Raw genomic sequence first — 57,671 nt, forward strand, 5'->3', positions numbered from 1 at the left:
AGAAAGCGTCAGCCTTCGACGTCAGCCTGCGCAATGTGTCGTTCCGATACGAAGTGGCGGAGTGCGATGCCGTAAGCCACATCGACCTCGACATACCGCAAGGCAAGACCGTTGCGCTGGTGGGAGCGTCCGGAAGCGGCAAGACAACCATCGCAAGGCTCATTCCACGCTTCTGGGACGTGCGCGAAGGCACTTTGAGAATAGGCGGTGTGGACGTTCGGCACATGGATAAGGCAACGCTGATGCGCAACGTATCGTTCGTGTTTCAGAACACCCGACTGTTCAAGACCTCCATCTTGGAGAACATACGCTACGGCAATCCCGATGCAACCATCGAGCAGGTGAACCGCGCCATAGACCTCTCGCAGAGTCGGGAAATCATCGAGCGGCTACCACAGGGACTGAACACCGTGATAGGAGCGGAGGGAACATACCTCTCCGGCGGCGAACAACAGCGCATAGTGCTTGCCCGTGCCATTCTGAAAGATGCGCCCATCGTGGTGCTCGACGAAGCTACTGCCTTTTCCGACCCCGAAAACGAGCACCTTATCAGGCAGGCATTTGCCCACCTTACTTGCGGGAAAACCGTGCTCATGATAGCCCACCGACTGACCACCGTGCAAGATGCCGATAACATTGTCGTGGTGGACAAGGGCAGAATAGCCGAACAGGGCACTCACCGACAACTCATGGAGCAAGCCACATTATATTATAAGATGTGGAACGAATACCAAAAGTCGGTGGCATGGAAACTATAAACCTAAACCTAAACAGAAAGGACACAAGACAATGATAAAATATCTTCAACAACGGTTCGCCCTCACCGAAAAAGGAGCGAAAGACTTGCGGAAAGGCATCGCCTTCTCTACATTGATGAACCTCGCATTGATGCTACCGCCCACCTATTTGTTCTTCTTCCTCATGGAGTACATCGACTCCGAGACGCCCACCGAGCCGCACACGCTGTGGTTCTATGTGCTTGTGGCTTTGCTCTTGGCGGTGCTTATGTTCTTCATAGCCCTCCGACAGTACGACAGCACCTACACCACCGTCTACAACGAGAGTGCGCAACGCCGCATCGGAGTGGCAGAAAAACTACGCCGACTGCCCCTCGCTTTCTTCGGCGAGCGCAACCTTTCCGACCTCACCTCTACCGTGATGGAAGACTGTACGATGCTCGAGCAAACCTTCTCGCACGCTGTTCCCCAGCTGTTTGCGTCGGCTCTGAGCGTCGTCATCATCGCCGTGGGTATGTTCTCCTACAACTGGCACTTGGCTTTAGCTCTCTTTTGGGTTGTTCCGCTCGCCGTAACCACACTACTGCTGTCGCGCCGTCAGCTGCACAAAGCCTTCGTTCAGCACTATAAAGTGAAGCGTGGCGTAACCGAACAGATACAGGAAGGACTGGAATGTATGCAGGAAATAAGGTCGTACAGTGGTGAACAGGCATACTGCCGCAGCTTCGACAAGCGGCTGAAGGGCTACGAACGCGAGCTGGTGCGCGGCGAACTCGTGGCAGGAGTCTTCCTCAACCTCGCCGGAATGCTGCTCAAGCTCGGAATGCCCACCGTTATACTGGTGGGAGCGTGGCTGTTGCAGCAGGGCGAAGTGTCGGTATTCACCTACTTGGCTTACCTCTTGGCATCGGCAATGGTCTACAATCCCATTATCGAAGTGTGCAACTACCTTGCCCTTCTCTCCTTTCTCGATGTGCGTATCAACCGTATGAAGGAAATAGAAAACATGCCTACGCAGGAGGGAAGTGCAGCCGTACAACTCGAAAACTACGATATCGAGTTCCGCAACGTAAGTTTTGCCTACGAAACTGAGAAGCAAGTGCTGCACAATGTCTCGTTCACGGCACGCCAAGGCACCGTTACTGCCCTCGTGGGACCGTCGGGTGGGGGCAAAAGCACTACTGCCAAGCTCGCCGCACGCTTTTGGGACATTGCCGACGGACAAATTCTTGTGGGTGGAAACGACATCTCGAAGATTGACCCCGAAACGCTGCTGAAACACTATTCCATTGTTTTTCAGGACGTTTTGCTGTTCAATGCCTCTATTGCCGACAATATCCGAATCGGCAAGCGCAACGCCACCGACGAGGAAGTGCGCCACGTTGCCCGACTGGCACAGTGCGACGACTTCATCAGTCGAATGCCGCAAGGCTACGATACCGTTATCGGCGAAAACGGCGAAACCCTTTCGGGTGGCGAGCGGCAGCGCATTTCCATTGCCCGCGCCCTGCTGAAGAATGCCCCAATCATACTTCTCGACGAAGCTACCGCAAGCCTTGATGCCGAGAATGAGACGAAAATACAAGCGGGTATTTCCGAACTGGTGCGCAACAAAACTGTTATCATCATCGCCCACCGTATGCGCACCGTCCGCAATGCCGACCACATCGTGGTGCTTAGTGGCGGAACGGTGAGCGAACAGGGCACACCCAACGAGCTGTTGGCTCGCAACGGCGAGTTCGCCCACATGGTTCGTCTGCAACAGGATAAACGGCAATGATACCTCTACACCAATCGCTCGCAAAGGATTATGGCAAACAGCAACAGCCTATGGCTTACGACGCGTATGGCGACCATGCAAATTGGACGCGTTTGTCCAATAAGTTGGACAGACGAGTCCAATGAGCTGGACAAACGGGTCCAATTAGTTGGACAAACGTGTCCAATTCCATAAGTCTTAAAGGTTCCTGGCGATCGATCAGGGATAATAATAACGACTGTTCAGGGATAATAATAACAACCGGTCAAAGATAGTAATAACGACTGTTCAGAGATAATAATAACGACCGGTCAGAGATAATACAGACAACCGTTCAGAAATAGTAATAACAACAAAGATAAAACAACAATGAAAATCGTAAAAATCAACAGTAAGTTCAAGCAGTTGGCAGACTGGATACTTTGCCACCGGCTTGTGGTCGGTGCGTTGTTCGCAGTCATCGTCGCCTTCTCGTTTGTGGGAGCGAAGCGCATCGTGATGAAAACTTCGTTCGACGACTATTTCGTGAGCGACGACCCGATGCTGCTCAAGACCAACGAGTTCAAGTCTATCTTCGGCAACGACTACTATGTGGCGGTGCTGGTGAAAAACAAGGACATCTTCTCCCAACGCAGCCTGACGCTCATTCGCGAACTGAGCAACGAACTGAAAGACAGCCTGTCGTATGCCGACAAGGTAACGTCGCTCACCGATATTGAGTTTGCCGTAGGTACGGAGGAGGGTATGACCATCGAACAGATTGTCCCCGACGAGATTCCGTCTGATGCCGCTTCGCTGAATGTAATCCGGCAGAAAGCGTACAGCAAACCGTATTTGGCAAAGAAGATGGTGTCAAACGACGGCACGATGACGTGGATTATGGTGAAACTGCGGCCGTTCCCCGAAGACAGCGTGTGGAAGAAGACGAGCGACATTGCGCCCGATATGATTACGGGCAAAGAAGCGGGACACATCATCGGCAAGGCGAAATACGTCGAACTGTCGCCCAACGCTGCGGGAATGCCCTATCTGGGCTACGAGAAATTCGTTTATCTCAAAAGCGAACTGGGGCGGCTGTTCCTCTTTGCCTTCATCATCTCTATCGTTGTGATGCTCATCGTAACCCGTTCGCTGCGCGGCGTTGTTGCACCACTGCTCACGTCCGTGTTCGGACTGCTCATCAGTTTCGGCATCATCGGCTGGACGGGCATCTACATCGACATGACCACGACAATGATAGCCGTGATACTGACTTTTGCCTGCTCCATCGCCTACAACATTCACCTGTACAATTTCTTCAAGACGCAGTTTGTAGAAACAGGCAAGCGCAGGGAATCCATCAAGGAAGCCGTAGGCGAAACCGGTTGGGGCGTGTTGCTGTCGGGACTTACCACCGTGGCTGCCATGATGACGTTCCTGTCCATGAAGATAGTACCGATGCGAGCCATCGGCATCAACACCTCGCTCTGTCTGCTTGCCGTGCTGCTCACCTGCCTGCTGCTCACGCCCATCCTGTTGTCGTTCGGCAAGGACCGCGAGCCTGCCGCCGATATGTCGAAGAGTTTTGAAGGATATATCGGCAAACGATTCGAACAGTTCGGCAGTTTCGTGATGCGCAGGCATCGTTCCATTGTCGTGTCATCGGTTGTGCTGACCATCTTCTGCGGTATCGGACTCTTTTCCATCGAACCGGCGTTCGACATCGAAAAAACGATGGGGCGGAAGATTCCCTACGTAAAGAAATTCCTCGACCTCTGCGAAACCGAACTCGGTTCGATTTATTCCTACGATCTTATGATTACCTTGCCGCACGACAACGACGCCAAGAAGCCGGAGAATTTGCAGAAACTCGACCGACTGGCGGAGATTGCGGGTGGCTACAAGCTGACGAAACGCCACAATTCCATCACCGACATCGTGAAGGACATGAACTGTACGCTCAACGGCAACAAGCAGCAGTTCTACCGCATTCCCGACAACGCCGATATGGTGGCGCAGTTGCTGTTGCTCTATGAGAATGCGGGCGGTACGGAGTCGGAATACTGGATGGATTACGACTACAAGCGGCTGCGGTTGCAGTTGGAGATGAAAGACTACAACTCCAATGAGGCGGAAAAGGAAATGAACGACTTGCAGGCGGAGGCGCGCAAACTCTTTCCCGGCGCACACGTCTCAGTGGTGGGCAGCATACCGCAGTTCACCGTGATGCAGCAGTATGTGGAGCGCGGGCAGATGTGGTCGATGCTGTTGTCGGTCTTGGTCATAGGCGTTATCCTCGTGCTTGTCTTCGGCAACTGGAAAGTGGGGCTCGTTGGGATGATACCGAATATTGCCCCCGCCATCATCGTGGGCGGTATGATGGGGTGGTTGGGCTATCCGCTCGATATGATGACAGCCTCGCTCATTCCGATGGTCTTGGGTATTGCCGTCGATGACACCATCCACTTCATCAACCACAGCCATGTGGCATATGACAGGTGCGGCAATTATGCAGAAGCCATCAACCGAACCTTCCGCACCGAAGGACTCGCCATCGTCATGTCCACAGTCGTCATCTCGGCTACGTTTACAGGCTTCGTCTTCTCCGATGGCACACAGATGCGCAATTGGGGCATTCTGGCTGTGGCCGGTATGATGTCGGCACTGCTGGCCGACCTCTTTCTCGCGCCAATTCTTTTCAAGTATCTCCGTGTATTCGGCAACGACAAACGTACTTCCTCTGGAACGGCAAACGAACTTCCTCAGTAACGATAATCACTATAAAAAAAACAAAACGATATGAAAACAAAACATTTCACATTGCTGCTCATCTCCATACTGGCGGTGTGCGGCGCGCAGGCAGCAGGGCTGTCGGGCAGAGACATCATGCAGAAAGTAAGAAACCGCGCAGATGGCGACACACGTTCTGCCACCATCGAAATGACGCTCATTCAGAAGAGCGGGCATAAGCGTGTGAGGAAACTCGAATCGTGGGCAATGGACATAGGCAATGATACGAAGAAAATCATGTTCTTCACCTATCCCGGCGACGTGAAGGGTACGGGATTCCTCACTTGGGACTACGACAATACCGCCAAGGTGGACGATAAGTGGCTCTATCTTCCGGCAATGAAAAAGACGAGGCGCATCAGTGGGAAGTCGTCGAAAACCGATTATTTCATGGGCAGCGACTTTACCTACAACGATATGAGCGCCCGCAGCGTGGACGAAGAGAAGCATACGCTTCTGCGCGAAGAAATGTTGGGCGGTCAAAAATGTTGGGTGGTAGAGTCGGTACCCAACGACAAGGATGAGATTTACACACGCCGCGTCACCTGGGTTCGGCAGGACTGCCTGATGGCGGTAAAGGCGGAATACTACGACAAGCTGAACAAGCTGCACCGTAGGCTCACGATTTCCAACATAAATAAAGTGCAGGGCTTCTGGACGATGCACCTTATGCAGATGGAGAATGTACAGACGGGACACAAAACTATTATCCGTATGGACAATCAGAAGTTCAACATAAAGCTATCGCCTAACCTTTTCACTGTTTCCCAACTGGAGAAAGGACTCTGATATGAAACTATTTATGCTCTTGCTTGTGCCGATACTCTCGGTGCAGGCAGCGGTCCAAATCGATAATACATTGCCGGCCGATAGCGACACCGTCAGTTCGGAATGCACTCCGCAGGAAACGTTCGAAGCATCAGACGATAACGCCTTGCAGGTGCAGGTGAAAGGTTTTCTTGATACCTACCATGCCGTCAGGACAGAGGGACGGGCCGACTGGATGGCTTCGCGGACTCGGGCGCGGGGAGAACTCAAACTCGAGAAAGGGGCGGCTTCGCTCTTCCTATCCCTGAACGCCACCTACAACGGAATATTGAAAGAACGCACAGGACTGGAATTGCGCGAGGCTTATCTCTCTTATGCAAAGGGCAACTTCGACCTGCGCGTCGGGCGGCAGATTGTCGTATGGGGCGTGGCGGATGCACTGCGCGTTACCGATTGCGTGTCGCCGTTCGACTATACTGAGTTTCTCGCACAAGACTACGACGACATTCGCATGCCCGTCAATGGACTGCGTGCAAAGTACACAAGAGGTTCGGTCACCCTTGAAGCCGTATGCAATCCTGTGGCAGACTTCTTCGTGTTGCCGACAGACGAGCGCAATCCGTGGGCAATACGCCTGCCATCTGCTACACTACCCTATACCACCGACTTGGAAAGCGGCAAGCCGGAGAAGAAAATCAAGAATATGGAGTTTGGCGGCCGGGCAAGCGTCAATCTCAGCGGAATAGACTTCTCCGTGAGTGCCTTGCGGACGTGGAACAAGTTGCCCGCCCTTTGCCCTGCCCTGTCGGGCGATGGAAGGACGCTCCACATCAACGGACAGTACCGCCGTATGACGATGTTGGGTGCCGACTGCTCATTGCCCGTCGGTCAGTTTGTCCTCCGCGCCGAAGTCGCCGAGTACATAGGCGAGGCACAAGGAAGCGGCTTGGGGCAGAATGCCGTGCGGCGCAACACCCTCAACGCCCTTGCAGGGGTAGACTGGTATCCGGGTAACGACTGGAACATCAGCGTGCAGTATTGCCATAAATACACATCGGGCAATCTCGCAGCGCTCTCCATCTATCGCAATGCCGGGCTTGCCACAGCAAGACTCTCGAAGGAACTGCTGCACAACACACTGAAACTCTCCACCTTTGCCTACATCGACGTGGCAAGCGGCGGCATCTTCAACCGCCTTTCCGCCTCCTATTCTCTCAACGACGATATAGAACTCACCGCCGGCTACGACTATTTCCATGCCAACAAAGGCAAGTTTGCCATGTATGGTAAGAACTCCGAAGCGTGGGTGAAGATGAAATACAGTTTCTGACTCCATTTTAATACCTCTTTTGTAGTTATGTCGTAGGTTGATATCGATGAAAGAGAAAAGCATATCAATTGATACTTTCATTGCAGTGTAGATATATCTGCTCCCTCACAGGTGCAGAGCGTTGCAGTTCTCGACAGATGTGCTTTCTAAACAGGTGTGCTTCCGTGCTATCCAATTGATAAGATAAAGCGATGATGATTGAAAGCGGATAAAGCGGAGCATAACCTTTTAACAGCCCATTTACGAATACTTCCAACTCCCCTGTATCCCTTTCATCGGGACGTAGGGAAGATACTTTTAGTAGTTGCTGCAGACGATAGTTGAGTTTCTTCCATGTTACACCGATAGAAGTCAACGAGCTCACTCTCGGTCATGGCTATATCACCTTTGCCTTTGCGAATGATTTGCATCTTGTCGCCCCACTCGAAATAGCTGCGCTCTCTTTTTGTTTGATGGTGATTGACATTCATACGGCTTCCTCCCTTATTTCTTCTTTTTGATGTTTCCTTATCAATCTGTCCATATCCTCCGAAATCTTATTGTCTGTCACCTGTGCGTAGATTTGAGTACCGGATATAGAGGCATGCCCCATCATCTTGCCAATGCTTTCGATGGGTATTCCTGCACTTAAACTCATTGTACCGAAAGTGTGCCTTGCCATATGATAGGACAACTGTTCCCTGATACCGCAAGCCTTGCCCACGATGCTTAGCTTTGCAATCATCACGCTACGGCTACAAGCACAGTGAAAGATAAAGTCGTCACCTTTTTCTTTCACCGTCTGCATTTCTTTCATGCTCGGTTGTTCTTTCTTGTATTGATTGATGATGGTCTCCGCTATCGGGTGCAGGGGCACAATAAACTCCATCTTTGTCTTCTGCCTTTCTTTACGGATATATTTCTGTCCGTCGGCTGCCGTTTGAATGTGTCCAAATTGCAAATGTTCCATATCAGCAATAGCCAAGCCCGTAAAGCATGAGAATATAAACATCCGTCTTGCTTGTTCTGCTTCCTTATCAATTACTCTCAATGCCATGAGTTTGGCAACATCGCTCTTTTGCAGAAAGCGTATCTTCTGTTCCGCTTTCTCATACTTGGCTTTCTCAAAAGGATTACAGCGAATGAGCCTTTGACTGACCGCACGATACATCAGCCTACTCAGCCAACAAAGATAGCGATTCATGGTTGCTGTTGCCAAGCCTCGTTTTTTCAGATAGAAACGGTATTCTTCAAACAAGTCTTCCGGTATAGTGGCTATGACTATATCCGTCATTCCCTTATCCTTTACAAACTCCGTAAGTAACTTATCTGAATAGAGAAGATTCTGATAGGTTCCCTCAGCTCTTGATTTGCCCACGCACTCTTTAACGGATTGCAGTTCTGCCTTGCTTATGGCAAGAAGCGTTGTCGGCGTAGCGGCTATTCCCTGCAAACGGTTTTAAGCAGTTCCACACTTACCACCCCGTCATTTATCAGAATATCCTGATAGGTCTTCTCTACAAGTTCTCTGAACTCGCCGATTCTTTGATTGGTCTTCTTATCGGTTGTCAGTCCTTTCCTGCTGTTCCACTCGGAGGATTTGCATTCCTCGCCTGTGGTAATGGCGGTGCTCTTTCCGTCTATGGTGATACGGCAGAGAATAGCGGTCTTGCCGTCTGCCTTTGTTTTCTGCCTGTTGATATAAAACAGTATCTTAAATGTACTTCTCATTGTCTTGTTGTTTTAAGTGATTTATTGCTTTCGTTAGTTTCTATTATATCAGATTGCCAACTGCATATCTCCGGTGAAAGAAAGGAAACAGTTAAACTTCTCAAAGAGTTTCTGCGGTGTAACCTTCGCATAACGTTCGGTCATACTTACGTTCGTATGTTCGAGCATCTTGCTCACCGTTTCAATAGGAACTCCCTGTTCCAATGTGATAAGTGTGGCAAAGGTATGCCTTGCGGTATGCGAGGTAAAGGGAAAAGATATACCTGCCCGTAATCGCAAGGCTTTGAGACAGGACTGATAAGTGGGATATTTTATGAAAGGCAGTAGTACTTCCCTTTCATCGCTGTACATTTTCTCAATTAACCGAACAGCTTCCGGCAATAACTTGATACGACAAAGCACGCCCGTCTTCTGTCGGTTGAACTTTAACCAAAGGCTACCATTATCATCACGAACAAGATGCTTCTTGCTTAGCTCCATCAAATCACAATAAGCAGCACCGGTATAACAGGCGAAGAGAAACACATCACGAGCAGTTTCCATTTCTTTTTCCGGTTCTGCTGGATTTAGTGTGAATTAACTTATGTCTAGCCCACCGTAGAAAAATAGAATAGCAATCCTGTACCTCTCGGCAGTTCCATATCCTCTGCCGATGGTCTTTATCTCTTGAATGGAGCCGTTGGTTCTTTCGGCTTTGCCGTTATTTGCACCTGTGACCATGGCTCTGACAATGCCTTTAAGGTGTCTCTTGAATATGAAGACCACCCCGTTGATTTCCTCTATGTTGTACTGCAATGCATCATCCATCCGGCGCAGCAACATTCCGTAAGCTTCCATGTCACCATGGTACTTGAGATGTAGGAGGTCACGAAAGAGTTCTTTGACTTTCCAAGCCTGCGAAACCTCATATTCCGCATCTTCAAGCTTGTTGAAACGAGCCTGGTCGTTGGTGGTATATTTGGACTGGTCCTTTAACCACAAATATTTGGTGTGTCTCAGTTCCGGGAAGTGCCTGACCTCACGTTTGCGAACTTTGTCAACGGCGTCGTTCAGATAGGTGACACAGTGGTACATGTCGTGGCAGTGGCTGGCGTTAGGGAAGTACTTCTTCGCTCCGTCAATGAAGGCGTCCCACATGTCCGTGCATACGGTCTTCACACCTGCCCTTTGCTCTTCAGTGAGAGCCTTGGAGCACAGATTCTCAACACTTTTCCTGGTGCGCCCGCCCTCTACTTCGATGACATTTCCTGTATCTCCGTCATAGAGCATACTCACATACTCATGCCCCCGTCGGATTGACTTCTCATCCATACAGACATGCTCATGGATGTGCCTGTCGTCACGCCGATTCAATCCCCGTTCAACAGCCCGTTGCATCACTCCATGCACTTGGTCAAAGGACAGGCGAAGAAGACGTGCAGTCTTTGTCTGATTCTTGGTGGACAGTAGCGTTTCTACCGTTTTTTTTCCATCAACCAAGACAGCCGGGAGTTCGGCATTGCCCACGGAACGGGGACGCTCTTGATCCCATCTCCATCCCGGTATCGGGGGACTCGGGCTTCAAGAATCGTCTTGTACTGCCACATGTCCAAGTGCCTCCAACTCCGTTCGTGACGGAAGTCAAATATAGGGAATTCCTTCCCATTAACATGGATGGTGTCATGGCGATATTTGAGGGTGATGTGTATCTCATCAGCGGAGTCATCACATGTCACACGATCGATTTCCCTGTCATCATTGTTTTGGAGGAGCAGCTTGGCTAAGATGTCTTCTGGTCTCTTCATAATGACCACAAAGATACGAAATCCGCACTGTTTTATGCAAGAAACGGCATGTTAATTCACACTAAATCCAGCAGAACCCTTTTTCCAATTCATCAAAGCGGAGTGCCTTCAACTTGTCCAATGCTTCTTTGTCAAGAGCTTTAGGTGCTTTCTTGTTTCCTCGTTCTATATGTACTTTATCAAACAGAAGCGTATCAGCCAGTCCCTCACGATAAGCCAGCCTACAGACGGTCTTCAAATCTGCTGCAACTCTGAAAAATGTGCTTTGCTGATGACCGAGTTCACCAAGACAGAACGTCTGCAATTCGTAGATGAAGTTTTCTGTCAACAGTGAGAAAGCCAAGTCCGAAACATGGTATTTCTTCTGAATGAACTCCTGTAATCGTTTCCGAGTGGAATGATAGGCGGACATAGACTCTTCCTTGATGTCTATACCGATATGGCTTTCTTTCTCCTTGATGAGCATATCCAACCTTTCGATGAGCCTGCATCTTGCCTGTACGCTGCCTTGAAACAGTTCCTTTACATCGGTTGCATCAAATGGCTGTCCTTTGGCAATCAACGACTGATAGGCAGATTGAATGGAAAGCAGAAGATTTTCCAACCTCCCATTAATTTCTACCGCCTCACGGCTCTTACCGTCCATCCTGCTCTCACGTGAATTCCACAAATCAGGATTACAGGAGAGTTTACAACTGAACTGCGCAACATTCCTTCCAAGTGTGATACGTCCCATAATCGGAGCCTTGCCCGATTTATCCAAACTGCTCTTTTTAAGGTAGAGCAACACCTTCATTTTCTCTGTTTTCATACGCTTTAATATTTGTGGGTAAAGTTATCCGAATTAAAGCGTTCCTCATTTACGCAGAAAACTGCCGACCACAGCAACAGCCACACGAGTGGAAATAATACAGTTACCGAATACTGCACCACCGTTACCTACATCAAAACAAGGTAACACTCTAGTAACTGAACTTCTACCTAAATCTGCACTTTCCTGCCTTTTACAAATAATGCAGCACCATGCAAATCAGAGCATTTCCTCCTCATTATCAGTTGGTTTACGCTAACTTCGATATTTTTTCATTTTCGTTGATTAGTTACGAAAGGAAAGAATTATTTTCATGAAAAGAAATATTTCTTTTCATGAAGAAAAATATTTCTTTTCATGAAAATAATTTGAATCCAACCATAATCAAGACAGCCAACTGTGCTGATTTTAAACAAAAAACGCCTTTGCAGCTATCCTGCAAAGGCGTTTTCAGTTTTATAAAATGTGATAATCAGCTTAGAATACTGGTACAATCCAGAAGTGCATTGCACGGCTTTCAGCTGGCAGCTGGTACTTCTTCAGAGGTTCTGAACCCCAACTATCAATACCACCTACACCCATCATAGCAGCATCCAAAGTGAGATTGGTATATTTAGACAGTGACACCTGATAGCTATGACGCTGATGCTTCTCCCGTCCCTCATCAAGGTCAGAGATGTTATAGTGCAATGCGCTTGCTGAGAAAGCAGCCTCATCAAACAATACTCGGAATCCACGACCGTTGTTGTCAGTCTGCTGCCACCAACGAATGTCGCTCTTCGTGCCAGTCTCCTGTGGACGGATGTAAGGGAAGAACTGCTTGTCAGCAGTCTGCTCGTAGCATCCGATACGTTGTGAGAGCTTACGGTCAACGTAGTTCTCAACAGGTCCCCGACCGTAGAATACTGACTTATCCATCTCATAAGGCAACTGCATCAACATTCCGAAGCGGGGAAGCTGAGGTGCCTTGCTGCCTTCCTTCATTTCCATCTCCATACTGACATGGAGCGCACCATCCGACGCAATATGATAGACAAGGCATAACTGTCCGCCTACCTGTGGCATATCATACACAGCCGTGAGGCTTTCCACTTTCTTTTCCACCTTCAGCGACTTCAGTTCCAGTGTCGGAGTCCTCCATACAGACAGACGGCTCTGGAAGTTTGCACCCATGTCATTGTCTGTCACAGCACGCCAGAAGTTAGGTTTCAGTGTTCCGCCTTCCCCCAGGAAGTTACGGCCGTCAACCTGATAACTACTGAGGAAACCTGTTTTGCGGTCGAAAACAATCTCGAAGTTATTGCCTGCGAAGCGTATAAAACCAGCCTTCACGTTGTCAGTAACCTTTATCTTGTTCTTCATTACGGGCTCCATCTTCGGCATTGGCTGCCAAGGCTGTACTTCCATCTGCATTCCAGCAACAGTCTGTCCTGCAGCCATCAGTGGTTCAGCAGTCTTCAACTTAAAGTCAATATCCAGCAGCACTTCGCCATCAAACTCCTTACCAGCAATAGGCAAGGTGTATTCAACTGTCTGCTGCGGTGCAACATTCAGCTGGTCAATTGCCCCCTTCTCAACCATCTTACCCTCGTTGACAAGACTCCATTCCATACGATAGTTGCTTAAATCACGGAAGAAGTATTCGTTGTGAACAGCTATCTTGCCCTGCTTGAGATCAACTGGACGTGCCCAGATATTCTGATATTCGTAAGCAACTTCATAGGCATGCGGATTCAGCTGACGGTCAGGACCAATCATACCATTACAGTTGAAGTTGTTATCTGACGGGTCGGTCTTATTATAGTCACCACCGTAAGTGTACTCAGTCTTTACGTCTGCTGCTTCTGCTGCATGCTCATAGTCAGCCAACGAACGGGAAGCATCAAACTTAGGATTGCGGTGCAAGCCCTGATCGACGAAGTCCCAGTCGAATCCACCTTGGTATTTAGGATACTTGCGGACAAGGTCCCAGTACTCTTTCAGGTTACCGCCGGAGTTACCCATCGTATGGTTATACTCACACTGGATAAGTGGACGGGTGTAGTTCGCATTCTTTGAATAATCCTCACAAGCCTTTGGAGAATAATACATCGGACAGAAAACATCCGTAGCATAGCCGTTCAGCTCTGCACGCTCATACTGTACGGGGCGGCTCTGGTCCTGTGACTTGATCCAATCGTATGCATCGTCGAAGTTCTTGCTGTAACAGGTTTCGTTACCAAGACTCCAGAAAATGATACTTGGATGATTGAACTTCGTTCCGACATTATGCTGGTTGCGCTCCATAATCTGCTTGGCAAAGAGCGGACTGCCCGATACGGCATCCTTACTGTAGCCGAAACCGTGACTCTCCTGATTGGCTTCAGCTACGACATAGAGTCCGTACTCGTCGCAAAGGTCGTACCAGATAGGGTCATCGGGATAGTGACAGGTACGCACAGCGTTGATATTCAGCTTCTTCATCAGCTTTATGTCCTGAATCATACGCTCACGTGTCACGACGTAGCCTCCATCAGGGTCCATCTCGTGACGGTTGGCTCCCTTGAAGAGAACAGGCTGACCATTGACCAACACCTGTGCATTCTTGATTTCAACCTTGCGGAAACCAACCTTGAGAGGGATAGTCTCGATAGCCTTGCCCGTCTTGGCATCCTCCACATGAACATAGAGATTATAGAGGTAAGGAGTCTCAGCCGTCCACTTCTCTGGGTTTCTGAGTGTCATAAAAGCCTTTGCCTGTCCTTCCTTATCAGGTGTAACAACATCCTTGGCAGTAAGATTATTATCCGCATCTTCCAACACCAAGAAAGCCTTTGTGTTACCAGCCAACTGAAGGTTGATGCTGAGCGTACCGCCCTTGTAGTCATTTACGAGATCAGGAGTAACACGAATATCCTTCAAATGCTGCTTTGCATCACGAGCATAGAGATAGCTATCGCGAGCAACACCACTGAGACGCCAGAAGTCCTGGTCCTCACAATAGCTACCATCTGACCAACGGAACACCTGGAAAGCTATTTGGTTATCGCCCTTCTTGAGGAACTTTGTCACATCAAATTCTGGTCCAATCTTTGAGTCCTCACTGTAGCCAACGAACTTACCGTTTACCCACAGATACACACAAGATGTCACAGAACCGAAATGGGCGATGACTTGCTTACCGTCCCAGTTGTCTGGTATGCGAATAGTACGACGATAAGACCCTACATGGTTCTCCTTAATTGGAACCTCTGGAGGATTATTCTTGAAGTTGTCGCGCCATGCGAAACCAATGTTCACATAGACGGGATCACCATAGCCATTCACCTCCCAGATGCCCGGAACAGGGAAGGTCTTCCACTGGGAGTCATCGTAATCAGTACGAAAGAAATCCGTCGGACGTTGATCAGCATTCTCAACCCAGTTGAATTTCCAGTCTCCATTGAGTGAAAGGTAATTAGCAGACTGCTTCATATCAAACTTTGTTCCACGCACATTTTCAGTCGGTGCGAAGGCAAAGAAGTCAGTATGCGTTGCAAAACGGTTGATGGCATTCACCTGAAGGTCATGCCATTCTGTGAAAGTAGGCTCCACATTGGTCGTCTGTGCATGAACTCCCGTCACAGACATTCCCATCAGCAAAGCCGCCAGAAGTATCTTTTCCATATTGGTGATAATTTAGGTTTCTATCTTCAAATTCCTTTCTCATGAAAGAGAGAATAAAAGGATAACGACAACAAAGTTAACAAAAAAAACAGTAATCATCGACTTATCTCCCGAAAAATATGTATATTTGCTTAGATAATCAGTATATATAACATTTATTACCTCCTAACATGGCTGGACAGAACTTCATAACTCATTCCATAGTTTGCTGCCTTTTGATAGTTGGTTCAACAGATGCAGCAAATGCGCAGAGACGTAACAAGCCGCTTGCAGCAGTTCAGAAGCAACCGTTATTCCACGTCAATGACACCCTCCCCGTTGTCGGTTCAATGGCAAAGGTGGGAGAAAAGCAGATGAATAAAGGTTTGGTTAATTCTGCCATCAACGCCCTTTCTGGACAAGCTGTCGGTGTAAACGTTGTTACAAACGGACAGGACCGAATGGCGATGTTGACAAGTGTGCGCGTTCGTGGTACCACATCACTTACGGGTGGCAACGACCCTCTGGTCCTTATAGATGGTGTTTCGTGTGATTTGGCAACTCTTTCTACCATTTACCCAGCTGACATCGAGAGCTTCACCATTCTCAAGAATGCTGCAGAGACCTCCAAGTATGGTTCCCGTGGAGCATCGGGAGTTATCGAAGTAAAGACAAGACGTGGTAATGGTAGTAAGTTTCAGATTTACTATGACGGAGCGGTAGGATTCGATGTAGTATACAAACGCCTCCGCATGCTAAATGCAGCAGAGTACATTAGTGCAGCGAAAGCATTGGGTTTGGATTATGTTGATAAGGGTTATGACACTGATTTCCAAAAGGAAATCGTACGAACAGGTTTCGTCAATTCGCATCATGTGGCTTTTAGCGGGGGTGGAGAGAAGTCTAACTATCGTGCCTCATTGGGCTATGTACGTGGACAGACGGTTATTAAAAACAAGGATTACAATAACTTCATGGCGAAACTGGATATCTCACAGCTTGCCTTTGACGAGAAGTTAAAGATAGACTTTGGTGTATTCGGATCATCCCAACAAGACGAAAAGATATTTGATATTCAAGCACTTTCCTACTCCACCGCTGCTATGAACCCGACCCTTTCGTTTCACAAGGTCGGCAGTGGATGGCAGAGAAACGGTACAGCTTCACAAATTGCACCAACAGAACCACTCCTGTTTGAGCGCAACGATGAGAAGAATCTTACGTTCAATTCACACCTGCAACTGTCCCTACAACTGCCTTATGACCTGCAACTGTCAGCCTTGGGTTCCTATTCTTACACTTCAACTGAGAATGCGAAGTTTGCACCTACATGGGTATGGGCACAGGGACTGGCATACAGAGGGGAACGAAAAACCGAGGAAATGTTAGGTAACATCTCTCTTGACTGGAAGCATCGTTGGGGAACAAACGACCTGTCAGCCACGGTCCTTGCCGAATATCAGAAGAAGAAGTTAGCTGCCTTCTGGACTCAGGTTAAGGGACTTAGCAACAATAACTTTGGATATAACAACCTTGGCACAGCTTCCGACCGACCATACGGAGGAACTGGTAGCAGCTATGCCGACCCAAGTCTTGCTTCTTTCATGGGGACCGTTACCTATACACTGCTCGACCGATACACGCTTAACCTGACAACACGTGCAGACGGTTCGTCAATGGTTGGCAAAGACCACACCTGGGGATTCTTCCCTTCAATCTCAGCAACATGGAATATGAAGAAAGAGAACTTCCTTCGCAATTATGACCCCATCAGTCTGATGAACATAAGAACGGGTTATGGACGCTCAGGAAACCTCGGTGGCATCAGTTCCTATTTGACCTTAAAGCAGTTTGTTCCTGTTGGTTTGATTTCACACAACGGCACGCCGACAGTTACAATGGGTACCTTGCGCAACAGTAATCCTGATTTACGCTGGGAGGTGCGCAGCACCTTTAATATTGGTACAGACCTCGGACTGTTCAATAATCGTCTGCTTCTTACGGCAGAGTACTACTATTCCAAGACTACCGATATGCTCTACGAATACGATGTGCCTGTTCCACCTTTCGCCTTCGACAAGCTATTGGCAAATATCGGTTCTATGTCCAACAGCGGTTTTGAGTTGGGTGTCGGCGTCGTTCCCATCTCAAAGAAAGACATGGAGCTAAACATCAATATCAACATGGCGTGGCAGAAGAACAAACTCCTTTCCCTCAACGGCAAGCACAACGGCAGGGAAATGACTGCTCCCGACATAACATCAATCGGAGGAATGAACGGTGCTGGCTTCCACGGCGGCTACAACAACATCCTTTATCAGATCGTAGGACAGCCTTTGGGCGTTTTCTATCTTCCTCACTGCAAAGGTATCGTTGACAACGGATATGGACATAACAAATACGACATTGCCGACTTGAACAATGACGGTATAATAGATCTCAGCGACCATGGTGACCGCTACATTGCAGGACAGGCTACACCAAAGATGACATTGGGGTCAAACATCAGTTTCAGATACAAGGACTTCGACCTTTCCTTGCAGATGAACGGTGCTTTCGGACATAAGATATTCAACGGAACAGCACTGTCTTATCTGAATATGTCGAACTTCCCAGACTATAACGTACTCGCAGAAGCTCCCGAACGGAACATCGTTGACCAGAACGTAACTGACTATTGGCTGGAAAACGGAGACTATCTGAACCTCGATTACCTCACAATAGGTTGGAATACACCTGTCAGAAACAGGTTCATCAGTTCACTACGTGTCTCTTTCAACATCAACAACCTTGCTACCATTACAGGCTACAGCGGTTTGACACCGATTATAAACAGCTATGTAGTGGACAACACATTGGGTATTGATGACAAGCGGACCTATCCTCCTTATCGTACTTACTCCATCGGTGTAAGTATTAAGTTCTAAACACTTTAACATAACATAAACAACTGTCAAGTATGAAATACTTACTTCGCCCCCTCTTTTTTCTAAGCATCCTCACACTGACTGGATGCCTGGATGAGAACACAAGAGACAGCCTCGATGAGCAACAGGTCTACACCTCAGCCAAAGATGTTTATGTCAATGCCGTCGCTACCTTATACAACCATATAGGAGGCGACAAGGACAGTGAAGGTCTGCAGGGTACTTATCGTGGTGTGTACGACCACAATACGTTCACAACCGATGAAGCCATCATCCCTGTACGGGGTGGCGACTGGTATGACGGAGGCTTTTGGATGGATTTATATACGCATAACTGGGCAGTAGACAGCAAACCACTTTACGATACATGGAAGTACCTATATAAAGTAATAGTGTTCTGCAACGATGCACTTGCAACTATTGACAAGTACAAGCAGCTGCTTACGGATGAGCAATACAAGGCTTATCGGGCTGAAGTCAGGGCAATCCGTGCCTTATACTACTATTACCTTATGGATATGTTCGGTAATATTCCACTGGTGACAACCGTGAGTGAAAGCACTGAAAATGCTGAACAGACAGGCCGCCCGGAGGTATATAAGTTTATTGTGAAGGAACTACAGGACGCAGCACCACTGCTCTCAACAGGGCACAGCAACCTTGTAGGGACTGACTATGGACGTGTGACGCGGTCTGTTGCCAATTTCCTGCTTGCCAAGTTAATGCTGAATGGTGAGGTCTACTCTGATGCTGACTGGACTGACAACCAGCAACCTAAGGGTACACGAATCTACTTTGCCGTTGATGGTCAGCAGATGAATATATGGCAGGCTTGCCGGCATTACTGTGACAAGGTGTCATCCGATGGATTTACCTTGACAACAGATTATCCCAGCAACTTCTACGTTCATAACGAGACCTCGCCGGAGAATATATTTGTCATTCCTGTAGACAAGCATCTCTACAAGAACCAGTTTCAGTATCTCTTCCGTTCCCGTCACTATGCACACGGTGATGCCTTGGGCACTGGTGCTGAGAACGGAGCCTGCGCTACCGTCTCTACTGTCAACACCTTTGGCTATGGAACCAATAATGTTGACAAGCGGTATGCCTATAACCTCTACTCTGACACAGTACGTGTGGACGGGAATACCGTCCTCTTAGAGAACGGCAAGCCACTCATCTATATGCCACTTGCTGTAGAAATGAATCTTACATACAGTCCGTATATCAAGACGGCAGGTGCAAGAATGGCAAAATATGAGGTTGACCGCACAGGTTATAACGACGGTAAGAACCCCAACAACGACATTGTTCTCTTTCGCTATGCCGATGTGTTGCTGATGAAGGCCGAGGCTGCAGTGCGCAATGGAGGGAATGGCAACACAGAAATGAACCTTGTGAGAAGCCGCAGCGGAATGGGAAACAGAACAGCCACATTGGACAATATCCTTGCCGAACGGCTCATGGAACTGATGTGGGAAGGATGGCGTCGCAATGACCTTATCCGCTTCAACCGCTTCCATCAATCCTATGACCTCCGCACAGCACCAACAACGGAAGCCGACCGCCACACCATCGTATTCCCTATCCCGTCACGTGCACTGGCTCTCAACGAGAAACTGAAGCAGAACAAAGGTTACAAGGCTCAACCATAACTTTGGTGTTCATAATTAATTGCCAATATATTCAAGTCTGTTTTCCTGTCAGTCTGCCAACTTGATGAAGAAGGAGTGTAACGGGTTACACGGGTGATGAGAGAGGGAAGAATGACAAAAGACAGGCTTGAAAACAGGGGTAAGGCAAGGAAGAAGATGAAAAAGATATATTGCTGTCTGATAAAGATTAAATAGCATACGTTCCCACACGGAACATCTTTTAAACAGACAACATCCTATTGTCTTTGAAGGAGCAAGCTCCCTGATCAAATAAGAATTACTTGCTTTTGCCGGTACAACTCTTTTCAAACAGCAAGTTGATTCCATATCGGCGACATATTGCATCGTATTTAGCACCCAGCACCATTGGTGCTTGCTAACAACACCACATGTGATGGGCATCAACACATCGGCTGAAAACGGTAAGAGAAGTTCATTATTGTCATTATATCCTATATAATAAGACACGAAAGGCTACCTTATGCGTGAAATGTTCAGCGGACAGCAATAATAAAGATACATACATGTGCTTATTTCCAAACACCTTTCTAAGAACAAAAAACGAATGTCAATGAAAGCTAATCTCAAGGAACTGTTACTGCCCATCTTGCTGTTCTGCCTGCTGCTCATCCTACCGGATGTATATGTATGGTGGAAGTATCTGATGCCGTCAGGCACCATCTGGCTCAGCATTGTGTGGTATCTGCCGTCAGCAGTAACCATTACGACTTTCTACCTTTTCCGCTCAGGCATTTACCACAACACCCTCCTGCGTGCTTTCATCGGTATGATTCTCTGTCTTGATCTTCCCAAACTGCTGTTTACCCTATTGCAATTCATCCTGCCGACAACAGTTTCCCTGCTATGCGCCATAGCCTTGATAGCCGTCTTCATCTATGGTTTCTTTTTTGGATGGCGACGTATTGTCGTACGCACAGCAACCTGCGAATCGCCTCTGCTGCCCCTGTCGTTCGATGGCTATCGCATTCTGCAACTGAGCGACCTTCACCTCGGAACCTACCAACGGAACCCAGGCTTTATAAAGAAACTGGTCAGGATAGTAAACGAACAGAAGCCCGACCTGGTAGTCTTCACCGGCGACCTTGTCAACGTACGTGCCGATGAGGTACTCCCCTTCCTTGCCGACCTCAGTAAGATAACCGCACCCGACGGTGTCTACAGCGTCATGGGCAATCATGATTACTGCGAATACGGAATGGAAACAAATAATGTAAACAAGCACAACGAACGGCAGGGAGCCTTTGCAAAGGAACCGACAGCCCTACGTAACCAGCGTGTGCTGGAATATCTGGAGGAAAAGATTGGCTGGCATTTGCTCATGAACGAGCATGTCAACATCATTCGCATACGTCAGGAAGACGGGATCAACAAGAGTGAATCAATATCCCTTATCGGTGTTGAGAATATCAGCAGACCACCTTTCAAGACCATGGGCGACCTCTCGAAAGCCATGGAAGGACTGGTCAACGGGACATTCAAGATTCTTCTCAGCCACGACCCCACCCACTGGCGACGCGGTGTATTGCACAAGACTGACATCGCTCTTACCCTTTCAGGACATACACATGCAGGACAGCTCAAGATAGGCAGGTTCTCTCCTGTCAAGTGGGCATACAATGAATGGGGTGGAAAGTATGTTGAAGATGGTTCCATGCTCCATGTTTCTCTCGGCATCGGTGGCACTGTCCCCTTCCGATTCGGAGCATGGCCGGAGGTAAATGTAATAAAACTCACAAGCAAACAATAGCCCCTCCCGGGAAGAGAGGGGGCATAGATGGCTGTTAGGAAACTGCCGGAAGCACCGTTTGGCTTATGTCGAAATCATAGAAATATAGAAAGCCCAAGCATATAGGAAAGCCTGACCAGCTACTGCTCCTGATAACTGTCGAGCCTTGCCAGATAAAACTTTCTAAAGTCACTCCACTTATAATAATAAGGAGTAGAGGTTGCTGAGAACGGCAGCGTAGCCTCTTCCTCGTTGAGCAGCACCTTCACAAGGACATCAGCATTAGGATTCTTCGATTTCTTGTAGAAAACAAGCTGGATGTTGGCAGCCATCGGGAAGATGCGCGAATCTATCCATCCTTTTGCTTCAAGACTGTCTACTTGCGACACCTGCACATAACTTCCGTTGAGGTCGAGCAGACAAGCCAACGGCATAACCATCGTTTCATGCCCGAAGCGCAGCGACGCTCCCGGATGCGGAAGGGCAAGACAAGAATCCGCCTCAGTAATCATCCTGCGCAAGAGATTACGCTGGGAGAAAGGTTGTTTACCACCGTTCTGCGGTGCACCGGCAAAGTGCAGGTACCACCATACGTTGGCACGCTGCCAAAGACGATAACGTTCATCGGGCGTAAAGGCGTCATATAGCGACAGTGAATGGCGTATCTCTGAGTTCTGCACGATACCGGCAAGCCCAAAGAGGTCGTGTGCCAGTCGTTCTACTTCAATGTTCCTGTCCACATAATCAGCATCCTTGAAAAGACGTGACATCAAGGGTTTGTTGTCTAAATGCCGTTTCTCCCAGTCTTTCATCGCCTTCTTTACCTCCTCGTTCTCTCGTTGCTGAGCGAGTTTCTTGTCTGAAAGATTCATATAATACATATCGTAATCACTGGCATCGTGGCGGATACGCAGACGTGGATTGTGTCGCAGAAGTTCCTGAAGTGCGTTCTCCATTGACAGGATGCAGCGGATGACAACCGTAGACTTGGCATCTATCCACACCGAGTCACTGAAGACGGATGGAAAACGCTCATACATTCGCCGTGCAATCTGCCGATGCTGCTCAGCACCTAAGGGTGTCAGTTCGCCCCAACGCTTGTATGACTCAGCATACATACGGCGTATTTTCGCCATCACCTCCCTGCCTTTACCGCTAAGCACACCTGCCGAGTCAGCCCGTTCAAGAACCTGCAAAGGGCGCAAATAATCCTTCCCGGAAAGGAGATAGCGTGAGCCGTGCCGCCCATAATGGGAGATGTAAACGGGAACATAACCTGTCGGGGGTGCAGTAAGTCTGCCTGAAGGCGCAGGATAGGCAAGACCATTGCTTGCCGACAGTTCTGGCTTTTCATCAATTTCCTTTCTGAACGATTGTGCATTGATGTGCAGAGATGACAGGAACGTCATCATACACAGCAGAATAAGATATTTTCTCATATCGTAATAAAAATGTTTTATATTTCTTACAAGGAAGAAACTCCTGCCTCGTAAACGGGCGGAGCTACTTCGTCCTACTTCACAAAGATAAGTATTTTTTAGTGATTTACAGCCAGAATACGGTTAAAGGTAAATAAAAATCAGGGACAGACAATCTCGTCTGTCCCTGATTTTGTTCTATGACTGGCTATCTAAGAGACCATTCTTCCTATTATAATACAGCCTGTCTTTTTCCCTATACGGGGTTAATCTTCATACTTTCCCCAAGAAGATTAGGGCACCCAGCCCCACCTCTTCTCCCTTCTTTCGGAGGGGGTGGGGGAGGTTCTTACATATCCTCCTGGAACAACGGGTCCTCAGGAACAACCATGATCGGCTTCTGCTGAGATGCTTTCAGAATGTTCTCAGGAACATACTTGTTGTCAACTACCAGACGGAAGGTGTATTCATTGAACCAAGGGTTGCTCATAATCAGGCAACCATTCTGCCCGTAAGTGCCTCCCCATGAGTTCTCAACCTTCCACTTCTTCGGCTGACCGTTCTCATCCAAGTCAACTGCCGTGAGCGTCATAGCATGTGTTGAACCACTGTCGAAAGTCGAAATGCGGTCTGCCTTGTTCATTGGGAAAGTCGTTCCGTAGAGCGTTGCATAGTCATAGTTGTCAAGGTCAAGATAACCACGCTTACGGTCGAGCTGCTTGCCCACATCATAACTGGTGTACATCTTCGTCGAATCCTTCAGCGAAGCGATTGCCATCTTCGCAATTTCCTCCATCGGAAGGTTCACATACTTCCAGTTATGACCATCGTATGTATGGCGGTCGTACTCAATTTCGTAAGTCTTATAGTAAGGACGGCGGGGATCATTCATTGCCATAATGAAAGTTCCATTGATGGGTCCGCCCACCGTTTCCTTATAGAATTCCTGTGGTGTATAGGTTTTTGCCTTGCCTATCTGCTTTCCGTTCTTATCCTTGAAGGCAAAGGTAAAGCTCTTCACCGGCTCACCCAGAGAAAGCGACAGGATGTGATAGATACTGCCCAGCATCTCGGTCTTGCGTGCCTTGATAGCTGCCTTCGACTTCTTGTCAGCCACCATCTTACGCAGTTCCAGACCGTATTCACGCAGTTTTGAAGATACAATCTTTGCCATACGTGAGGTGTTTTCTGCCGAATAGGTCTCAGGCATCGCCTCCATCGGAACAACACCATACTTCTCAACAAGGTCAGACACACCGCAGAACGTACCGCCATCACTGACCGGACTCTTGAAGAAGAACTGCACGCGTGGGTCGTCTATCGGCTTTCCAGCATTGTCAATCACACCCTGCAGCATCAGATTAGCCTTCTCTAACTGGTCATAGAAAGAGAGATAAACGTGAGAATATTCCACCTTCAACGTATCCTTGTGCTGACGGGCAAACTTGGCACGCAGCACGTTCAGTCCCGTAAAGAGCCAGCAACGTCCCGAGCTCTTCTGGTTATGGATGTTCTGCTTCGGCGTTTCCACACTGAAGTAGGTGTCCACAGGACCTGCATTGGGGAAGTTAAGGGCAAGGTCGTCAATAGCATTTGTAGCGATAGCATTCGACAGTGCACGGTCAGCCGTCGTCAGTCCTGCTTTCTGAATCTGCTGAAGCATCTGTGTGTCAATACCACCATCTCTCATCTGCGCCTGAAGCGTGAGCGCACAGCCCAGCAACCCACAGGCAATTAACATATTCTTCTTCATTGTTTTTTAATAATATAAGGTAAAGGGTTATTTACAAACTTATTCTCTACAAAGATACTATTTATTTCTCATTGTACATGTAAGAAAGATGGAAAAACATCACGACTATGGGTAAAATTATCCATGGGAAGGACAGATGGCAATTTATTTCCACGAAGAAAAAGAATTATTTTCATGAAAAGAAATAATTATTTTCATGAAGAAAAATATTTCTTTTCATGAAAGTAATTTGCCGAAAGTCACTAAACGAATCTGAAAAACACTTCTTCACGAAGACAAAAAGTCCCGTCAACTCCTTTAGAACAGCACCTTTATGCTATGAGTAAAGCCTTGGATTAATGACTATTCAACAATGAACGGGAAAAAGAAAATCATCACCCAATCATCATTTTTTTACCAAAACGCTTGCAAGTATCAGATATTAATCCTACATTTGCAGTGTATTATTAAAGTAGTACACCAATACACTGCCGAAAACAATTAATGAAAACAGATAAAAACAACCCCTTAAAAAGAGAAAAAGACTTATGATTCAAGTAAATGAACTGACTTTCAGCTATCCCGGAGGCAAACACAATGTGTTCGAGGGACTGAATCTGCAACTCAACGAAGACCGCATCTACGGTCTGTTAGGCAAGAACGGAATGGGAAAGAGTACCTTGCTATACCTTATAGCCGGGCTTCTGAAACCCAAGAATGGCAGCGTCATCGTTGACGGCTACACTGCTTCGTACCGCTATCCAGAGATGTTACAGGAGCTGTACATTGTGCCGGAGGAGTATGACCTACCCAGTATGTCACTCGCAAAGTACGCAAAGATTCACGAAGATTTCTATCCCCACTTCAACCAAGAGACCCTTAAGAAGTGCCTGGCCGACTTCGAAATGCCTGTAGACATTGACCTTAAACAACTCTCTATGGGACAGAAAAAGAAGGTCTATATGAGTTTTGCACTTGCTACCGGCTGCCACCTGCTCCTGATGGACGAGCCTACTAACGGACTTGACATCCCGTCAAAGGCACTCTTCCGCAAGGTTGTGGCAGGCAATATGGCAGAAGATTCGTCGCTGATAATTTCTACTCATCAGGTGCACGACGTTGAGCAGCTGCTTGACCATATCATTATCCTTGATAATTCACAAGTAATTGTGAATGCGTCAACTGAGGATATAACAAATGATTACACCTTCGGAATCCGCCAGCCTAACGAGATGGACGAAAGCGTACTCTATGCAGAGCCATCCATTCAAGGCAACAATGTGATTGCACGACGTCAGAAGGGTGACAACGAGACTACTATCAATCTTGAATTGCTGTTCAATGCAGCAACAACAGGTAAACTTAAATAAAAACAAGGAGGACAACTTTTATGAATACTACATTATCAAAAACAATCAGAATCAGTCTTATTCTCGCTGCCTGCCTGTTCGTTTTCAGTTCCTGCATCCGTAAGAAAGCAGACTATGGGAAGGTGGTTACCAAGAATATCCCTGTTGAAAAGTTCCATGAATTAAATGTTGCAGCATTAGTTCCAGTTCATATCATACAAGGCAAGGAATGCAGTATAAAGGTAAAAGGACCGGAAGAACTGCTTTCATATATGAACTTCCATGTTGTAGAAGGAAAACTGGTTATCCAAATGAAGGAGCTGGATTCTGCATTTGGTATACCTTTCTATTCCTTCAAAACAGATAAACTAACCAGCAAAATTGAAGTTTATGTCACTGCTCCTACCTTTACACACATGTTATTGGAAGGCTCCTCACCCATCATTTTCCCAGACTCTATTACACTTGACAAGCTGAATATTACTTCTAACTTTGGGAGTAGTATCAACATAAATAAAATGATGATAAATCAGCTGAACATTTCCATTAATGGTGTTAGTGATGTAAATATCAAGAGTCTGACCGCCAAGCAAGCCAATTTTGACATCTCTGGGAACAGTGACATTAAAATGAACTCCGGACATGTAGACAATACCTCTTTCTCCATAGCAGGTAATGCTGACCTGAAAATAAGAAATCTGACAGCTAAGAAAGCCCGCTTTGCTGTTCCAGGGAATGCAGACTTAGACGTAAACTTCAACCGCACGGACACGGCATCCTTCTACATAATGGGTAATGCTGATGGCAAGGTCACGGGGACAACACGTCAGCCTATACAAACGATAACAGAGGGTAAAGCCGTTATCAAAGACGAAACAACAAGAATTAAATAAACATAAGGAGGATATAAATATGAAAAAATTTGATATAAACCGCTTCAGTAAAGTAATGAGCCGGCTCATCCTTGTTCGCCGCCGCTCTATCATCAAACTCTTCGCTGGTTTCCTCATAGGTTTCTTTGTCATTGCGATAATGTTTCTTCCGTTCTTTCACTGGTCTGCCATGTCAGATGATGATATAAGAATTAGGTTATGGGGAATTTCACCTTTCATCAATGTAGTATTTGCAATGTCATTCTTCATAATAGCTACATTCATTATCAGCGACCTCGGTAAACGCCAGCAACGTATAAATGAAATGATGCTGCCTGCCACTAATCTTGAGAAGTTCCTGGCACGTGTCATACTCGTTTCCGTGGTTTATCCATTGCTTATTGCCATCGCCTTTATCGCTGCCGATGGATTGCAACAGCTGACAACAATGCTTATTTTCCATGGTGGAAGAGCTTCCTTGGTCGCAACGTGGTATGAAAACTGCCAAAGTTCAAGCACAGGTTCTCCATTATGGGTTAGGGCAGGAATAGTTCTTCTTACCAATTCATTCGCACTCTTAGGTGGTATGTTCTTCCGCAAGGCTGCATGGTTGAAGACGCTGATCAGCTTATTTGTCATTATTACCGGCATTGCAATAAGCCTCACGACTTTTGCCTATCTCCTTTACGAACATACTGACTACGAACTTGTCTTAACAGATGACACCCTTTCTTCTATCATCGGAAATCTTATCTGTTTGGGCTTGATTGTCTTGATGTACTGGTCTTCCTACAAGATTTACACACGTCTGCAGGTTATCAACAACCGTTGGAGAAACTTTTAATAAAGAGCTGATTAAAGATTAAGGCTTATGAATTTCGAGAATAACAAGGCTATCTATGAGCAAATGGCTGACCGCCTTTGCGATGAGATTATAGCCGGAACATATAAAGCTGACGACCGAATACCGTCTGTCCGGGAGTATGCCGTTATGCTGCAGGTGAATACCAACACGGCAGTAAAGGCCTACGAGCTGCTCTCCCGTAAGGAGATTATCTATAACCGGCGCGGTCTCGGTTACTTCGTCTCAGCTGGTGCACGTGAGCAGATTATGACTGCAAGGCGCAACACTTTCCTCAAACAGTCTCTTCCTTCCATCTTCCGTGAAATGAATCTGTTAGGAATAACAATGGAAGAGGTTGAAAAGGAATGGAACAAAACGCAACAATAACAGCCTCTTTCTAACAAGAAACGGCTCATAATCAGTGAGAGTTTACTCTCCCATTCCGCTATCTGATAACAACAAATAGGGATGCACAGGCTGTGCATCCCTATTTGTTGCAAACACTGTTTAAAGAATCGTTTTCTGCATAACTTCGTCTTCACCGTCTTACGCTGTTTTATACGTTATAAGACAGCTTTTCTCACCCCGTCTCGTACTAATGTGCTAACGTCCAGCACATGTGGTGCTGGTGGTCAGCACACATGGTGCTGTTAGTAAACACAACTCGTGTCGAGAATCCAAAATGGCAGCAAACTCATTTAAACATATAATTGCATATCAAGCACTCCGCTTGACTATCTTCTGACCATAAGAAATCAGAACTGCATATATGCTTGAGAGAAAGAAGAATTTGTTTATGGACATCTCTCACCTGTTATCCTGCAACAATTCGAGCAGTTCTTCCTGTGTCATTGCATGAGATATGTCAGAACCTTCAAGAAGTGAGTCTGAAAGGTTGCGCTTTGTCTTATGCAGACGAAGTATCTTCTCTTCGATGGTGTGCTGACTAATCAGGCGATAGACCGTTACATCCTGTTGTTGCCCTATACGATAGGCACGGTCAGTAGCCTGCTGTTCGATGGCAGGATTCCACCAAGGGTCAAGGTGAACAACATAGTTAGCACCCGTAAGATTCAGTCCCAGTCCTCCAGCCTTCAGACTGATAAGGAAGAAGGGGCACTTTCCTGTCTGGAATTCCTTTACCAGCTTTTCACGCATAGCCATCGGTGTGCTTCCGTCAAGGTAAAGATAAGGAAGTTTGGCTTTATCCATAGCCTTCTTTACTTCCTCGAAGAAACTGGTAAACTGACTGAAAACAAGCGCACGGTTACCGCTGTCGTTGAGACTCTCTGCCAAATCAATAAATGCTAGCACCTTACTGCTTGGTAACTTCCACTTCTTGTCAACCAACGAACAGCTACACGCCATCTGACGTAAACGAGTAATCTCGGCTAATGCACTCACCTTGTCAGTTTTGTTTTCAAGAAGACTTGCCTCCGTCTCACGCCTTTTAATCTCATACATAGCCATCTCCTCCGATGACAGTTCGACTGGGAGTTTTATTTCGTTCTTTGCTGGTAATTCGTCAATGACCTCTGCTTTCGTTCTACGCAAAAGGAAGGGAGAAATCAGACGACGTAACTGGCTTTGGCGTGCTTTGTCGTTATCTCCTTCAATAGGCTGGATAAATTTCTTCCTGAACTGTTCGGCACTTCCCAGAAGTCCGGGGTTGATAAACTGGAAAAGGTTCCATAACTCTGCAAGATGGTTCTGAATAGGAGTACCCGTAAGAATAACCTTGCGTTGTGCCTGTAACTGCATTGCCGACTTTGACATCTTCGTGTTGGCATTCTTGATGGTGTGTGCTTCGTCAAGACAGACCACATTCCATTCCCTCCCAACGAGGTCCTCCTGCTGAATATTCAACAAACCATACGTGGTGATAATAACATCTCCTGCCTTTGCCTCCTTAATATCTTTTGGACGATCCTCACTCTGATTGAGAACAGTGAGGTTCAGTGTCGGTGCAAATCGCTGAAGTTCATTGCGCCAGTTAGGTACGACAGAGGATGGTGCTACAATCAGCGAAGCTCCGTTTTCGCTCTGTTCAAGAAGCAGGGCGATGGTTTGAATGGTCTTTCCCAATCCCATGTCGTCAGCAAGACAGACACCTGCTCCCCATGCCGTCAGCCTTGACATCCATTCAAATCCCTCTTCCTGATAGTCACGTAGCTGTGCCTGCAAGGTCTTGGGCACAACAGGAACCTTCTTGCTGCACGCTTCAATTCGCTGGCGTAAGGTATCCATAGCCTCATTACGCTTTATATTCAAGGACGAATCATCCAGCAAGTCGCCTAACAAAGAGACTGCAGCAGGTGCCATCTGCAGATGTGAACGATTTTCGGTCGTTACTGTGTCAAGCCGTTTAAGTATGCGTGAGAGCTGGGTGCTTATTGTAATAAATTCATTATCACCGACAAGAATATACTTCTGATGAGCACTCTGACGCATCAGTCCGAGCAGCTTCTGAAGAGAAATGACCTGCCCCTCGCTGATTTCAACATCACCTTCTACCTCAAACCAATTGTTCTTCGACTTAAAAGAAATCTGAGCAGCACTACTGCTGATGCCCGGATAATACTTTATCTTACTACCTTCAGCCCATTCCATCATGCAAACATCACGGTGTTCCTTACACCACTGAATGAAAGGTAGCATCGTGTAGATAGGAAGTGTTATAGAATCCGTAATACTTTGAGGCTTCCATACTTCGCCTTCATCAAAGAACTCTGCTTCAACCAGACCCTCATTTATCATTTTAAGACAATCCCGCTCTTTCTTCAGGTTACGAACCAATTGCACCTTCTTATGCTCCTGCTCTGCAATAGTGGTGACATTTCCCTTTCCTGGAACAAAGCAAAGACTATCAGATATACGCACCAGGGCAGTAAGTTGGAAACAGTTGTTTGCAGTGGAAACAACACGGAGTGTTATACAAGGTTGTACATCAACACGCTGCAAGTCGTCAAGCTCAGCCACCATATTGGAGTGGATTTCCGTCTTTCCTCCTACAGCCTTAATCAGTTGAACCAGCAAGGTCTCGGCTTCAGCTGGATAAATCTCTTGTGCCAGAATTTCCTTATAAGTCTTATATTCAAACTCAGATGGGGTAAAGATTGAATAGTCTGTTTCTGAATTCTTCTTATAAAAGAAAGATGATTTCTCACCTCTTTGTAATTCTTCTACATTCGTAGAGACACTGAAAGAACCATCCGAACGTTTATCTATAACAAGGTGTGGCTTGTCCTTATGAACCTTCACAGGCTGCAAGTCGTAGTTAGAACCAGTGTAAATGTGGTCACAATCAACAAAAAGATATAGATACTTTTCAATATAGACACTATATTCCCACGAAAAGATCCCTTCTTTAATACGCTGATCAACACTGTCCAAGCCCGGAACATCCAGATTTATAAGTTCACGAACAGAAAGCTCTTTGCCCACAGACCAACTACCATTTTTCAATCTACGTTTAAGAATGGGAACAACAATTCCATAACGCAACAGATACACGAGCATTGTGTCTCGAACAGTCTCTGCCGTTTGGTTCTCTGCTGTTTGATTCTCTGCAATTAGCGTTTCAAGTCGAAGCTGCCAAAGAGATTTTACTTCTAATCGGCTCAACAGCGATGTGCCACCGAAGTCCTTTACCAAATCTGCTTCAGAAGAGTTACTCCCCATAACACCCGTTTCAAGTTGCAAGAAAGCCCAGTTAGGTGGATTCGTTGGCTTGGTTGCCTTTTTCGGAAGTATGCCAAAAGACGGATACATCGTCCAAGTAAGCCAGGATACCATCTGCATATCTGGCTCCTTGCACAATTCAAGATAAGACTCTTTTCGTATATTCGCATCAGACTTATCATAAAAATAAGCCTTCAACGGTTGTACAAGGAAGTATGTAGGCGTGTATTCCCTATCCCCATTACGCTTCATCATCGTTTCTAACTTCTTCAGTGAGGTCTCAGTGTTAGTGAAGATAGCTGCAATTGCGAAATAATAATTGGCAATAGGGTTTACGAAAAGTCCCTTAATTGGGGCTACCTTGTTGTTAGCGGTCATCACCTTGGTGTATAGCTTATAGGCCAAAGCGTAATCCCCTTTATACAATGCACCAATCGCTGCTATCTGAAGTGTAAAGATATTGCTTACAGATGTTTTGAGGTTAATACAGATTTTACCCGTACCTAAATAGTAATAATAAGCAAAGACTGATTCTAAATCGCTTTTTTTAGCTACACTATTGTCTGTTTTTTTACGGCTGAAAACAAGTCCTTTTAAATATTCCCAGTCCATTATCCTATCCTGAGACATTGCCATACGAAGAGTCGCATTCAGGACAAAAGACAATAATTCTGTGGACATTGATAGAAAGAAAGTCTCGTATTCTCTTTCATCAATCAAGTTAAGGCAACAGTCATTGAACGTTTCTAAGACTTGCGCATAGGAAGTCGATATTGCTTCCTTTGCATTTGGCGCAATATAATATATTATCAAACGCACCAAAGGAGATGGGTTGTCATTATTATAAGTCTTCTTGTAAAGGCTGCGAATATTCTGCAATAATAGGCTGTTTTCTTCTTTGAAAAGTTCAAAGAGAGAAGGTATCAACATATCCTTATTTATATACAAGACTTTTCCACCTCCGTAATAGTGAAGATTTTCTTCTACCAGTAATCCATCGGTCATTAACCTTTCAAAAGCCAAATCGGAAAGAGATGGCAACATTATCTTTTCCAACAAGTTTAATAGTTTTTTCTTAGTTTGGCCATATTGGTAAAAATAAGCCATCAACATAAGGAATGTGCGCTCGTTGGAATTAAGAGAAGAGAATGAAAGCATAGAAAAAATACTTATAATTAAAGATGTAGTCTTGTTAAGCCTTATAGGACTGGATATTTATGAGGGTATACAAAAAACCTATGGTATCAGGAATGTACTTATATGAAAGAGTTACATTCAAGTTACCATAGGTTTGTGCTTATTACTTCGTCTGCTCGACAATTGCATTCTTGATCAAGCCTTCCAGCTCTTCTGCAAGCTCTGGATTGTCCTTGATCATTGTCTTTGTAGCATCACGTCCCTGTGCGAGTTTAGTTCCGTTGTAGCTGAACCAGCTGCCACTCTTCTGAATGATGCCGTACTGAACACCCAAGTCGACAATCTCACCAATCTTTGAGATACCCTCACCGAAGGTAATCTCGAACTCTGCCTTACGGAAAGGAGGTGCTACCTTGTTCTTTACAATCTTCACACGTACTTGATTACCGATAACCTGATCGCCATCCTTGATAGATGTAACACGGCGGATATCAAGGCGTACAGAGCTGTAGAACTTCAGTGCGTTACCACCTGTCGTTGTCTCTGGATTACCAAACATCACGCCAATCTTCTCACGCAACTGGTTGATGAAGATGCAGCATGTATTGGTCTTTGAGATGGTTGAGGTGAGTTTACGCAATGCTTGACTCATCAGTCGTGCCTGCAGACCTACTGCGGAGTCACCCATGTCGCCTTCAATCTCCTTCTTTGGAGTCAATGCTGCAACTGAGTCAACAACAAGAATGTCAATCGCAGAAGAGCGAATCAGCTGGTCTGCAATCTCCAAAGCCTGCTCACCATTGTCTGGCTGGGAAATCCAAAGATTATCAACATCCACACCCAACTTCTCTGCGTAGAAACGGTCGAAGGCGTGCTCAGCATCAATGAAAGCAGCAATACCGCCCTGCTTCTGTGCTTCAGCAATGGCATGGATAGCTAATGTTGTCTTACCAGAACTCTCTGGACCATAGATTTCAATGATTCTACCACGTGGATAACCACCCACTCCGAGTGCTGTATCAAGTGCAACACTACCTGTCGGGATAACCTCCACCTGTTCTATCTGTTCGTCGCCCATACGCATAATGGACCCTTTACCAAAGTCTTTTTCTATCTTAGACATTGCTGCCTGCAAGGCTTTCAGTTTTCCTTCAGCTGCCGATGTCGTACCTGTATCTTCTTTTGCCATATACTATTATCTTGTTTTTGATTGATAAAACATTATTTATTCTTCTTTCTACTCTTCGGATAAGGCAACACCTCTGCCAAGACCTTAACGACCTTGACAGCAAAATCAGACCTTGAAACATCTAAAACATAGTGTTCCTTAGCTCCTTCATAAGGGAATCCACGTTCGGCAGATTCCATCATTGACTTAATTGCCTCGTGTTCTTTGACATAAGGTATATTGTCACAAACTATGATAACAGGCTTTTCGTCAACATAAACCATGTAGTCACCAAACATCTTCCTACATCTCACAGTCCCTGCAGCAGCTATCTGACTACTGACAAATTCAATAAAGTCTAAAGAGCAAGCCATCTTCTTATAGCTCTAAATCACCACCAAACACTTCATGCCAAGGAAGTCCCTGCTTGTTGAGTACTTCCAAGAATGGATCTGGGTCGAAGTCTTCCACATTCCATACACCTGGTTTTCTCCAAAGACCCTTGAAGAACATCATTGCACCAGCCATTGCAGGTACACCAGTAGTATAGCTCACACCCTGCATGCCCGTCTCGTTATAGGCATCCTGATGCTTGCAGTTATTATAGATGTAATAAGTCTGCTCCTTGCCATCCTTGATGCCACGGATACGGCAGCCGATAGAAGTCTCACCATCATAGTTCTCACCGAGGTCCTGTGGGTTAGGCAATACAGCCTTCAAGAACTGCAAAGGTACAATCTTAACCTTAGCTGTCTTTCCAGAGCCGTCAGCCAATGGTGCTTCGTACTCCAGCTCATCAATGCGACTCATACCAAGGTTCTGGATGCAATCGAGGTAAGTAAGGTACTGCTGACCGAAGGTCATCCAGAAACGTGCACGCTTGATGGTAGGATAATTCTTAACCAATGACTCCAATTCTTCGTGGTGCATAAGATAAGAATCACGAGGACCGATGTTCGGATAGGTTATATCCTGATGTACTATCAATGGATCGGTCTCAATCCATTCGCCATTCTCGTAATAAAGACCTTTCTGGGTAATCTCACGAATGTTGATCTCTGGATTGAAGTTGGTTGCAAAAGCCTTGTGGTGATTACCAGCATTACAGTCAACAATATCAAGATAATGAATCTCATCAAAGTGATGCTTTGCTGCGTATGCAGTATAAGCCTGTGATACTCCTGGGTCGAAACCACAACCGAGTATAGCTGTCAAACCAGCCTTCTCAAACTTATCCTTGTAAGCCCACTGCCAGCTGTACTCAAAGTGTGCCTCATCCTTTGGCTCATAGTTAGCGGTGTCAAGATAGTTGCAACCGCAAGCCAGACAGGCATCCATAATGGTGAGGTCCTGATAAGGCAGTGCAAGGTTGATAACCAACTCAGGTTTGAATGAGTTGAAGAGCTCCTTCAACTGCTCTACATCATCCGCATCCACCTGTGCGGTCTTGATGTCAGCCTTATAGCCTTTATCGTGAATCGCCTTAACCAATTCGTCACACTTCTCCTTACGACGGCTGGCAATCATGAACTCCGTAAACACGTCCTGGTTCTGGACAATCTTAAAAGCGGCTACAGTAGCTACGCCACCTGCGCCAATCATTAAAACTTTTCCCATAGTTCAATCCAATTCCCTGTCATTCGTCCCAATTAACCACTCCAAAAAAGCAAGTAGCGGAATGTAATGTTGGGAATCTTTGTTTTATTGTTATTACTTTATTTTTATTTCTTACTTAATCTTTCGCTCAATCTCTGATGAGGAAATACCCATTGCGTTGAGAAGCGAATAACCCAATATCTGCTGCTTGAAGTTGCCTCCTTCGAGTGGTTGCATTGCAAATACTGTGATATGCTTTAACTCATCATCCACATCACGGAGCGTAGTGCGAAGTATACTTATCAGATGGTTGTCCTCAGCATTCGGTACAATCATAATACGCTTCACCTCTCCATGGTTAAGAACTGTCTTCAGAAGGTCAAGCAGAACTGTGTCTTTCTCGGCAGTCTCATCACCCGTCGCAATGGAATTGATGATGAACTCGCCAAGTTGGGCATCCTTGAACGCCTGTCCGTTCAGCTCTTTCTCATAATCAGCAGGGGTGAAATTCTCAAGTTTCGGATTCTTTCTGTCATGCAGAAGCACCACTTGCGTTTCATGATTACCGGGCTTCAACCGTCCATCGAGTGCAATGTCAACAGCCCACTGACTGAAATCAGCAGCAGGAATACGACGGTTCAACATCCGCTCAAAGTTGACAATGAGGTCGAAGGCAACACGGTCAATATAATCACCATCCACGATGATGATGTTCTCACTCCATTTAATGTTCTGTGCTTCTTGTGCATTCATAGCTACAAAGATACATTAAATCAAGCAAAAAGCAAAATAAATAAGGTCGTTTTTTATCGCTTTATCTGCTTGTTCGACATATAAGCATAAAGGATTGCTGCAAGAAGAACAAGAGAGAAAGGCACCAATGACACCATAGGAAGCAGACAGGCAGAACACGCTGTTACATACAATATTACCAGCAACAGGATGGGTGTTATGGCACGGATAGCCCCTGGGCTCCTCCTTCGTCTCGACTGAATGTCCGAAAGGCTCGTGTCGCATTTATAAAGGGGCAATTCTGCAAAGAATTGCCCCTTTATTCGGTTATTTCTTTTCCTTAACCTCCTCTTGCCATTCATGACAAGGTCGGCTGGAGACTGTGTTTACTTGTTCTCGGCATCAATAGCCTTGATTTTCTGCTTCACCTCATCCATGTCATCCTTGAGCTTCTGGATACGGCGGTTCATCTCGTCAATAAGGCTGTTACCCTTCTTCGAGCTGATGTTGAGGAAGCCGAGATTGTTCTCGTAGGTATTTATTTCCTGTTTCAGCTGCTCGAAGCGACGGAGCAGACGACCACGTTCGTTATCGAGAGCATCGGCACCACGTTCGGCAACCTTCTTGAGGTTGTTGCGGAAATTGTCAACACGCTTGCGTGCTGCAGATATGTGGAGATCCTTGTAGAGCTTGTCCAATACCTCGTGGTACTCCTTATAGAGTTTGTCTTTCTCCTTATAAGGAACATGACCGATTTTATTATATTGTTCTGTCAACTGCTGAACCTTCTCCTGCAGGTTCCCACCCGTCTGCTCAAGGAGTTCTTTCAGCCGGCTGATGATGTCACGCTTCTTGTTCAGATTCTCATGTTCCTCGCTGCGTGTGCCGGCATGGATGGCGTTACGTGCCTCGAAGAAGTGGTTGCAGGCAGCAAGGAAGTCGTGCCACAGCTGGTCACCGATTTTCTTCGGAACCATACCGATGGTCTTCCATTCTTTCTGCAAAGCGATGAGCTTGTCAGATGTAGCCTTCCAGTCAGTAGAGTCGCTCAGTGCCTGTGCCTTCTCTACAAGCGCCTTCTTCTTCTCTGCATTTTCGGCAAACTGTGCCTTTAGCTGCTTGAAGAATTCACCCTTACGGCTGAAGAAGTCGTCACATGCAGCACGGAAACGCTCGAAAATCTTAACGTTCATTTTCTGTGGAGCAAAGCCTATGGTCTTCCATTCCTGCTGGATAGCAATGATTTCCTTGGTGCGTTTCTCCCAGTCGGCAGAAGTCTTGTTCTCTTTTTTTACAATCTCTTCAGCCTGTTCGCAAAGCGCAGTCTTCTTTGTCAGATTCTCTTCTTCACGGCTGCGGAGTGCCTCGAAGTGCTGCTGGTGGCGTTTGTTGATGACGGTGCTGGCAGCCTTGAAGCGTGTCCATATCTGTTCGCGGAGCTCCTTTGCAACAGGACCTGTCTCACGGTATTCCTGATGCAGCTCCTGCAACTGGTGGAAAGCACTGATGACATCAGTTTCGTCAGCGAGCTTTTCCGCAGCTTCGCAGAGCTGTGTCTTCTTCTCAAGATTCTTCTTGAAGTCGTATTCGCGTGCCTCACGGTTGAGGTTTAACAGGTCATAGAACTGCTCTACATAGAGCTGATAGTTGCGCCAGAGCTCATTTGCCTTCTCTGCCGGAACCATCTTGATTTCCTTCCATTCCTGCTGCAGCTTCTTAAACTGGTCGAAGTTCTTGTTAGCTTCATCAGGAGTAGTAACCATCGCCTTAATCTGTTCGATGATAGCTTCCTTCTTCTTGAGGTTCTGCTGCTTCTCCTCTTCAAGTGCGAGGAAAGCCTTCTGGCGTTTTTCCTTAATGATGGTCATCTCTGCCTTGAAGGTCTCTTCGTCCTCGTCGGGCAGGACCTGGTACTTCTCCGGGTCGCCGCCATTGTCGAGATATGCCTTCTGCTGTGCTTCACGCTCGGCAAAGTGCAGCTTGTAGAATACCGTTTTCAGGTGCTCTACTTCAGCTTTTTCGGGCGTATCATCGCTGTCAACGATAGCCTTCAGACGCTCTATAATCTCCTTCTTTGAACTGTATGCCTTTGCTGCGGGGTTTCCGTCCTCGCTCTCGGGCTGTGTTTCAGCTGGCTGGTTAAGGCTTTCTGCTGCTGCATCAGCATTAACATTCTGCGCTTCGGAGTTCTCCGTTGTGGCGTTGGTTGCAACTTCTTCAGACAGCTTAACTTCTTCTGCACCCTGGTTCAGGGCATTCTCTTGAGAGTCCATCATTTCACTTTTTGTTTGTGATTTGGGTTTTTCCACATTTAAGATTTCAGACTGTTGCGTTCATGCACGCCAGTCTTCTACCATATAATATATCAACTGCAAACTTAGATAAAAAGTTTGAAAGTACCTAATTTTAGGTTGTTTTTTTTCATATCTTCGTCCTAAAGCAGACGTTTGCGGCGCAGAAGCCACCACGATGCAGCCGAAACAACTACCGACAGGAACATTGCAAGCGGGAATCCCCACGGATTTGTTTCTAATCCGTTGACAAGGTTCATACCGAAAAGTGAGGATATGAGCGTTGGCAACATCATGATGATTGACACCGAGGTGAGTGTTCGCATCACGGTATTCATGTTGTTGTTGATAATGCTTGAATAGGTGTCCATCGTCGATTCAAGAATATCGGAGTAGATACTCGTTGTCTCCCGTGCCTGTGACATCTCAATGTTCACGTCTTCAATCAGGTCGGCATCCAGCTCGTCAATCTGGAGCTTGAACTTCAGCTTTGCCAACAGGTTCTCGTTGCCGCGGATGGATGTGATGAAATAGGTAAGCGAATCCTGCAGACGACTCAGTCCAATCAGACTTTCATTGTCCACCCCTCTGTCCAAATTGCGCTTTGCTTTTTCAATCAAAGTATTGATTTGCTTCAGTCGTTTCAGATACCATACGGCAGAAGAAAGGAAGAGGCGGAAGATAAGGTCTACGTAATCCGTAAAGCCTTCATTCCTCTTTTGCTGATAGCTGACGAAGTCGAGCATCATGTTCGTCTCGAAATTGCAGACCGTTATGGTCACGTCTTTCTTGTGAATGATACCTAACGGTACTGTTGTATAAGGTGTTCGTGAGCGTATTTCCTTCACGTAGGGAATACGGAGGATAATCAGCATCCAGCCGTCATCGTATTCATAGCGTGCCCGCTCATCGGTGTCGCTGATATCCGATAAGAAGTAGTCGGGGATGTGAAAAGTGTCTTCGAGTTCCTGCTGGTCCTGCTCTGTCGGGCAAGTCACCTGAATCCAGCAGTTTGGCTGCCATTCCTTAATGACATTCAGGTTTCCGTTGGTGTTCCAATATGTCTTCATTTGCTAATCTCCAAAGTTAAGAAATAGAGTGGGGATTAGCAACATTCCGTTGTAATCCTCACGCCTACAAATTGCAATTCTCCGCGTGATAATCGTCCATTTAATAATTACGTATTGGTTTTATGACTGCAAAATTAGGTAAAAAAATCGGTTGTGGCAAACAAAAGATTAAGTTTTTCACGGTTGGGGAAAGGGTGGGAAGTCGTAATGGGAGAAAAGGTGTAGAAATGGATTAGGGGTGTACTGTTTGTTTACCTATTGTTAAAAGTCATCTATAGATGCGATTGTTTTCTGTCCTAAATGGTATGATGAATCTCCTTACCTTTTGTTTTATATTTTTTGTTTTTGTGCTGTCCTGTAAATATCTTATGCATAAGTTAGCCTTTATTTGTTATATCATTCCATTATTTATAATGGTAAAGATTAATCTATCTTACCCTTTTCTGCTGATGTGTTGGTGCCCGTCACGTGTGGTGCTGATGGTGAGCATGTATGGTGTTGTTGGTAAACATCAATGGTGTTGGGCACTAAATATAACACTGTATGTTGTCAGGTCAGGGACAATGTCATACTTTTGATTTACATAACTGACGTGCTAAGGTCTTTATCTCTGCTCTTGCAGGTTTTCCTGTACCAGTTTTGGGGAGGGAAGGAACGTGGAAGATGAGGCGGGGCTGCCAGAATTTAGGGAGAAGTTGTTGGCAGAGAGTCTTTACAGCAGCGGTGTCGGCTTGTGTCGTAAGTAAGACAACGGCTTCGCCGAAACGCTCATCAGGACAGCTCGTTATGGCAAAGTCGGCTGTAAGAGAGGGCTTCAGACGATGTTCCACTTCTTCAATCTGAATCTTGATACCGCCCGAGTCAATTACATTATCTTTCCGTCCGAGGATGCGGAAACAAGGGCTTGCAGTCCCGTCTTTCTTGTCGGAGGGGCGAATTTCAGCCCTGTCGTTTGTTACTAACGGATGAGAGCAGACAGCAGGGGCATCAATGACGAGGTACCCGTATTCGTTGAGCCATGTCTTCACACCCTCAAAAGGCTTGTACCATTCGCTGGCATCAGGACCGTTCAGCCGTCGGAGGGCTATATGTGAGAGCGTTTCTGTCATTCCGTAGGTGCTCCATACAGCGTTGGGGAAATCGTGCAGGGCAGCTGACAACTTGTCATCAACCGCTCCACCGCCTATAATCAGATGGCGGATGTGGCGCAACCGCTCCCGCTCTTCGGGCACTTGCAGGGAGTTATAGACCTGCAGCGGCACCATTGCCGCAAAGGTAATCTCCTCATCAGAAACGGCAGCTTCAGACAGTGATGCGTCAGAGAGGGGATGTCCTGATGGGGTTACGCTCAGCAGGCGCAGGTTACGTTCGATACTTCTTACCACTACCATCTTGCCTGCAATGTAGTCGAGTGGCATACAGAGCAGGGCTGTGTCGCCAGCCTTCAAGCCGAGGAAATCGCAGGTGATGCGTGCAGAATTGAGCATGCGATGCTTCTCCACCCACAGCGGTTTCGGCTTACCAGTGGAGCCGCTGGTGTGGACGAGGAGTTGGGGGTTGTCATTATGCCATTCTGAAAGGAAGTCCTGTAGTGTCATTGTTGTTTGTTTTTGTTTTATTAGGCTAATTAGCCTTATTGGGCTAATAGGGCTAATAATAATTCTCTCAATCGCCTATCCAGAGCTGGTCACCCCTTATTTCCAATGGCATTGGGATGTTGTCGGTGAATAGTTGACCCGTACCTAAGCCCTGTGGCATGGTGATATTTGGACCATAGATGTCGGCGGTGAGTTGGGCGATAGCGTTCAGTCCGATGTTGCTCTCAAGTGCTGAGGTTATCCATGAACCGATGTTACGTTCCCGAGCCATCGCAATCCACTCTCTTGTACCCGTCATGCCACCGTGCAGACTCGGCTTGAGAATGATGTATTGTGGGCAAATGGTGTCGAGTAACAATGCTTTCTCCGTAGGATTGTTTATGCCGATAAGTTCCTCATCGAGGGCTGTCGGCAGGGGAGTGTCAGCACATAAGCGTGCCATCTCGTGCCATTGATGCTGTCGGATAGGCTGTTCGATGGAGTGGATGTCATATTGTGCCAGTGCTTCCAATCGTTGCATCGCATCTTCTGGAGCAAAGGCACCGTTCGCATCAACGCGTAGTTCCACCTGTTCACGTGTGAAGGCTTGACGGATATGGCGTATAAGGTGGAGCTCTTTCTCAAAGTCAATCGCTCCTATCTTCAGCTTTACACAACGGAATCCAGCCTTGAGCTTCGCTTCCAGACGTTGATACATCTCATCGAAAGTCCCCATCCATACGAGTCCGTTGATGGTAATCCCTTCTTCTCCTCGCCCAAAAGCCGTGTTGAAGAGATTGGTGCTTCCCTTGGCATCCAGCTGTGCTTTAGCCGTTTCCAACCCGAAGAGCATAGAAGGATAAGGGCGCATGGCATCAACGTCAATGCCTCCTGTGTGGCAGAAGTCATCACAGAAGGCATGCAGTTTCTGCTCGTATTCCTCGTCAGGCATGGCATCACATGACAGGTCGGGTAGTGTGGCGCATTCTCCTATACCTTTCACTTCTGGCTGATGGGTATCAGTCAGCGTGACATAATAGCTCTTCCTCGTTGTGTAGACACCACGTGAAGTGCCCGCAGGGAGGAGGAAGTGGAGGGTGTGTGAGGAGATTTTTATGTTGTACATTGTAAGCTATTTATCGTTTGTTTCTATACTCAATTCTTGCTTTTGTCATCTGCTCGCGTATTCCACCGTGTTTAATGAAATCATCTTTGATACGGTCTAAGTATTTTCTAAGTATCACATCTTCTTGATAAATCAATGTAATGGCAATGTTTGCTATTGTATCATCTGTCCGTACTTGAATGGCATTGCGATAAAACGCAGACTCGTTATGCTTGGCACATATGCGTCGGGCAATGATAGCATTCTTGTCATTTACATTCCATTTTATAAGATTTCGGACACGAAGATAATCTTCATAATCAATTAAAAGCTCTTGAAGACTGGCACGTGCAACATTCACTAACTTTATTTCCGTTTCTGCAGAGGTTGTCGAGGCAGCACATCCTTCTGCAATATTTTGCTTTCCAGAGCGTGCAGCTTGTATCATCTGATTTATCGTCCTGTCGTTTCTATCCAAAAAATGATGGGCAAAGTAATAGGTGATGTCATAAATACATTCTGCTTTCTGATAGGCTATCAGATTACGATAGTTGCCCTTTTGTGGTAAGAAAGGTGTTCCCATGATTGTTTGTTGGTTGTTGGTAATACAGGTTTTATTAGGTTTGTTAGGCTAATAAGGCTAATTAACCTTATTGTTGATAAGTTCTATAGCCATTGTTTACTAAAGGGATTTATTGGGCCCATTAGCCTAATTAGGGCAATAGACCCAATAATAATTTTATGGGAACTGTGGATATTTGTCAAAGTCTGGCTTGCGCTTTTCGAGGAAAGCCTTGCCACCTTCCTGCGCTTCATCAAGTGTGTAGTAGAGCATTGTGGCATCTCCAGCGAGTTCTTGGATACCTGCCTGTCCGTCAAGTTCGGCGTTAAAGCCAGCTTTCATCATACGGAGTGCCAGCGGAGAACGCTCTATCATCGTCTCAGCCCAGTCTATACACTCATCTTCGAGACGGTCGAAAGGAACCACCTTGTTGACCAGTCCCATCCGTTCAGCTTCTTCAGCAGAGTACTGTCGGCACAGGAACCATATCTCACGAGCCTTCTTCTGACCCACGACACGTGCCAGATAAGATGCGCCGAAGCCGGCATCGAAGGAGCCAACCTTGGGTCCTGTCTGTCCGAAGATGGCGTTTTCAGAAGCAATGGAAAGGTCGCATACCACGTGAAGGACGTGTCCACCACCAATCGCATAGCCGTTTACCATAGCGATGACAGGCTTTGGAAGGCGTCGGATCTGCATCTGCAAGTCAAGTACGTTGAGGCGTGGAACACCGTCACTACCGATATATCCGCCGTGTCCCTTTACATTCATGTCACCGCCGGAGCAGAACGCCTTGTCGCCTGCACCAGTGAGAATGACCACCCGTATGTCAAGGGCTTCACGACAGTAGTTGAAAGCCTGTGACATTTCCCACACTGTTTTCGGTGTGAAGGCATTACGGTAACGAGGGCGGTTGATGGTTACTTTTGCTATGTGGTTGTACTCTTCAAAGAGGATTTCCTCAAAGTTGAAGCCCTCAATCGGCTTCCATTCTCTTTTCTCCATAGGGTCTTTTTGTTTTTGATTGATTATAGGGTGCTGCCAAGTTATTCCTGAAAAGAAGATGAACTATGGCAAATTAGTTTTATTAAAAGGCTTGATAATAATCCTTCAAGGCTTGTGCATCTTCCTCTGCGTTGGTGAATACCTCCAGAAGAACAGGTCCTTCCTCAGCATTAAAGAACTTGTCAAGATTCTTATAAAGCTCCTCTTCGTTATGAGCCGATAGATAGACGATGTCATGTGTCTGGCAGATTCCCTCTGCGGATGCCGTATGATGGGCAGCTACAGCACTGTCCCGATAGGGTGAACGCTCCAAGCCTGGCAGCTGATGGAAGATACCTCCACCGCCATTGTTAAGTAAGAGGATAGAAAGGTTGGGCGACAGCGCCCCGTTCCATAGTGCATTCTGGTCATAGAAGAAGCTCAAGTCACCGATAACACAGTAGACATCCTCCTCGTCCTGATGTGCAACGGCATAGCCGACAGCCGTTGATAACGAGCCTTCTATACCATTTACTCCTCGGTTGACATAGATGTACTGGTCGGAGAAGATGTTACCAAGGCGCACAGCCGAGCTGTTCCCATAGAACAATTCGCCATCAACAGCTTCTTCCCTCATCTTCTCGTGGAAAGTCTTAACAGCCAGCAGTTGTGAGAAACGTGGTTTTATCGTTTCACGGATGGTTTTGGCTTTGTCGAAAACCTCATCCCATAGCGTTACAAAATCCTTCTTCTCTACGCCCTCCGTCTCGTTGGCAAAGATGCCGATAACCTCTTCCGCCGAGCCTTGGATAATGTCTGTGGCATGCATGAAAGTATCACAACAATTACCTTCCTCGTTCACAATGATTGACATCCTGCACTCACACTTGCGCAGGAACTGACGGAGTCGTTTGCTGACAATCGTTCCTCCTATATAAATAAGGTGGTCTGGACGATAAGCGGAATCATCACTTATCATTTTCAGCACTTCATCTATGGGTTGTGCAGGGCAGATACTATCATCTGCCAGCTTCTCCTGAATAACGACGGCAACCTTCTTCAATTCCTCTATTGCTTCGAGAGAATTGCCCACAACCTCGGGAATCAGCTGCCCAAGGACAATCATCGGCTTTTCTCCGCAGAAGAAATCAGCTGCCATCTCATAGACTCTTGTGTCATCCGTTACGGCAGGATAGAGCACAGTGCGGCGTTCGTCAGGAAGCTGCAGGACATCGTAGTCAAACAACGGTTCGGTGATGGGGACATTGATATGTACCGGACCGCTACCATTCAGCCGTACAGCATTCAACGCCTCATTGACCAAGCGGTTGCAATGCCAGCGTTCCTCGTCGTTATGAGGTTCAGGTAATGTGACACTCTTGCGGACATTCGGTTCCAGTGCACGATGTTGATGGAGAGTCTGCCCATCCTGTTGGTCAATCCATTGAGCCGGTCTGTCGGCTGAAATGACAATCAGCGGACGCTTTTGATAAAAGGCTTCAGCTACGGCAGGTGCCACGTTGAGCAAGGCAGAACCCGATGTCACGCAAACGGCAACAGGTTCATTATCAGCCAGTGTCATACCTAAAGCTATAAATCCAGCCGACCGTTCATCAGTGACGGGATAGCACTCAATATCAGGACAAGCACAGAGATTATGCACGATAGGAGAGTTACGAGAGCCAGGACATACAACGGCTTTCGTGATACCTTCCTTTACGAGTAAGGCTGTAAGGATGTTGACGTTTTCTTTGGTGCTGTACATTGTGGGTGATGGGTGGTGAATGTTGGGTGATGATGGTTAGGGGTATTGGGCTAATAAGGCTTATAAGCCCAATAAGACAAATATGCCTATAACTTTAATTGTGATTTAATAGCTGTCGCATAGTGTCGAGCTTGGCTTCTGTTTCTTGCCATTCATTCTCTTCGACGCTTTCCTTTAAGAGTCCGCCACCAGCATAAAGGCGGCAGGCAGGACGGGAGATCTGCATACAGCGGAGGGTGACATAAAGTTTTGCCATACCATTATCGCCAAGCAGTCCGCTGAAACCACTGTAATAACCGCGGTTCAGTTGTTCGTTGTGAAGGATGAACTGCTGTGCCTCATCCTTTGGCATGCCACATACGGCAGGGGTAGGATGGAAGGCTGTGAGGAAACTTCCGAGTCGCTGTGTGTCCTTGAGGCGGAAGGTGAAATCGGTACGAAGGTGTGCCAGATGTGCTGCACGAGCGGTATAGGGCTTACTTTCAGCGATTTCAGAAGCAAATGGTTGCAGACAGGTGCGGATGTAGTCGGCAACGAGCTGTTGCTCTTCCTGGTTCTTTGCAGACCACAGCATATCTTCACCCTTATACTTCATCGTGCCTGCCAGTGCCATTGTCTGATAGCCGTCAGCATCGCCACAGAGCAGTATCTCTGGGCTTGCAATAAGCCACATACCCGTTTCTTCGGTATAGAAAAGGGCGATATAGGAACGTGGATACCTCTCGCAAGCCTTGAGAAAGATACTCCGAGGAGTTGTTCCCTCATCTTTCGCCTCTACGACTGAGCGTGCCAGCACCAATTTACGGAATGTATTGCATTCTAATTCTTTATGGAAACGACAGAAATCATCGTGATAGATCTCGCGAAGCGATGTTGTTTCGCCAGCAAGCAGAGTTTCGTCCTGCCAGTCTGGAATAGCCTTAAAGCCCTTGCTGCCGTCTAAAGGCAGAACAGTAGATGAACCGTTCTGCCCATCCAGCAAGTAAAGTGTGTTGCTACTGTCACGGTAGAACGGTGCAATGACAAATCCCTTGCGCCCGTCAAGTGCTGCAAGCGAAGAGATAACCGTCGGCTTTTCCGGCTGTGTATAGCAATGGCAAACCTTCTCGAAAGGCTCACGATAGATAAAGAAAGATTCCATTTACTTCTCCTGTGGGGCTATGACGTAGTTGGTAACCTGTACGCTGGAGATGAGTTCGTTCTCATCATTCTTGATGTCAATGTTCCACACGTGCAGCGTATGCCCCTTATGAATCAGTTTTCCGTAAGCTGTAACGGTTCCGCCGTAAGGCATTGCCTTGACGTGATTGCCGTGTACGTTGATGCCCATTGCCATCTTTCCGGGGCATAATGCCATCGAACCTACGCCTGCAAGATTCTCTGCAAGTGCCAGTGAAGCACCTCCGGCGAGGAAGCCGAAAGGCTGTTTGTTACGGTCGTCTACAGCCATTCTTGCCTTCAACGTGTCGTCTTCGGGGGTAGAAATGAACTCCATACCAAGTGTGCGGCTCAGTCCGTCTTCGTGATGGATATTGTTCAATATGTGATCTATGTTCATAATCTAATCGACTTAATGTTATGCAAAGATAATAAAAGTTGGATAGATAGCAAAATCAAGCGGCAAAATCAAAATTACAAGATAGGAGTTATTGGGGGAGAGATGGTGGGATGGAGAGTGAAATCAATGGAAGGCAAGCACTGCATGTCTATGAAAACAACAGGGAAGCTGTGGCGTTCATTCCTCTCCTTTCAGAAAGAGAAAGAGTAAAGGAATGAAATGGTTTTGTCATGATTTTTCCTCTCCATTACGATAATAGGTGCTTAATTGCGTTCCAACTAAGAACTAATTGACGTCCAATAGGTGCTTAATTGAAGCCCAACTAAGGCTTAGTTGAAGTCCAGTTGAGCACCTCTGTCTTTATGCGTGGTGGTAACTCGTTGGTTGTTTGGTTGTTACTTGATGTTTAGGATTCGCTTTTTATCCCTGTTTTTAAGGTAGGGTAGAGGATGATTTGTGTAAAGATATTTCAGGTTCAACAGTGCAAGAAATCACTTCCATATTCATTGCGAAAGAATGAGGACTGTATCGAAACAGTTATCTTGTAGTACTCTCACGTCGTCCTTGTCCATAGTTTATATGAAAGGGATAAGTAATTGTATCTAAAAAAGTATAACTGCCGGAGAAAAGACGGTGTCGGTTATTATCTGCCTTCCAGACTTGCATTCTCTGTCAGTATTCGTTCTGATGGTAAAAATAACAGGTATTTCTTCCCGATTACTCCATTTTTTTATATATTTGCAGGCAATTTTGGAAAATAGATAAATGATGAAAAAAATACTTGTATTTGTACTGTTCCTTGGATTACAGGCAACAGCAATGGCACAGAATCCTGCTGCCAATACTGTTAGAGAATCAACAGGGTACGGACTGGAGAAGGATAAAGCTGTTTATCTGGAACTGATGGGAGCATCAAACCTCGTAGGTGTCAACTATGATGCACGTTTCAACGACCATACACGCTTTGGATGGAGAACGGGTCTGAACTTCGGTTATGGACGCAATTCCAGTATATTCTGGGAAGGGTCAGATGTTCGTGGCTATGCAGTCCCATTGGAGGTGAACTATCTCTTAGGCAGTCAGAAGAACAATCTTGAGGTGGGTGTGGGTGCCAGTGTGGGTATTTACAATTTACACGGTACGTTTCTGGAGTCTGTAGATGGTCCTAAGTCTTCGTTGACAGCTGACCAGCAGAAGCATGCTATGGGCGAATATAATACCCCTGAAGGGACAAAGACCTGGCTGGTTTACAATGAGAGCCGTAACAAAATCGGCTACTATTTCTTTGGAAACATCGGCTATCGTCATGTATCCCGCAAGGGTTTCCTCTTCCGTGCAGGTTTCAGCCCTTCCTTTACTTTCGGTGAGAAGAACGCTGTTAAAAAGACTCTTCTCTATCTTTACCTCGGCTTCGGTTGGGCATTTTGATAGATAATCAAATAAAACAAAAGCAGGGACGTACGAATTGTGCGTCCCTGCTTTTGTTTTATAGATGCAGCGTAATCAGTGAATCACCTTATCTATCATATAGTCATAATCGTATTCTTTCCTCACCGAACGCTTCTTCAACTCAACACGTATTGAATCAAAAGGCTGGGTATTATCGTATGAAGTAGAGAAGTTAACACGACATCTATCCTTCACAAGTTCCGCTTCTGGTACTACTTTCATATCCTTTCGAGCAAGTATCTTTGCTGGAAAGACAATCTGTGTTCCTTCCTTTGTCAGCTGTTCTACGAACGCAGATGAGCCATAGTCACGAGCAAGTTTCAGTAGTGATGCCTTGTCTACTGGCTTCTGCTGACACTCGTGGATGTACCTTACATAAAAGTCTGTCACCATATCTGATTCATCCCACGCCATAGGAACAGGATAAACCTTAGTGCTCCCATCTTTAGATAACGCCAACAAGAAGGTAAAACCATCATCCGTTTCTGGATAACAGATAGAAATTGGCAAATAAACAGAAGTGTTAGTTATGTCGGAAACAGAAGCTGCATAAACCTGGAAATCCTCATCCGCACCTTTCCAAATGTTTTCCCGGGTAAAAACTTTCTTATCAAACAGAATCCTACCACCCTTTGAAATAGTGACAAGTAGCTTCTTCACAAACTCGTCAGAATTCTTCACCTTAGCCTTATTGTCAACTGCCTTAATCTGAACATGCCAGTCTCCATAGACTGTATCCACCACCATATTCTCATTAGAGGCATCTTCCTTCTTCAAGGTTTTATCCTCTTGGACAGCAGATGTATCCTCAACTTGAGCAGCTGTGGGAGCCTTCCGAACCCCTGACACACAACAAGCCGACAAAATTCCCATGCCCAAGGCTGTAAGCAGCAAAGCTGTAAAAGCCTTTGTCATTCTACATGTTCTCATCATATTTCTTGTTTATAATTAGTAATTAATTCGATTCTTTTATTTTTCCACGAAAGTAAATAAAAAAGATTAATACTACAAGTTTATGCCTTGAGAAATATAGATAAAAAAAGAACTGCCTTCTGTCTTCATACAGAAAGACAGAAAGCAGTTCCATTATCTATTATTTTATTCAGCTGTTTTGTCACAGCCTCACTGGGCTCTACTTAACAGGAATCTCCTCCAAAGTCTGAACAAGAAGTTTCCAGAATGGCTCAACAGTTGCTATCTCAAGACGCTCCTTCGCTGTGTGAGGGCTGCGGAGTGTAGGGCCGAGACTTACAACGTCCATACCTGGATACTTACCGAGGATGACAGAGCATTCAAGACCTGCGTGGTCTACCTGCACGATGCCCTCAACACCATTCTGCTCCTTATAGACCTTCTTCAGGAGGTTAAGGATTTCACTCTCTGGGTTCGGGTCCCATCCGCCATAGTGTGCACTGAAGACTGTCTTCATGCCAGCCATATTGAAACAGCTCTCAAGTTGGGCAGAGATGTAGTCTCTCATGTCCTCACGGCTTGAGCGAGCAAGAATCATGATAGTTGCCTTTGTTGGGTCAATATTGATTTTTGCAAGGTTTGATGAAGTCTCAACAACGTCAGGATAAGATGGGATCATACGCAAAACACCATTATGGCAAGCAAAGATGGCGTTGATAAGGTTGTCCTGAATATCTACAGGAACAAGGTTTGCAGGCTTCTCTGTGTCCTCAACGAAGAATTCAACATTTGGCTCAATTCCCTTGAACTCGTCTTCGATGAGTGCTTTCTGGGCAGCTACCATATCTTTTAAAGCAGCAACGTTTGCCTGTGGCAAGGCAAGAACCACCTCTGCCTTGAATGGAATTGCATTGCGCATATTACCGCCTTCCCAGCAAGCTAAGCGGACATCAAGTTCAGTAACAGCCTTGCGGACAAAGCGTACCATCTCCTTGTTGGCATTGGCACGTCCCTCATGGATTTCAAGGCCGGAGTGACCACCACGGAAACCCTTCAAAGTTACCTTGACTGCTGCTTCCTCATCGTTGGCAACTTCCTTATATTCCAAGGTAGAAGTAATGTCAACACCACCTGCAGAACCGATGACGAATTTGCCCCATGTCTCAGAGTCAAGGTTCATAAGGATGTCACTATGCAACTCACCGCTTGGCATCTCGTTGACACCATACATACCTGTTTCCTCATCTCGGGTAATCAATGCCTCTACAACACCGTGCTTCAACGTCTTATCCTCCATGATAGCCATGATAGCAGCAACGCCGATACCATCATCAGCACCAAGTGTTGTATTGTTTGCATATACCCATCCATCCACAATATGTGTCACAATCGGATCGGTTTCAAAGTTATGATTGCTGTCCGGAGCCTTCTGTGGGACCATGTCCATGTGAGCCTGCAGCAGAACGGTCTTACGGTTTTCATATCCCGGTGTGGCAGGCTTACGCATAACGACATTACCGCCAGAATCGACATATGATTCAACACCAACTCTTGCAGCAAAGTCTAACAAGAATTTCTGTACTTTCTCTGGTAATCCGGAAGGACGTGGAACCTGTGTCAGATCATCAAAGTTTCTCCAAAGGTCTTCTGGTTTAAGATTTCTGATTTCACTCATAATGTTGATTTTAAAAGGTTATTATAAATTGTTTATCTCGTTGTCTCAATATTCCAATTCTCTCTCTGTCAGAACAGCAATAGTATTCCTGTCAGGGCATTGATGTCACGGCTTTCCTCTTTCAATGCTTCATCCTTCCACACTCTTCGCTGGGCGGGTAAGTTGAGCCGGGCTGACCAATGGGACTGGTGTCTTGGTAAAGCTCAGTGCAATCCATGCGTAAACTCCCAGGAGGATAACCAGCAATGTCTGAATGGTATGTACTATCAGTACGAAAAAGAGTGCCTGATTGTCAGCCACACCATAGAGAATCAGCATCGTCTTGACTGCAAAATGCCACGGTCCTGCTCCGTTAGGTGTTGGTACGATAACGGCTACCGAGCCCACGACGAAGCTAACAAGTGCACAGGAAAGACCGAGGCTTTCCGTTGCATCAAAGCAGTAGAAAGTCAGGTAATAATGTAGGAAATAGCTTCCCCATATTGCCAGACTGTAGAAAAGGAACAAGGGAATATTCCTTACTTTCCGCAACGAGCAGATTCCCTGCCATATACCTCCCAGCATCTCCTTCACCTTCTTGTAAAAAGCAAGTCGGCGCAGCACATAATAGAAGAGGATGATGGATGCAACGCCACAGATAGCCGTTACCAGCCAGCCGGTAGGTGAGAACATCCTGAAGATATCGTCAATACGTGTGCCAGTCCTTGAGAAGAAGTTGGTAAATACCCGTATCTGCATCAGGAAAGCAGTGGCACTGATAAGCAAAACGATGAGCGTGTCGACCGCCCGTTCAGTAACGACTGTACCGATAGCCTTCGGAAAAGCAACCTTGTCATACCGGTTCAATACCCCGCAACGGGCAAACTCTCCAATGCGTGGAATGAGCAGACTGACAGCATAGGAAAGGAAGATAGAGTTGACACAAACCGACGAGCGGGGATGCTCGCCAATAGGTTCAAGGCTCTGTTTCCATCTCCATCCGCGAAAAGCCTGTGCCAGAATGCCGAAAGGGAGAGAGAGAATCATCCATGTCCAGTCCATTTCATGCAGAAGTACATGTCTGACGCTGGAGAAGTCGAATCCCCTATACATCCAATAAAGGATTGCACTTCCAAGCAGTAACGGTAATGCAATCTTCACAGTATTGTTGAACAGTTTCTTCGTCCTCATATAATGGAGCAAAGATAATTAAAATGTTTTTCAATGCAAAATAAAATGAGTATCTTTGTGGGCAAATAAAGAAAAATTATGAAATCAGTCAAGCCAAAGAAGAATTTGGGTCAGCACTTCCTTACCGATTTGGATATTGCCCGCCGGATTGCTGACACCGTCGACGCCTGTCCAGACATACCAGTATTGGAGATTGGACCGGGTATGGGTGTCCTTACTCAGTACCTTGTCGAGAAGCCACGTGAAGTGAAAGCTGTGGAGATTGACTCGGAAAGCGTTGCATACCTTTATGAGAAGTTCCCTAAACTACGTGAGAACATTCTTGGTGAAGACTTCCTTCTCATGGACCTGACGCAGGTGTTCGGGGGCAAGCAGTTTGTCCTGACGGGTAATTATCCATACGATATTTCGTCGCAGATATTCTTCAAGATGCTTGACTACAAGAATCTTATCCCTTGCTGTACGGGTATGATTCAGCGTGAGGTCGCCCTTCGGATGGCAGCTGCACCTGGCTCAAAGACATACGGTATCCTATCCGTATTGATGCAAGCGTGGTATGATGTGGAATATCTCTTTACTGTAGATGAAAACGTCTTCAACCCACCTCCAAAGGTAAAGAGTGCTGTTATCCGTATGACACGCAATGAAGTGACTGACATCGGCTGTGATGAACGACTCTTCAAGCGGGTGGTAAAGACCGTATTCAACCAGCGACGTAAGATGTTACGTGTGAGCCTTCGACAGATTTTCAACGTGGCTAAACCGACTGATGGCTTCTACGAACAGGACATTATGACGAAACGTCCTGAACAACTGTCTATTGCACAGTTTGTAGACTTGACCAATATGGTTGCTGAACAGTTGAATATTCTTGGACAATAAGTTGAAAGGAGTTAAATTACCTATGACAAGAAAAGAACAATATGCCCAACTTATACCGCAGATAGTGGGTCTCATCAAGGGCGAAACAAACCTTGTGGGCATTTTGGCAAACGTGTCAGCAGCCTTGCACGAAGCCTTCCCGGAACGTTTCTTCTGGACGGGCTTCTACCTTCATGAGGAAGGTAAAACCCTCTCATTAGGACCTTTCCAAGGTTCGGTAGCCTGCTATTCCATCCCATTCGGCAAAGGGGTCTGTGGCAAAGCATGGGAACAAGGTCGCACGCTCATTGTTCCTGACGTAGAGGAATTCCCCGGGCACATTGCTTGCAGCAGTCTTTCTCGCAGCGAGATAGTCGTTCCTATGTACGATTCTTCACACACTTTCTGTGGTGTACTTGACATCGACAGCATCCGCCTTGACGACTTCAATGACGATGATAAAGATGGTTTGGAACGTGTTATCGCCCTACTGATGGAGGAAACAAGTAATCTCTTCCAGCAGAAATAACGGAACGCACCGCTTTAGGCAGGAGTCACAGGAGACCTCTTTCTTATGAGGAAAGGACATGACGGATATAATTCCTTGTTTTTACAAAAAAGTAAAGTAAAATCTTGTCCATATCCGAATTAATATCTATTTTTGTAAAGTTGAAATTTAATATTACGAATATATGTTAGACGTTAAGCAGACATTAAATGATGCCAGCGAGCGCATGGAAATGGCAACGATGTATCTCAGTGATGAGTTGCAGCGCATCCGTGCTGGCCGTGCAAACGTAGCCATCCTCGATGGTGTACGAGTTGATTCCTATGGTTCAAAGGTTCCTTTGAATCAAGTTGCCACAGTCATGGTGCCTGACGCACGTACCATCGCTATCAAGCCATGGGATAAGAAAGCTATCAAGGACATTGAAAAGGCTATCATGGATTCAGATGTTGGTATCACACCAGAGAACAATGGTGAGTTGATTCGTCTGAACCTGCCTCAACCAACAGAGGAGCGTCGCCGCGATCTGGTGAAGCAGTGTAACAAGATTGGTGAGCGCACAAAGGTTGAAATCCGTAATGTCCGCTCTGACATCAAGGAGAAACTTAAGAAAGCCATCAAGGACGGTCTTTCTGAAGACAACGAGAAGGATGCTGAGGAGAGCTTGCAGAAGATTCACGACAAGTTTATCAAGCAGGTTGAATCACTGCTCGAAGATAAGCAGAAGGAGATTATGACCGTTTAAGAGCCTCCCTAAACCCCTCCGAAAGGAGAGGGAATGTAATTAGGTAAATATATCTGTATATTATCTATACCTCGTTCACATGAGAAGATATAAGGGGGAATAACAGGCACTTATTAGTGATAGAATATTATTCTAACTGGCTTCCATCAGGCACTCCCCTCCTTTTGGAGGGGCTGGGGGAGGCTTTTTTATTTTTATGCGCGGCTTAGTAATAAAGAACACTGGTAGCTGGTACACGGTGAAAACCGAGGATGGCAAGACGATAGACAGCAAAATCAAGGGCAATTTCCGTCTGAAGGGAATTCGCTCCACCAATCCTGTGGCTGTTGGTGATTACGTCATTATCACGCCTAACCAGGAGGGAACGGCTTTCATTACAGAGATAGAAGACCGCCGGAACTATATTATCCGTAAGTCGCCTAATCTCTCGAAGCAGAGTCACATCATCGCTGCCAATATCGACCAAGCGTTCTTGATAGTCACAGTAAACTATCCCGAGACATCCACCACCTTCATTGACCGCTTCCTTGCAGGGGCTGAGGCTTACCGTGTTCCGGTAACGTTAGTGTTCAATAAGCATGACCTGCTTTCCGAAGACGAGCTGCGTTATCAGCATGCTGTGATGAATCTCTACGAGACAATCGGTTATCAGTGTGTGGAGGTGCAGGCGAGTGCAGAACCAGCTGATGAGTTCAGTGTAGAGAAGATGAAGCCGCTGCTGGCTGGTAAAGTCACGCTGTTGAGCGGTAACAGTGGTGTGGGAAAGTCAACGATTATCAATGCTCTCCTGCCTCATGCGAACCTTCGTACGGCTGACATCTCCGATGCGCATAACACGGGTATGCACACAACAACGTTCAGCGAGATGCTGGAACTGCCAATGGGTGGATATCTTATTGACACGCCAGGTATCAAAGGTTTCGGAACTTTCGATATAGAACGTGAAGAGCTGACAAGCTACTTCCGTGAGATTTTCAAGTTTTCAAAGGACTGTAAGTTCTCAAATTGTACGCACACACACGAGCCTGGCTGCGCTGTAAGAAAGGCTATCGAGGAACATTATATCGCTGAAAGCCGATATAACAGCTACCTTTCAATGCTGGAAGATAAGGAAGAAAATAAATATCGTGAGGCTTTTTAGCTTCACGATTTTTTTATTTCACATCCTTTTCATGATGAAAAGACAGCTTGTAGAGATGCGGCTATATTACTATAGCTGTTTTTAGATTCATTTTGCGATTACTTTTGACACTTCGCATAAACACACTACAAATCAATTAGTTAGATAAGACACAATAAAATTTTCTTTCCATTTCTTATCATCGTGCGGATGCCCAGCACACACTGTGCGAGGGCTTAACACCAATGGTGCGAAGGGTGAACACCAATTGTTTGAATGCCTTGTAGTCTTGCAAACGACCTACGATACTTAAAGTGGAAAGGACCTAATCAGCGTTTTGAAAGACTGTCCAAGACACGCTCCCAATTATCAGCAAACTCTCGGATGGTTGGAAAAAGAATGTCTGCACCTTCATTCAAGAGGACTGAATCATCCAATGGACCACTATTGATAGCCACCGTGTAGCAGCCTGCTGCCGCACCTGCATGCACACCGAGTGGTGCATTCTCAACGACAATACCCTCTGTTGGTGAATAATTACCAGCCTTTTGCAATCCCATCAGATAAGGGTCAGGGTTCGGTTTACCACGCTTCACATCATAAGCAGTCGTAATCTGGTCTGCAGAAACGAAGTCGCCAAAGTCACGGGTGACACGCTCAATCAATGGAAGCTGCGCACTTCCTGTCACAATACCAATCTTTAATCCGCTCGCCTTGATCTTCTGCATAAGATCTATTACGCCATCAAATACCTTTGCCTCGGGCATTTCGTGGAAGTAATGCGCCTTCACATCATACATCCGTTGCGCCTCCCCCTCACTCAAATCCTTACCGAGTTGTGCCTTGGCATACTTACGTATGGTATCGACGCCACGTGCTCCTTCCGTTGCGTATGAATCTTCAAGCGTGAAATGAATACCAAATTCCTTCATAGCACGCTGCCACGCAACACCATGGTTGGGCATTGAATCGTAGAGAACACCGTCCATATCAAAGAGGACAACTTGAGGAACTCTCAAAGTAATCGTACTGGAGGAGGGGGTGTTTTGCAGAGATTGAGACGACATAGCAGTTTTCTTTACCTTATTATATATTATTATCCTCAAGTCCCTCCAGCTATGTGAAGAACTTGAGGATACATTAAGAATGTTATAAAATAGTACTCCCCTTGAAAGCTACCCACACTCCCTTTAACTACATTCCGCTAAGTGCTCCTCCCCTTTCGGGGAGGTTGGGTGGAGCTTCCTTCCCCTCTTTCGGAGGGGTTGGGGGAGGTCCTTATTCTTTAGTCAGTCTTTCCTGAATTGCCTTGCTCTCTTCCTCGTAACCTGGCTTGTTGAGAAGAGCAAACATGTTCTTCTTGTAAGCCTCAACACCTGGCTGGTTGAAAGGATTTACTTCCTGGATAAGACCGCTGATACCACAAGCCTTCTCAAAGAAGTAGATAAGCTGACCAAGGTAATACTCGTTCAGTGTTGGAACGCTGACACGGATGTTAGGAACACCACCGTCAACATGTGCCAGACGTGTACCAAGCTCTGCCATCTTGTTCACCTCATCAACACGCTTACCAGCGAGGAAGTTCAAGCCGTCAAGATTTTCCTCATCGTGTGGGAAGAGCACCTTGGCATTAGGCTCCTCAACAGAGATAACAGTCTCGAAGATAGAACGCTCACCCTCCTGAATCCACTGACCCATTGAGTGCAGGTCGGTGGTGAAGTCGCAAGCAGCAGGGAAGATACCCTTGTGTTCCTTACCCTCGCTCTCGCCGTAGAGCTGCTTCCACCACTCTGCAAAGAAGTGGAGCTTTGGCTGGAAGTTAGCAACAATCTCGATCTTCTTGCCTGCCTGTGAGTAGAGACCTTGACGAACAGCAGCGTAACGTGCGGCAATGTTGCTTGCGAAAGGAACATCAACCGAAGTCTCCTTCTCCATTACCTGTGCACCCTCAACAAGTTTCTGTACGTCAAAACCTGCGACAGCGATTGGCAGCAGACCTACCGGAGTAAGTACTGAGAAACGACCACCTACGTTGTCAGGAATAATGAAAGTCTTGTAACCTTCCTTGGTTGCAGCAGCACGCGCAGCACCCTTATGCTCGTCAGTGATAGCAACGATAACATCCTTCGCAGCCTCCTTGCCGAGCTGGTCCTCACACTGCTTCTT

At 46.4% G+C, this 57,671-nt stretch carries 41 protein-coding genes and 4 pseudogenes (2 of these 45 only partly in view); 17 read left to right on the forward strand and 28 right to left on the reverse strand.

Going from position 1 to position 57,671, the window contains the following annotated elements:
• The 5 genes from ADJ77_RS01020 to ADJ77_RS01040 form a co-directional block, all read left to right on the forward strand.
• Window positions 1-758, forward strand: partial view of an ABC transporter ATP-binding protein gene (locus ADJ77_RS01020; protein WP_244148553.1) — the 3' portion only. 904 nt of this gene lie to the left of the window's left edge; the window shows 758 of its 1,662 coding nt (coding positions 905-1,662); its start codon lies off the left edge, out of view; its stop codon occupies window positions 756-758.
• Window positions 759-789: 31 nt separating this feature from the next.
• A complete protein-coding gene (locus ADJ77_RS01025; RefSeq protein ID WP_050695935.1) occupies window positions 790-2,517 on the forward strand; it encodes an ABC transporter ATP-binding protein in 1,728 nt (575 codons plus the stop codon).
• Between the two features lie 348 nt (window positions 2,518-2,865).
• Window positions 2,866-5,244: an efflux RND transporter permease subunit gene (locus ADJ77_RS01030; RefSeq protein WP_025078057.1), complete on the forward strand. Its 2,379-nt coding sequence runs from the start codon at window positions 2,866-2,868 to the stop codon at window positions 5,242-5,244.
• Window positions 5,245-5,274: 30 nt separating this feature from the next.
• Window positions 5,275-6,054 (forward strand): outer membrane lipoprotein-sorting protein, encoded by a 780-nt coding sequence (locus tag ADJ77_RS01035; RefSeq protein ID WP_007410958.1) that lies wholly within the window; start codon window positions 5,275-5,277, stop codon window positions 6,052-6,054.
• Between the two features lies 1 nt (window position 6,055).
• Window positions 6,056-7,363 carry a DUF1302 family protein gene (locus ADJ77_RS01040; RefSeq protein WP_025078058.1) on the forward strand — a complete coding sequence of 436 codons (1,308 nt, stop codon included), beginning with the start codon at window positions 6,056-6,058 and terminating at the stop codon, window positions 7,361-7,363.
• A 64-nt stretch (window positions 7,364-7,427) separates the two neighbouring features.
• On the opposite strand, the pseudogene ADJ77_RS01045 reads toward ADJ77_RS01040, so the two are convergent.
• The 7 genes and pseudogenes from ADJ77_RS01045 to ADJ77_RS01075 form a co-directional block, all read right to left on the reverse strand.
• Window positions 7,428-7,833: pseudogene (locus ADJ77_RS01045) on the reverse strand (hypothetical protein).
• Window positions 7,830-9,073 (reverse strand): annotated as a pseudogene (locus tag ADJ77_RS01050) (tyrosine-type recombinase/integrase). Before ADJ77_RS01050 ends, ADJ77_RS01045 begins: the two co-directional pseudogenes overlap by 4 nt.
• A gap of 48 nt (window positions 9,074-9,121) precedes the next feature.
• Window positions 9,122-9,631, reverse strand: a pseudogene (locus tag ADJ77_RS01055) (site-specific integrase); the annotation flags it as partial.
• 18 nt (window positions 9,632-9,649) lie between these two features.
• Entirely contained in the window at window positions 9,650-10,579 is a 930-nt protein-coding gene (locus ADJ77_RS01060) for an ISL3 family transposase (RefSeq protein WP_167336706.1), read from the reverse strand.
• Window positions 10,528-10,857, reverse strand: a complete 330-nt coding sequence (locus ADJ77_RS01065; RefSeq protein ID WP_154663376.1) for a transposase family protein — start codon at window positions 10,855-10,857, stop codon at window positions 10,528-10,530. The genes ADJ77_RS01060 and ADJ77_RS01065 overlap by 52 nt, the downstream gene beginning before the upstream one ends.
• A 79-nt stretch (window positions 10,858-10,936) precedes the next feature.
• Window positions 10,937-11,668: pseudogene (locus ADJ77_RS01070) on the reverse strand (phage integrase SAM-like domain-containing protein); the annotation flags it as partial.
• A gap of 477 nt (window positions 11,669-12,145) precedes the next feature.
• Window positions 12,146-15,313 carry a glycoside hydrolase family 2 TIM barrel-domain containing protein gene (locus ADJ77_RS01075; protein ID WP_050695938.1) on the reverse strand — a complete coding sequence of 1,056 codons (3,168 nt, stop codon included), beginning with the start codon at window positions 15,311-15,313 and terminating at the stop codon, window positions 12,146-12,148.
• A gap of 170 nt (window positions 15,314-15,483) precedes the next feature.
• Here ADJ77_RS01075 and ADJ77_RS01080 point away from each other — a divergent pair, with 170 nt between their 5' ends.
• The 3 genes from ADJ77_RS01080 (at window position 15,484) to ADJ77_RS01090 (ending at window position 21,645) form a co-directional block, all read left to right on the forward strand.
• The gene (locus ADJ77_RS01080; RefSeq protein ID WP_025077991.1) at window positions 15,484-18,219 is read left to right on the forward strand and encodes a SusC/RagA family TonB-linked outer membrane protein; all 2,736 of its coding nucleotides are present in this window, start codon (window positions 15,484-15,486) and stop codon (window positions 18,217-18,219) included.
• 32 nt (window positions 18,220-18,251) lie between these two features.
• On the forward strand, window positions 18,252-19,877 hold the full coding sequence (locus ADJ77_RS01085; protein WP_025077990.1) for a RagB/SusD family nutrient uptake outer membrane protein: 1,626 nt from the start codon (window positions 18,252-18,254) through the stop codon (window positions 19,875-19,877).
• Between the two features lie 571 nt (window positions 19,878-20,448).
• The gene (locus tag ADJ77_RS01090) at window positions 20,449-21,645 is read left to right on the forward strand and encodes a metallophosphoesterase (RefSeq protein ID WP_025077989.1); all 1,197 of its coding nucleotides are present in this window, start codon (window positions 20,449-20,451) and stop codon (window positions 21,643-21,645) included.
• A 119-nt stretch (window positions 21,646-21,764) separates the two neighbouring features.
• Here ADJ77_RS01090 and ADJ77_RS01095 read toward each other — a convergent pair whose 3' ends face one another.
• Together ADJ77_RS01095 and ADJ77_RS01100 are read right to left on the reverse strand one after the other, a co-directional pair.
• On the reverse strand, window positions 21,765-23,063 hold the full coding sequence (locus ADJ77_RS01095) for a histidine-type phosphatase (protein ID WP_025077988.1): 1,299 nt from the start codon (window positions 23,061-23,063) through the stop codon (window positions 21,765-21,767).
• A gap of 328 nt (window positions 23,064-23,391) precedes the next feature.
• Entirely contained in the window at window positions 23,392-24,795 is a 1,404-nt protein-coding gene (locus ADJ77_RS01100; RefSeq protein WP_050695939.1) for a C1 family peptidase, read from the reverse strand.
• A gap of 527 nt (window positions 24,796-25,322) precedes the next feature.
• Here ADJ77_RS01100 and ADJ77_RS01105 point away from each other — a divergent pair.
• From ADJ77_RS01105 to ADJ77_RS01120, 4 genes are read left to right on the forward strand one after another with little or no spacing between them, the layout of a single operon-like run.
• Window positions 25,323-26,144, forward strand: a complete 822-nt coding sequence (locus ADJ77_RS01105; protein ID WP_025077987.1) for an ABC transporter ATP-binding protein — start codon at window positions 25,323-25,325, stop codon at window positions 26,142-26,144.
• Between the two features lie 20 nt (window positions 26,145-26,164).
• Entirely contained in the window at window positions 26,165-27,016 is an 852-nt protein-coding gene (locus ADJ77_RS01110; protein WP_025077986.1) for a GIN domain-containing protein, read from the forward strand.
• A gap of 19 nt (window positions 27,017-27,035) precedes the next feature.
• A complete protein-coding gene (locus ADJ77_RS01115) occupies window positions 27,036-27,839 on the forward strand; it encodes a hypothetical protein (protein WP_025077985.1) in 804 nt (267 codons plus the stop codon).
• Window positions 27,840-27,866: 27 nt separating this feature from the next.
• On the forward strand, window positions 27,867-28,226 hold the full coding sequence (locus ADJ77_RS01120; RefSeq protein WP_025077984.1) for a GntR family transcriptional regulator: 360 nt from the start codon (window positions 27,867-27,869) through the stop codon (window positions 28,224-28,226).
• A gap of 420 nt (window positions 28,227-28,646) precedes the next feature.
• On the opposite strand, the gene ADJ77_RS01125 is transcribed toward ADJ77_RS01120, so the two are convergent.
• The 14 genes from ADJ77_RS01125 to ADJ77_RS01195 form a co-directional block, all read right to left on the reverse strand.
• Complete coding sequence (locus ADJ77_RS01125) at window positions 28,647-32,132, reverse strand: DEAD/DEAH box helicase (RefSeq protein WP_316931908.1); 3,486 nt, start codon at window positions 32,130-32,132, stop codon at window positions 28,647-28,649.
• Window positions 32,133-32,820: 688 nt separating this feature from the next.
• Window positions 32,821-33,846, reverse strand: a complete 1,026-nt coding sequence (recA, locus tag ADJ77_RS01130; protein ID WP_025077983.1) for a recombinase RecA — start codon at window positions 33,844-33,846, stop codon at window positions 32,821-32,823.
• A gap of 32 nt (window positions 33,847-33,878) precedes the next feature.
• The gene (locus ADJ77_RS01135; protein WP_025077982.1) at window positions 33,879-34,199 is read right to left on the reverse strand and encodes a TfoX/Sxy family protein; all 321 of its coding nucleotides are present in this window, start codon (window positions 34,197-34,199) and stop codon (window positions 33,879-33,881) included.
• A gap of 4 nt (window positions 34,200-34,203) precedes the next feature.
• Window positions 34,204-35,442 carry a saccharopine dehydrogenase family protein gene (locus tag ADJ77_RS01140; protein WP_025077981.1) on the reverse strand — a complete coding sequence of 413 codons (1,239 nt, stop codon included), beginning with the start codon at window positions 35,440-35,442 and terminating at the stop codon, window positions 34,204-34,206.
• Window positions 35,443-35,553: 111 nt separating this feature from the next.
• Window positions 35,554-36,174, reverse strand: a complete 621-nt coding sequence (locus tag ADJ77_RS01145) for a DUF6621 family protein (protein ID WP_050695941.1) — start codon at window positions 36,172-36,174, stop codon at window positions 35,554-35,556.
• Window positions 36,175-36,539: 365 nt separating this feature from the next.
• Window positions 36,540-38,429, reverse strand: a complete 1,890-nt coding sequence (locus ADJ77_RS01155) for a DUF349 domain-containing protein (RefSeq protein WP_050695942.1) — start codon at window positions 38,427-38,429, stop codon at window positions 36,540-36,542.
• A 158-nt stretch (window positions 38,430-38,587) separates the two neighbouring features.
• Window positions 38,588-39,514 carry a magnesium transporter CorA family protein gene (locus tag ADJ77_RS01160; protein ID WP_025077979.1) on the reverse strand — a complete coding sequence of 309 codons (927 nt, stop codon included), beginning with the start codon at window positions 39,512-39,514 and terminating at the stop codon, window positions 38,588-38,590.
• A gap of 566 nt (window positions 39,515-40,080) precedes the next feature.
• Window positions 40,081-41,112 (reverse strand): AMP-binding protein, encoded by a 1,032-nt coding sequence (locus tag ADJ77_RS01165; RefSeq protein ID WP_025077978.1) that lies wholly within the window; start codon window positions 41,110-41,112, stop codon window positions 40,081-40,083.
• Between the two features lie 67 nt (window positions 41,113-41,179).
• A complete protein-coding gene (locus ADJ77_RS01170) occupies window positions 41,180-42,217 on the reverse strand; it encodes an o-succinylbenzoate synthase (protein WP_050695943.1) in 1,038 nt (345 codons plus the stop codon).
• Between the two features lie 10 nt (window positions 42,218-42,227).
• The gene (locus ADJ77_RS01175; RefSeq protein WP_025077977.1) at window positions 42,228-42,779 is read right to left on the reverse strand and encodes a four helix bundle suffix domain-containing protein; all 552 of its coding nucleotides are present in this window, start codon (window positions 42,777-42,779) and stop codon (window positions 42,228-42,230) included.
• Window positions 42,780-42,935: 156 nt separating this feature from the next.
• On the reverse strand, window positions 42,936-43,763 hold the full coding sequence (gene menB, locus ADJ77_RS01180) for a 1,4-dihydroxy-2-naphthoyl-CoA synthase (RefSeq protein ID WP_025077976.1): 828 nt from the start codon (window positions 43,761-43,763) through the stop codon (window positions 42,936-42,938).
• Window positions 43,764-43,845: 82 nt separating this feature from the next.
• Window positions 43,846-45,507: a 2-succinyl-5-enolpyruvyl-6-hydroxy-3-cyclohexene-1-carboxylic-acid synthase gene (gene menD, locus ADJ77_RS01185; RefSeq protein WP_025077975.1), complete on the reverse strand. Its 1,662-nt coding sequence runs from the start codon at window positions 45,505-45,507 to the stop codon at window positions 43,846-43,848.
• 94 nt (window positions 45,508-45,601) lie between these two features.
• Entirely contained in the window at window positions 45,602-46,648 is a 1,047-nt protein-coding gene (locus ADJ77_RS01190; protein ID WP_050695944.1) for an isochorismate synthase, read from the reverse strand.
• Entirely contained in the window at window positions 46,649-47,065 is a 417-nt protein-coding gene (locus ADJ77_RS01195; RefSeq protein WP_025077974.1) for a PaaI family thioesterase, read from the reverse strand. It lies immediately after the preceding gene.
• An 819-nt stretch (window positions 47,066-47,884) separates the two neighbouring features.
• Here ADJ77_RS01195 and ADJ77_RS01205 point away from each other — a divergent pair.
• A complete protein-coding gene (locus tag ADJ77_RS01205; protein WP_042740869.1) occupies window positions 47,885-48,493 on the forward strand; it encodes a hypothetical protein in 609 nt (202 codons plus the stop codon).
• 75 nt (window positions 48,494-48,568) lie between these two features.
• On the opposite strand, the gene ADJ77_RS01210 is transcribed toward ADJ77_RS01205, so the two are convergent.
• From ADJ77_RS01210 to ADJ77_RS01220, 3 genes are all read right to left on the reverse strand, one after another.
• Window positions 48,569-49,447 (reverse strand): hypothetical protein, encoded by an 879-nt coding sequence (locus ADJ77_RS01210; RefSeq protein ID WP_025077971.1) that lies wholly within the window; start codon window positions 49,445-49,447, stop codon window positions 48,569-48,571.
• A gap of 199 nt (window positions 49,448-49,646) precedes the next feature.
• The gene (locus ADJ77_RS01215) at window positions 49,647-51,101 is read right to left on the reverse strand and encodes an aminoacyl-histidine dipeptidase (RefSeq protein WP_050695946.1); all 1,455 of its coding nucleotides are present in this window, start codon (window positions 51,099-51,101) and stop codon (window positions 49,647-49,649) included.
• A gap of 129 nt (window positions 51,102-51,230) precedes the next feature.
• Complete coding sequence (locus ADJ77_RS01220) at window positions 51,231-52,271, reverse strand: lysylphosphatidylglycerol synthase transmembrane domain-containing protein (RefSeq protein WP_025077970.1); 1,041 nt, start codon at window positions 52,269-52,271, stop codon at window positions 51,231-51,233.
• A 78-nt stretch (window positions 52,272-52,349) separates the two neighbouring features.
• Here ADJ77_RS01220 and rsmA point away from each other — a divergent pair, with 78 nt between their 5' ends.
• The 4 genes from rsmA to rsgA all read left to right on the forward strand — a co-directional run bounded on the left by rsmA (window position 52,350) and on the right by rsgA (window position 55,526).
• Window positions 52,350-53,153, forward strand: coding sequence for a 16S rRNA (adenine(1518)-N(6)/adenine(1519)-N(6))-dimethyltransferase RsmA (gene rsmA / locus ADJ77_RS01225; protein ID WP_025077969.1), 804 nt, complete (start codon window positions 52,350-52,352; stop codon window positions 53,151-53,153).
• A 22-nt stretch (window positions 53,154-53,175) separates the two neighbouring features.
• Window positions 53,176-53,661, forward strand: coding sequence for a GAF domain-containing protein (locus tag ADJ77_RS01230; RefSeq protein WP_025077968.1), 486 nt, complete (start codon window positions 53,176-53,178; stop codon window positions 53,659-53,661).
• Window positions 53,662-53,824: 163 nt separating this feature from the next.
• On the forward strand, window positions 53,825-54,385 hold the full coding sequence (gene frr / locus ADJ77_RS01235; protein ID WP_025077967.1) for a ribosome recycling factor: 561 nt from the start codon (window positions 53,825-53,827) through the stop codon (window positions 54,383-54,385).
• 196 nt (window positions 54,386-54,581) lie between these two features.
• Window positions 54,582-55,526 (forward strand): ribosome small subunit-dependent GTPase A, encoded by a 945-nt coding sequence (gene rsgA, locus ADJ77_RS01240; protein ID WP_025077966.1) that lies wholly within the window; start codon window positions 54,582-54,584, stop codon window positions 55,524-55,526.
• Between the two features lie 308 nt (window positions 55,527-55,834).
• Here rsgA and ADJ77_RS01245 read toward each other — a convergent pair whose 3' ends face one another.
• Window positions 55,835-56,572, reverse strand: coding sequence for an HAD family hydrolase (locus ADJ77_RS01245; RefSeq protein ID WP_025077965.1), 738 nt, complete (start codon window positions 56,570-56,572; stop codon window positions 55,835-55,837).
• A gap of 211 nt (window positions 56,573-56,783) precedes the next feature.
• Window positions 56,784-57,671, reverse strand: the 3' portion of a protein-coding gene (locus ADJ77_RS01250) for a glucose-6-phosphate isomerase (protein ID WP_050695947.1). 468 nt of this gene lie beyond the right edge of the window; 888 of the gene's 1,356 nt are visible here — the last part of the coding sequence; the start codon falls outside the window, past its right edge; its stop codon occupies window positions 56,784-56,786.

The sequence above is a fragment of the Prevotella fusca JCM 17724 genome (assembly GCF_001262015.1).
GTDB lineage: Bacteria > Bacteroidota > Bacteroidia > Bacteroidales > Bacteroidaceae > Prevotella > Prevotella fusca.

Bases quoted from the DNA above. Each gene is read 5' to 3' on its own strand.
- ADJ77_RS01025 (WP_050695935.1), top strand. From the start codon at position 790: ATGATAAAATATCTTCAACAACGGTTCGCCCTCACCGAAAAAGGAGCG.
- ADJ77_RS01030 (WP_025078057.1), top strand. From the start codon at position 2,866: ATGAAAATCGTAAAAATCAACAGTAAGTTCAAGCAGTTGGCAGACTGG.
- ADJ77_RS01035 (WP_007410958.1), top strand. From the start codon at position 5,275: ATGAAAACAAAACATTTCACATTGCTGCTCATCTCCATACTGGCGGTG.
- ADJ77_RS01040 (WP_025078058.1), top strand. From the start codon at position 6,056: ATGAAACTATTTATGCTCTTGCTTGTGCCGATACTCTCGGTGCAGGCA.
- ADJ77_RS01065 (WP_154663376.1), bottom strand. From the start codon at position 10,857: ATGAAGAGACCAGAAGACATCTTAGCCAAGCTGCTCCTCCAAAACAAT.
- ADJ77_RS01075 (WP_050695938.1), bottom strand. From the start codon at position 15,313: ATGGAAAAGATACTTCTGGCGGCTTTGCTGATGGGAATGTCTGTGACG.
- ADJ77_RS01080 (WP_025077991.1), top strand. From the start codon at position 15,484: ATGGCTGGACAGAACTTCATAACTCATTCCATAGTTTGCTGCCTTTTG.
- ADJ77_RS01085 (WP_025077990.1), top strand. From the start codon at position 18,252: ATGAAATACTTACTTCGCCCCCTCTTTTTTCTAAGCATCCTCACACTG.
- ADJ77_RS01090 (WP_025077989.1), top strand. From the start codon at position 20,449: ATGAAAGCTAATCTCAAGGAACTGTTACTGCCCATCTTGCTGTTCTGC.
- ADJ77_RS01095 (WP_025077988.1), bottom strand. From the start codon at position 23,063: ATGAGAAAATATCTTATTCTGCTGTGTATGATGACGTTCCTGTCATCT.
- ADJ77_RS01100 (WP_050695939.1), bottom strand. From the start codon at position 24,795: ATGAAGAAGAATATGTTAATTGCCTGTGGGTTGCTGGGCTGTGCGCTC.
- ADJ77_RS01105 (WP_025077987.1), top strand. From the start codon at position 25,323: ATGATTCAAGTAAATGAACTGACTTTCAGCTATCCCGGAGGCAAACAC.
- ADJ77_RS01110 (WP_025077986.1), top strand. From the start codon at position 26,165: ATGAATACTACATTATCAAAAACAATCAGAATCAGTCTTATTCTCGCT.
- ADJ77_RS01115 (WP_025077985.1), top strand. From the start codon at position 27,036: ATGAAAAAATTTGATATAAACCGCTTCAGTAAAGTAATGAGCCGGCTC.
- ADJ77_RS01120 (WP_025077984.1), top strand. From the start codon at position 27,867: ATGAATTTCGAGAATAACAAGGCTATCTATGAGCAAATGGCTGACCGC.
- ADJ77_RS01125 (WP_316931908.1), bottom strand. From the start codon at position 32,132: ATGGACTGGGAATATTTAAAAGGACTTGTTTTCAGCCGTAAAAAAACA.
- recA (WP_025077983.1), bottom strand. From the start codon at position 33,846: ATGGCAAAAGAAGATACAGGTACGACATCGGCAGCTGAAGGAAAACTG.
- ADJ77_RS01135 (WP_025077982.1), bottom strand. From the start codon at position 34,199: ATGGCTTGCTCTTTAGACTTTATTGAATTTGTCAGTAGTCAGATAGCT.
- ADJ77_RS01140 (WP_025077981.1), bottom strand. From the start codon at position 35,442: ATGGGAAAAGTTTTAATGATTGGCGCAGGTGGCGTAGCTACTGTAGCC.
- ADJ77_RS01145 (WP_050695941.1), bottom strand. From the start codon at position 36,174: ATGAATGCACAAGAAGCACAGAACATTAAATGGAGTGAGAACATCATC.
- ADJ77_RS01155 (WP_050695942.1), bottom strand. From the start codon at position 38,429: ATGATGGACTCTCAAGAGAATGCCCTGAACCAGGGTGCAGAAGAAGTT.
- ADJ77_RS01160 (WP_025077979.1), bottom strand. From the start codon at position 39,514: ATGAAGACATATTGGAACACCAACGGAAACCTGAATGTCATTAAGGAA.
- ADJ77_RS01165 (WP_025077978.1), bottom strand. From the start codon at position 41,112: ATGACACTACAGGACTTCCTTTCAGAATGGCATAATGACAACCCCCAA.
- ADJ77_RS01170 (WP_050695943.1), bottom strand. From the start codon at position 42,217: ATGTACAACATAAAAATCTCCTCACACACCCTCCACTTCCTCCTCCCT.
- ADJ77_RS01175 (WP_025077977.1), bottom strand. From the start codon at position 42,779: ATGGGAACACCTTTCTTACCACAAAAGGGCAACTATCGTAATCTGATA.
- menB (WP_025077976.1), bottom strand. From the start codon at position 43,763: ATGGAGAAAAGAGAATGGAAGCCGATTGAGGGCTTCAACTTTGAGGAA.
- menD (WP_025077975.1), bottom strand. From the start codon at position 45,507: ATGTACAGCACCAAAGAAAACGTCAACATCCTTACAGCCTTACTCGTA.
- ADJ77_RS01190 (WP_050695944.1), bottom strand. From the start codon at position 46,648: ATGGAATCTTTCTTTATCTATCGTGAGCCTTTCGAGAAGGTTTGCCAT.
- ADJ77_RS01195 (WP_025077974.1), bottom strand. From the start codon at position 47,065: ATGAACATAGATCACATATTGAACAATATCCATCACGAAGACGGACTG.
- ADJ77_RS01205 (WP_042740869.1), top strand. From the start codon at position 47,885: ATGGCACAGAATCCTGCTGCCAATACTGTTAGAGAATCAACAGGGTAC.
- ADJ77_RS01210 (WP_025077971.1), bottom strand. From the start codon at position 49,447: ATGATGAGAACATGTAGAATGACAAAGGCTTTTACAGCTTTGCTGCTT.
- ADJ77_RS01215 (WP_050695946.1), bottom strand. From the start codon at position 51,101: ATGAGTGAAATCAGAAATCTTAAACCAGAAGACCTTTGGAGAAACTTT.
- ADJ77_RS01220 (WP_025077970.1), bottom strand. From the start codon at position 52,271: ATGAGGACGAAGAAACTGTTCAACAATACTGTGAAGATTGCATTACCG.
- rsmA (WP_025077969.1), top strand. From the start codon at position 52,350: ATGAAATCAGTCAAGCCAAAGAAGAATTTGGGTCAGCACTTCCTTACC.
- ADJ77_RS01230 (WP_025077968.1), top strand. From the start codon at position 53,176: ATGACAAGAAAAGAACAATATGCCCAACTTATACCGCAGATAGTGGGT.
- frr (WP_025077967.1), top strand. From the start codon at position 53,825: ATGTTAGACGTTAAGCAGACATTAAATGATGCCAGCGAGCGCATGGAA.
- rsgA (WP_025077966.1), top strand. From the start codon at position 54,582: ATGCGCGGCTTAGTAATAAAGAACACTGGTAGCTGGTACACGGTGAAA.
- ADJ77_RS01245 (WP_025077965.1), bottom strand. From the start codon at position 56,572: ATGTCGTCTCAATCTCTGCAAAACACCCCCTCCTCCAGTACGATTACT.